At 68.1% G+C, this 48,323-nt stretch carries 42 protein-coding genes and 1 rRNA gene (1 of these 43 running past the window's edge); 37 read left to right on the forward strand and 6 right to left on the reverse strand.

All coding sequences use genetic code 11. The features are described 5' to 3' along the window. The 5 genes from recA to dapF form a co-directional block, all read left to right on the forward strand. On the forward strand, positions 1-543 hold the 3' portion of the coding sequence (gene recA / locus QMG61_RS09640; protein WP_283494131.1) for a recombinase RecA. The gene continues 585 nt to the left of window position 1, outside the view; 543 of the gene's 1,128 nt are visible here — the last part of the coding sequence; the start codon falls outside the window, past its left edge; its stop codon occupies positions 541-543. A gap of 5 nt (positions 544-548) precedes the next feature. After that, positions 549-1,322, forward strand: a complete 774-nt coding sequence (locus QMG61_RS09645) for a regulatory protein RecX (RefSeq protein ID WP_283494132.1) — start codon at positions 549-551, stop codon at positions 1,320-1,322. A 193-nt stretch (positions 1,323-1,515) separates the two neighbouring features. Next, positions 1,516-3,141, forward strand: a complete 1,626-nt coding sequence (gene miaB, locus QMG61_RS09650; protein ID WP_283494168.1) for a tRNA (N6-isopentenyl adenosine(37)-C2)-methylthiotransferase MiaB — start codon at positions 1,516-1,518, stop codon at positions 3,139-3,141. A gap of 4 nt (positions 3,142-3,145) precedes the next feature. Further along, positions 3,146-4,117: a tRNA (adenosine(37)-N6)-dimethylallyltransferase MiaA gene (gene miaA, locus QMG61_RS09655; protein ID WP_283494133.1), complete on the forward strand. Its 972-nt coding sequence runs from the start codon at positions 3,146-3,148 to the stop codon at positions 4,115-4,117. Positions 4,118-4,126: 9 nt separating this feature from the next. Further along, positions 4,127-5,008 carry a diaminopimelate epimerase gene (gene dapF / locus QMG61_RS09660; RefSeq protein ID WP_283494134.1) on the forward strand — a complete coding sequence of 294 codons (882 nt, stop codon included), beginning with the start codon at positions 4,127-4,129 and terminating at the stop codon, positions 5,006-5,008. Between the two features lie 5 nt (positions 5,009-5,013). On the opposite strand, the gene QMG61_RS09665 is transcribed toward dapF, so the two are convergent. Then, complete coding sequence (locus tag QMG61_RS09665) at positions 5,014-5,625, reverse strand: class I SAM-dependent methyltransferase (RefSeq protein ID WP_283494135.1); 612 nt, start codon at positions 5,623-5,625, stop codon at positions 5,014-5,016. A gap of 42 nt (positions 5,626-5,667) precedes the next feature. On the opposite strand from QMG61_RS09665, the gene hflX reads away from it, so the two are divergent. Together hflX and QMG61_RS09675 are read left to right on the forward strand one after the other, a co-directional pair. Beyond that, positions 5,668-7,206 carry a GTPase HflX gene (gene hflX / locus QMG61_RS09670; protein ID WP_283494136.1) on the forward strand — a complete coding sequence of 513 codons (1,539 nt, stop codon included), beginning with the start codon at positions 5,668-5,670 and terminating at the stop codon, positions 7,204-7,206. A gap of 79 nt (positions 7,207-7,285) precedes the next feature. Next, positions 7,286-7,714, forward strand: a complete 429-nt coding sequence (locus QMG61_RS09675) for a hypothetical protein (RefSeq protein ID WP_283494137.1) — start codon at positions 7,286-7,288, stop codon at positions 7,712-7,714. Here the strand turns inward: QMG61_RS09675 and QMG61_RS09680 are convergent. Next, entirely contained in the window at positions 7,674-9,245 is a 1,572-nt protein-coding gene (locus QMG61_RS09680; RefSeq protein ID WP_283494138.1) for an HNH endonuclease signature motif containing protein, read from the reverse strand. The two genes, QMG61_RS09675 and QMG61_RS09680, sit on opposite strands and share 41 nt — an antisense overlap. A gap of 301 nt (positions 9,246-9,546) precedes the next feature. Between QMG61_RS09680 and QMG61_RS09685 the strand changes: the two genes are divergently transcribed. Both QMG61_RS09685 and metE read left to right on the forward strand, forming a co-directional pair. Next, positions 9,547-10,518 carry a methylenetetrahydrofolate reductase gene (locus QMG61_RS09685; RefSeq protein ID WP_283494139.1) on the forward strand — a complete coding sequence of 324 codons (972 nt, stop codon included), beginning with the start codon at positions 9,547-9,549 and terminating at the stop codon, positions 10,516-10,518. A 206-nt stretch (positions 10,519-10,724) separates the two neighbouring features. Further along, positions 10,725-13,058: a 5-methyltetrahydropteroyltriglutamate--homocysteine S-methyltransferase gene (gene metE / locus QMG61_RS09690; RefSeq protein WP_283494140.1), complete on the forward strand. Its 2,334-nt coding sequence runs from the start codon at positions 10,725-10,727 to the stop codon at positions 13,056-13,058. 121 nt (positions 13,059-13,179) lie between these two features. On the opposite strand, the gene lexA is transcribed toward metE, so the two are convergent. Further along, on the reverse strand, positions 13,180-13,917 hold the full coding sequence (gene lexA, locus QMG61_RS09695) for a transcriptional repressor LexA (RefSeq protein WP_283494169.1): 738 nt from the start codon (positions 13,915-13,917) through the stop codon (positions 13,180-13,182). Positions 13,918-14,164: 247 nt separating this feature from the next. Between lexA and QMG61_RS09700 the strand changes: the two genes are divergently transcribed. The 8 genes from QMG61_RS09700 to QMG61_RS09735 all read left to right on the forward strand — a co-directional run bounded on the left by QMG61_RS09700 (position 14,165) and on the right by QMG61_RS09735 (position 24,247). After that, positions 14,165-14,602, forward strand: a complete 438-nt coding sequence (locus tag QMG61_RS09700; RefSeq protein ID WP_283494141.1) for a LysM peptidoglycan-binding domain-containing protein — start codon at positions 14,165-14,167, stop codon at positions 14,600-14,602. 98 nt (positions 14,603-14,700) lie between these two features. Beyond that, positions 14,701-15,789, forward strand: coding sequence for a histidinol-phosphate transaminase (locus QMG61_RS09705; RefSeq protein WP_283494142.1), 1,089 nt, complete (start codon positions 14,701-14,703; stop codon positions 15,787-15,789). A gap of 27 nt (positions 15,790-15,816) precedes the next feature. Beyond that, positions 15,817-16,440 (forward strand): imidazoleglycerol-phosphate dehydratase HisB, encoded by a 624-nt coding sequence (gene hisB / locus QMG61_RS09710; protein WP_283494143.1) that lies wholly within the window; start codon positions 15,817-15,819, stop codon positions 16,438-16,440. Continuing rightward, positions 16,437-17,069, forward strand: a complete 633-nt coding sequence (hisH, locus tag QMG61_RS09715) for an imidazole glycerol phosphate synthase subunit HisH (protein ID WP_283494144.1) — start codon at positions 16,437-16,439, stop codon at positions 17,067-17,069. The genes hisB and hisH overlap by 4 nt, the downstream gene beginning before the upstream one ends. A gap of 57 nt (positions 17,070-17,126) precedes the next feature. After that, on the forward strand, positions 17,127-17,873 hold the full coding sequence (gene priA, locus QMG61_RS09720; protein ID WP_283494145.1) for a bifunctional 1-(5-phosphoribosyl)-5-((5-phosphoribosylamino)methylideneamino)imidazole-4-carboxamide isomerase/phosphoribosylanthranilate isomerase PriA: 747 nt from the start codon (positions 17,127-17,129) through the stop codon (positions 17,871-17,873). Further along, positions 17,857-18,651 carry an SseB family protein gene (locus QMG61_RS09725; RefSeq protein WP_283494146.1) on the forward strand — a complete coding sequence of 265 codons (795 nt, stop codon included), beginning with the start codon at positions 17,857-17,859 and terminating at the stop codon, positions 18,649-18,651. The genes priA and QMG61_RS09725 overlap by 17 nt, the downstream gene beginning before the upstream one ends. A gap of 48 nt (positions 18,652-18,699) precedes the next feature. Continuing rightward, positions 18,700-23,475, forward strand: a complete 4,776-nt coding sequence (locus QMG61_RS09730) for an Lhr family ATP-dependent helicase (RefSeq protein WP_283494147.1) — start codon at positions 18,700-18,702, stop codon at positions 23,473-23,475. After that, positions 23,468-24,247 (forward strand): DNA-formamidopyrimidine glycosylase family protein, encoded by a 780-nt coding sequence (locus QMG61_RS09735; RefSeq protein WP_283494148.1) that lies wholly within the window; start codon positions 23,468-23,470, stop codon positions 24,245-24,247. The genes QMG61_RS09730 and QMG61_RS09735 overlap by 8 nt, the downstream gene beginning before the upstream one ends. A 128-nt stretch (positions 24,248-24,375) precedes the next feature. Here QMG61_RS09735 and QMG61_RS09740 read toward each other — a convergent pair whose 3' ends face one another. After that, positions 24,376-24,723 carry a DUF1844 domain-containing protein gene (locus QMG61_RS09740; protein WP_283494149.1) on the reverse strand — a complete coding sequence of 116 codons (348 nt, stop codon included), beginning with the start codon at positions 24,721-24,723 and terminating at the stop codon, positions 24,376-24,378. Positions 24,724-24,999: 276 nt separating this feature from the next. On the opposite strand from QMG61_RS09740, the gene infC reads away from it, so the two are divergent. The 18 genes from infC to QMG61_RS09830 all read left to right on the forward strand — a co-directional run bounded on the left by infC (position 25,000) and on the right by QMG61_RS09830 (position 43,177). After that, complete coding sequence (gene infC, locus QMG61_RS09745; protein WP_283494170.1) at positions 25,000-25,626, forward strand: translation initiation factor IF-3; 627 nt, start codon at positions 25,000-25,002, stop codon at positions 25,624-25,626. After that, positions 25,619-25,813: a 50S ribosomal protein L35 gene (rpmI, locus tag QMG61_RS09750; RefSeq protein ID WP_134364955.1), complete on the forward strand. Its 195-nt coding sequence runs from the start codon at positions 25,619-25,621 to the stop codon at positions 25,811-25,813. Before infC ends, rpmI begins: the two co-directional genes overlap by 8 nt. Positions 25,814-25,840: 27 nt before the next feature. Next, positions 25,841-26,233: a 50S ribosomal protein L20 gene (gene rplT / locus QMG61_RS09755; RefSeq protein ID WP_283494150.1), complete on the forward strand. Its 393-nt coding sequence runs from the start codon at positions 25,841-25,843 to the stop codon at positions 26,231-26,233. A gap of 138 nt (positions 26,234-26,371) precedes the next feature. Further along, positions 26,372-27,172 carry a TrmH family RNA methyltransferase gene (locus QMG61_RS09760; RefSeq protein ID WP_283494151.1) on the forward strand — a complete coding sequence of 267 codons (801 nt, stop codon included), beginning with the start codon at positions 26,372-26,374 and terminating at the stop codon, positions 27,170-27,172. Between the two features lie 94 nt (positions 27,173-27,266). Beyond that, entirely contained in the window at positions 27,267-28,055 is a 789-nt protein-coding gene (locus tag QMG61_RS09765) for an amino acid ABC transporter ATP-binding protein (RefSeq protein WP_283494152.1), read from the forward strand. A 36-nt stretch (positions 28,056-28,091) separates the two neighbouring features. After that, entirely contained in the window at positions 28,092-28,964 is an 873-nt protein-coding gene (locus QMG61_RS09770; protein WP_283494153.1) for a glutamate ABC transporter substrate-binding protein, read from the forward strand. Between the two features lie 136 nt (positions 28,965-29,100). Continuing rightward, complete coding sequence (locus tag QMG61_RS09775) at positions 29,101-29,748, forward strand: amino acid ABC transporter permease (RefSeq protein ID WP_283494154.1); 648 nt, start codon at positions 29,101-29,103, stop codon at positions 29,746-29,748. Beyond that, a complete protein-coding gene (locus QMG61_RS09780) occupies positions 29,745-30,668 on the forward strand; it encodes an amino acid ABC transporter permease (protein WP_283494155.1) in 924 nt (307 codons plus the stop codon). Before QMG61_RS09775 ends, QMG61_RS09780 begins: the two co-directional genes overlap by 4 nt. 35 nt (positions 30,669-30,703) lie before the next feature. Beyond that, a complete protein-coding gene (pheS, locus tag QMG61_RS09785; protein ID WP_283494156.1) occupies positions 30,704-31,744 on the forward strand; it encodes a phenylalanine--tRNA ligase subunit alpha in 1,041 nt (346 codons plus the stop codon). Next, complete coding sequence (gene pheT, locus QMG61_RS09790; RefSeq protein WP_283494157.1) at positions 31,744-34,278, forward strand: phenylalanine--tRNA ligase subunit beta; 2,535 nt, start codon at positions 31,744-31,746, stop codon at positions 34,276-34,278. The genes pheS and pheT overlap by 1 nt, the downstream gene beginning before the upstream one ends. Positions 34,279-34,426: 148 nt before the next feature. After that, the gene (gene argC, locus QMG61_RS09795) at positions 34,427-35,470 is read left to right on the forward strand and encodes an N-acetyl-gamma-glutamyl-phosphate reductase (RefSeq protein ID WP_283494158.1); all 1,044 of its coding nucleotides are present in this window, start codon (positions 34,427-34,429) and stop codon (positions 35,468-35,470) included. Beyond that, entirely contained in the window at positions 35,467-36,639 is a 1,173-nt protein-coding gene (gene argJ / locus QMG61_RS09800; RefSeq protein ID WP_283494159.1) for a bifunctional glutamate N-acetyltransferase/amino-acid acetyltransferase ArgJ, read from the forward strand. The genes argC and argJ overlap by 4 nt, the downstream gene beginning before the upstream one ends. Continuing rightward, positions 36,639-37,565 (forward strand): acetylglutamate kinase, encoded by a 927-nt coding sequence (gene argB, locus QMG61_RS09805; protein WP_502847025.1) that lies wholly within the window; start codon positions 36,639-36,641, stop codon positions 37,563-37,565. The genes argJ and argB overlap by 1 nt, the downstream gene beginning before the upstream one ends. Positions 37,566-37,624: 59 nt before the next feature. Continuing rightward, entirely contained in the window at positions 37,625-38,848 is a 1,224-nt protein-coding gene (locus QMG61_RS09810) for an acetylornithine transaminase (protein ID WP_283494160.1), read from the forward strand. Between the two features lie 37 nt (positions 38,849-38,885). Beyond that, on the forward strand, positions 38,886-39,818 hold the full coding sequence (gene argF / locus QMG61_RS09815; protein WP_283494161.1) for an ornithine carbamoyltransferase: 933 nt from the start codon (positions 38,886-38,888) through the stop codon (positions 39,816-39,818). A 111-nt stretch (positions 39,819-39,929) separates the two neighbouring features. Beyond that, a complete protein-coding gene (locus tag QMG61_RS09820; RefSeq protein ID WP_283494162.1) occupies positions 39,930-41,129 on the forward strand; it encodes an argininosuccinate synthase in 1,200 nt (399 codons plus the stop codon). Positions 41,130-41,138: 9 nt separating this feature from the next. Further along, positions 41,139-42,575 (forward strand): argininosuccinate lyase, encoded by a 1,437-nt coding sequence (gene argH / locus QMG61_RS09825; RefSeq protein WP_502847024.1) that lies wholly within the window; start codon positions 41,139-41,141, stop codon positions 42,573-42,575. Beyond that, a complete protein-coding gene (locus QMG61_RS09830; protein ID WP_283494163.1) occupies positions 42,572-43,177 on the forward strand; it encodes a DNA-3-methyladenine glycosylase in 606 nt (201 codons plus the stop codon). Before argH ends, QMG61_RS09830 begins: the two co-directional genes overlap by 4 nt. Positions 43,178-43,259: 82 nt before the next feature. On the opposite strand, the gene QMG61_RS09835 is transcribed toward QMG61_RS09830, so the two are convergent. Both QMG61_RS09835 and QMG61_RS09840 read right to left on the reverse strand, forming a co-directional pair. Continuing rightward, positions 43,260-43,868: a hypothetical protein gene (locus QMG61_RS09835; protein ID WP_283494164.1), complete on the reverse strand. Its 609-nt coding sequence runs from the start codon at positions 43,866-43,868 to the stop codon at positions 43,260-43,262. Then, positions 43,865-44,551, reverse strand: a complete 687-nt coding sequence (locus QMG61_RS09840; RefSeq protein WP_283494165.1) for a sigma factor-like helix-turn-helix DNA-binding protein — start codon at positions 44,549-44,551, stop codon at positions 43,865-43,867. Before QMG61_RS09840 ends, QMG61_RS09835 begins: the two co-directional genes overlap by 4 nt. A gap of 137 nt (positions 44,552-44,688) precedes the next feature. Between QMG61_RS09840 and tyrS the strand changes: the two genes are divergently transcribed. Next, positions 44,689-45,990 (forward strand): tyrosine--tRNA ligase, encoded by a 1,302-nt coding sequence (gene tyrS / locus QMG61_RS09845; protein WP_283494166.1) that lies wholly within the window; start codon positions 44,689-44,691, stop codon positions 45,988-45,990. A 777-nt stretch (positions 45,991-46,767) separates the two neighbouring features. Next, positions 46,768-48,287, forward strand: a 16S ribosomal RNA gene (locus QMG61_RS09850). Positions 48,288-48,323 lie beyond the last annotated feature (36 nt).

Consider the following 48,323-nt stretch of genomic DNA (forward strand, 5'->3'; position numbering starts at 1 on the left):
CTGCGCGAAAAGATCGGCGTGTTCTTCGGCAGCCCGGAAACCACCGCCGGTGGAAAGGCGCTCAAGTTCTACGCGTCGGTCCGCCTGGACATCCGGCGCATCGAGACTCTGAAGGACGGCACCGAAGCCGTGGGTAACCGCACCAGGGTCAAGGTCGTCAAGAACAAGATGGCGCCGCCGTTCAAGCAGGCCGAGTTCGACATCATCTACGGCATCGGAATCTCACGTGAGGGCAGCCTGATCGACTTTGGCGTCGACCAGGGCATCGTGAAGAAGTCCGGGGCCTGGTATACCTACGACGGCGACCAGCTCGGTCAGGGCAAGGAGAACTCCCGTAACTTCCTGCTCAAGAACCCCGATATGGCCAATGAAATCGAGAAGAAGATCCTCTTCAAGCTCGGGGTCGGCCCGGAGGGTGCTGCGGCGAAGAAGGCCCAGATCGCGGCCGACGCTGCTGCCGCGGCCACCGCGGCCGCCGCGGCCAAGGAGGCCGGCCTCGACGTTAAGGTTCCCGTGAAGCTCGCCGCCCGCAAGGGAGCGTAGCCGGAATGGTGCACTTCGAGCCGGCCGACGAGGTCACACCGATCAGCGCGGCCAGGGCCAGGAGCAAGGAACGCGCCGCGGCACGGTCGGGGTCCATCGACGAATCGGCCGGCTCGAACGCATCCGATGTTGCCGACGGGTCACTCGCCCCGGTGACCTACCTCCGGAGGGCTGTTCCTGCCGGGGACCCCGATTCCGTGGTCGAACTGTCGGAGGCCGCGTCCTGGTCAGCTGACGTTGAAGCCGAAGCCGAAGCCGACGTTGAAGCCGAAGCCGAAGCCGCGGTCGAACGGGAGCACGCGGAACAGGTTCTGCTGCAACGCCTTCGCGCACGCTCCCTGTCCGCGACGGAGTCCCGCACCGTGCTCATCGGCACCGAGATCGCCGAACACGAGATCGACGAGGTCATCGAACGCTTCTCCGAACTCGGCTACATCGACGAGGGCCGGCTGGCCGACCAGATCCTGCACAGTCACCACGAGCGCAAGGGGCTGGGTCGCTCCGGTGTGCAGGCCGAGATGCGTCGACGCGGCCTCGACCAGGACCTGATCCTCGAGAAGCTCGAAGAGCTTCCCGACGACGAGGCGGAACGGGCGATTGAGCTGGCCTGCAAGCGGGTGCAGCAACTGGGGCGCCTCGACGACCAGACCATCGACCGTCGCCTCACCGGGTTCCTGATGCGCAAGGGCTACGCCTCGTCCGCGGTTCGCCTGGCCGTGAAAGCGGCGCTGGCCTCCCGGTCGGGCTCCGGCGGGGCCTCCAAGGTACGGTTTCGGTAGCACCCCGTTTCGCCGGTCCCGCGTTGCCAACCGTCCTCTCCGTCCCGGTGCTGCCCAGGCAGTGCCGGGACGTCCAATCCAGCATTCAGGGTTGCACGCGTAAACTGAGGCCACTATGACCCGCAGCACCCCCGCATCCGATTCTTCCGGCTCCCTGACTCTGAGCCGAGCCGCAGCCACCGACGACGACCCGATGACCCGCACCCGCACGCTGATCGCGCCGTCGACGGCGGCCAGGGACGCGGCCGGCCGTGCCCGCACCTACGAGGTGCGCACCTTCGGCTGTCAGATGAACGTGCACGATTCGGAACGGCTGAGTGGTTCGCTCGAGGCGGCCGGCTACGTGCCCGCGGAGGGCGACGAGGCCGACATCGTCGTGCTGAACACCTGCGCCGTGCGTGAGAACGCCGATAACAAGCTTTACGGCAACCTCGGCCAGCTCGCCTCGGTGAAGCGTCGCCACGAGGGCATGCAGATTGCCGTGGGCGGCTGCCTCGCCCAGAAGGACAAGGATGTGATCCTGGCCAAGGCGCCCTGGGTCGACGTCGTGTTCGGCACGCACAACATGGGATCACTGCCCAGTCTGCTCGAACGGTCTCGCCACAATGGCGAGGCCCAGCTCGAGATCCTCGAGGCGTTGGAGACGTTCCCGTCGACCCTGCCGACCAAGCGCGACTCCAGCTACAGCGGCTGGGTGTCCATCTCGGTCGGCTGCAACAACACCTGCACCTTCTGCATCGTCCCGGCCCTGCGCGGCAAGGAGAAGGATCGTCGCCCCGGCGAGATCCTCGCTGAGATCCAGTCACTCGTTGACGACGGCGCCATCGAGGTCACCCTGCTCGGTCAGAACGTCAACTCCTACGGGGTCGAGTTCGGCGACCGTCTCGCGTTCGGCAAGCTGCTTCGCGCCGCCGGACGGATCAAGGGGCTGGAACGCATCCGGTTCACCAGCCCGCACCCCGCCGCATTCACCGATGATGTCATCGACGCCATGGCCGAGACTCCCGCCGTCATGCCGCAACTGCACATGCCCCTGCAGTCCGGCTCCGACCGCATCCTCAAATCCATGCGGCGCTCCTACCGTTCGGCGAAGTTCCTCGGAATCCTCGATCGGGTGCGCGCCCAGATGCCACACGCGGCGATCAGCACTGACATCATCGTCGGCTTCCCCGGCGAGACCGAGGAGGACTTCCAGGAGACCCTCCGCGTGGTCGAACAGGCCAGGTTCGCGACCGCCTTCACCTTCCAGTACTCGATCCGGCCGGGCACCCCCGCGGCGACCATGGCCGACCAGGTGCCCAAGGAGGTCGTTCAGGACCGCTACGAGCGTCTTGCCGCGCTCCAGGAACGCATCTCCTGGGAGGAGAACCAGTCCGTGATCGGCCGCGAGGTCGAGCTGCTCGTCGCCAACGGTGAGGGGCGCAAGGACGCGCACACCCACCGGCTGAGCGGGCGCGCCCCCGACAGCCGGCTGGTGCACTTCGACGTTCCGGCGGGTTCGGAACTGCCGCGGCCCGGCGACGTCGTCACCGTGACGGTGACGCAGGCCGCGCCCTTCCACCTGATCGCCGACTCGGCCGACGGCACCCCGCTGCGGATCCGACGTACCAGCGCCGGTGACGCGTGGGACCGTGCCGAGGCGGAGGCCTGTGGCGTGCCCAGCCACGGCGGCGCGTCCGCCTCGGGCGGCGCGGTCTCCCTCGGAATGCCGACACTGGGCCTGCCGTCGAGCCGCGCCCAGCCGACAGGATCGACCGGGTCGGCGCGCAGCGAGGTCTCGACGACCCCGATCTACGACGTCACCGACGGGGAGCGCTAACCGGGTGCACGACCACGGTAGGGCGACCGGTGCCGACCCGGGACTCGTCGTCGTCGTCGGTCCGACCGGGACCGGCAAGTCCGACCTGTCCCTCGACCTGGCCGAACGCCTCGCCGCAGGCGGGACGCCCGCGGAGATCGTCAACGCGGATGCGATGCAGCTGTACCGCGGGATGGACATCGGCACCGCCAAGCTGACCGTGGCCGAGCGCCGCGGCATCCCGCACCATCTGCTCGACGTGCTGGCCGTGACCGACGAGGCCACCGTGGCCCGCTACCAGATCGAGGCCAGGGCGGCGATCACCGAGATCAGCTCGCGCGGAGCCGTGCCCATCCTCGTCGGCGGCTCCGGGCTGTACGTGTCCTCCGTCGTCTTCGACTTCCAGTTCCCGGGCACCGACCCCGTGCTCCGGGCGCGGCTGGAGGCCGAACTGACCGAGCTGGGGCCCGGCGTGCTCTACACCCGGTTGAAGGTCGTCGACCCGGAGGCCGCCGTCCGGATCGGCGCGAGCAACGGCCGTCGGCTCGTGCGCGCGCTCGAGGTGGTCGAGTTGACCGGGGCACCGCACGCCGCCGCCCTGCCCGGGGCACCGGTCTACTGGCGGCCGAGCATCACGCTCGGCCTGCGCTCGCCCCGGGAGGAGCTCACGGCACGCCTCGACGCCCGCGTCACCGGAATGTGGGCCGCCGGGCTGACCGACGAGGTCGAGGCGCTGATTCCCGCGGGCATCGAGACCGGCGTGACCGCCAGCCGTGCCATCGGCTACGCGCAGGCCCTCGGCGAGCTGCGTGGAACCCTGACCCGCGCCGAGGCGATCGAGCAGACCCAGCAGTTCACCCGGCGGTATGCCAGGCGGCAGGTGAGCTGGTTCAAGCGCTCCCCGCACACGCACTGGATCGACTCGGCCGCCGCCGACCGAGTGCAGCAGGCGCTCGATCGGATCGACGGTGGAGTGCCGGCCGTTCCGCCCTCCTAAACTGGAGCGATGGGACTGGATCTGAATTTCACCAAAGGCCACGGCACGGGCAACGATTTCGTGCTTTTCGCCGACCCTGACGGCCTGATCAACCTCACGCCCGACCAGATCAGCGCCGTCTGCGACCGCCGGTTCGGCATCGGCGGCGACGGCATCATCCGGGCGGTGCGCTCGCGCAGCCTCGACGCCGGTGCGGCCGCGCTGGTCGAAGACGACCAGGCCGAGTGGTTCATGGACTACTGGAACGCCGACGGCACCGTCTCGGAAATGTGCGGCAACGGCATCCGGGTCTACACCCGGTTCCTGATCGAACAGGGCCTGGCCACGCTCGGCGGCGGGGAGACCCTGAACATCGGCACCCGTGGGGGAGTGCGCGACGTGCAGCGCAGCGGAACCGGCTACCAGGTCGATCTCGGCCGGTGGAAGCTCGACGGCGGCGAACCGCTCGTGCGGGCGAAGAACCTCGCCGTCGCCCGGCCGGGCCTCGGCATCAACGTGGGCAACCCGCACGTCGTCGTCGCCCTCGCCGACGACGCCGAGCTCGAGCACGCCGACCTCAGCTTCGTGCCTCAACTCGACCCGGAACCCGCCGCCGGTGCGAACATCGAATTCGTCGTGCCGAATGACCCGCTTGTCGTCGACGGCGTCGGCCGGATCCGGATGCGCGTGCACGAGCGCGGCAGTGGCGAGACCCTGTCCTGCGGCACCGGCGCCGCCGCGGCCGCCCTTGCGACCCGGCACTGGGCCGGAGCCGGAGCGCCCAACCAGTGGCGAGTCGAGGTCAGAGGTGGCGTGGTCGGCGTGCGCATGTTCCCGACCGAGGACGGCGAGCACGTGTCACTGTCCGGCCCGGCCGAACTGGTCTTCGACGGGGTCTTCCGCCTGGCCTGAGCCCGTCAGGCGTGGCGTTTGACCCGCAACACCCGAAAGCCCTTGCTGATCGCGTGCCGGCTCGTCGCGAAGTCGTCGGGCAGGTCTCCGTCGAGCCAGCGCTGCAGCGAATCGGAGCCGAGGTTGCGCTGCACGACCAACCAGGCATCCGAATCCGGCTCGAGGCGCGGCAGCCAGGTGTGCAGGAGGTTGTGCAGTTCGACCTTGCCCACCCGGATCGGCGGGTTCGACCAAATCGTGCGAAAACTGACGTGGGCAGGCACCTGATCCGGCAGTACCGCCGTGACGTTGGTCAGGCCGAGCTTGTCCGCGTTCAACCGCACGAGGTCAAGAGCACGCTCGTTCACGTCGACCGCCCAGATCGTGGCGCGGGGGGAATTGATGGCCAGGTGCAGGCTGATCGGCCCCCAGCCGCAACCGAGGTCGAGGAAGTCGCCGCCGGGTGGCGGTGTCGGGGCATGCCCGAGCAGCACCTGGGTGCCGGTGTCAATGTGGTCGGGGCTGAAGACCGAATTTGCGGTTGTCAGCTGCCGGTCCTCGCCGCCCAGCGAAACAGTGATCTGCCTGAGTTTCAGGGTGCTGTCAGGTGCCGGGGTGAAGTAGTGGTCTGAGGCCATAGTAGGGAACCTATCGTGCTTCGAGGAACTAAGGTTAAAGCGATGATTGAGCCAACCGAGCACGACGACGATGACGATGTGGTAGCACGCGTCCTGGCCAGCGCCGAGAGTAAAGCCGCTGGCTATTCGCTATTCCGGAGCGGCTCCGCGCAGGCGCTGCAGGCGGACTCCTCCGCATCGGATTCCGGCGAGGGCCACGACGGCGTGCAGCAGGACCGCGAGGACCGCAATGCGCTCCGCCGGGTACCGAGCCTCTCCACCGAACTCGAAGACGTCACCGAGGTCGAGTATCGGCAGCTGCGGCTCGAAAACGTCGTCCTGATTGGCCTCTACACCCAGGGGACCGTCGCCGACGCCGAGAACTCGATGCGCGAGCTCGCCGCCCTCGCCGAAACGGCGGGCGCGACGGTGCTCGACGGGCTGATGCAGCGCCGGGCCAAACCCGACGCCAGCACCTATCTCGGCAAGGGCAAGGCCGAGGAACTCGCCGGGATCGTCAAGGCGATGGGCGCCGACACCGTGATCGCCGACACCGAACTCGCCCCCAGCCAGCGACGCGCGCTCGAAGACGTCGTCAAGGTCAAGGTCATCGACCGCACGGCCGTCATCCTCGACATCTTCAGCCAGCACGCGAAGAGCCGGGAGGGCAAGGCGCAGGTCGAACTCGCCCAGCTTGAATACCTCCTGCCGCGCCTGCGCGGTTGGGGCGACTCGATGTCCCGCCAGGCCGGTGGGCAGGTCGGCGGCGCCGGCGCCGGCATGGGCTCCCGCGGGCCAGGTGAAACGAAGATCGAACTGGATCGTCGCCGCATCCACACCCGGATGTCCCGGCTCCGCAAGCAGATCCTCGAGATGAAGCCGGCACGCGAGGCCAAGCGCGCCAACCGTAAACGCAACTCCGTGCCGTCCGTCGCCATCGTCGGCTACACGAACGCCGGCAAGTCCAGCCTGCTCAACCGGATCACCCGTGCCGGCGTGCTCGTCGAGAACTCCCTCTTCGCCACCCTGGACGCCACCGTGCGCAAGTCCACAACGGCCGACGGGCGCCTGTACACCCTCACCGACACCGTCGGTTTCGTTCGCAACCTGCCGCACCAGTTGGTCGAGGCGTTCCGTTCGACCCTGGAGGAAGTGGCCGACGCCGACGTCATCGTGCACGTCGTCGACGCCTCCCACCCCGATCCAGCCAGCCAGCTGGCGACCGTACGCGAGGTCATCGGCGAGGTCGGCGCCAGGGACAACCCCGAAATCGTCGTCTTCAACAAGAGCGACCTTGTCGGCGAGGACGACCGGCTCGTGCTGCGCGGACTCTGGCCCCAGGGCATCTTCGTCTCCGCCCGCACCGGGGAAGGCGTCGACGAGCTGCTCGCGGCCATGTCAGACCTCTTGCCGCGCCCATCGATCGAACTCAGCCTGCTCATTCCCTACGAGCGCGGTGACCTCATCGCCGTGCTGCATGACCAGGGGCAGGTCCTCTCGACGGAATACGCCGAAACCGGAACCGTGGTGACGGCACTGGTCACCCCCGACATCCAGGCCCAGTTCGGCCCGTTCATCGTGCGCCCCGCCGTCAGCGCCTGACCGGACCCCGCTGTCCCGGTGGTCGAGCCTGTCGAGACCCTCGCGGACGCTCAGCCTGGCCCGGTGGTCGAGCCGCCTGGTGGTCGAGCCCGTCGAGACCCTCGCGGACGCTCAGCCCGGCCCGGTGGTCGAGCCCGTCGAGACCCTCGCGGACGCTCAGCCCGGCCCGGTGGTCGAGCCTGTCGAGACCCTCGCGGACGCTCAGCCTGGCCCGGTGGTCGAGCCTGTCGAGACCCTCGTGGACGCTCAGCCTGGCCCGGTGGTCGAGCCTGTCGAGACCCTCGTGGACGGTCAGCCTGGCCCGGTGGTCGAGCCTGTCGAGACCCTCGCGGACGGTCAGCCTGGCCCGGTGGTCGAGCCTGTCGAGACCCTCGCGGACGGTCAGCCTGGCCCGGTGGTCGAGCCTGTCGAGACCCTCGCGGACGGTCAGCCTGGCCCGGTGGTCGAGCCCGTCGAGACCCGGCGGGTCAGCCTGGCCCGGTGGCCGAGCCTGTCGAGACCGGGGTGAGGGTGGGGTGTTGGGCGCGGTGGGTGGCGCCGGGGATCCAGGTGGTGGTGGTGCCGGCCCAGGCGGGGGCGGCGACCTGGGGTTTGCCGCGGATCATCCGGATTCGCCAGCCTGAGGTGTCGATGCTGTGGTGGTGGTACCAACACAACAGGACACCGTTGTCGATGTCGGTTGTGCCGTGTTTTTGCCAGGGGATGACGTGGTGGACTTCGCACCAGTGGGCGGCGATGGGGCAGCCGGGGATGATGCAGCCGCCGTCGCGGGCGGTGATGGCGCGGCGTTGGGCGGTGCTGAAGAAGCGTTCTTTGGTGCCGAGGTAGAGCACGTCCCCGTTCTCGCCGAAGAGGATCTTCTGGTAGCCGCCGGTGCAGATGAGTTGTTTCACGGTGCGGAGGGACACGGGCGCCTCGACGCCGTCGATCCAGCCGACGCCGGTCTCGGCCAGGAGGTCGGTTGCGTTGATGTGGACCATCACAGTGGGGGCGGCACCGCCCATTTTCGGGGTGTCGGGGTGGCGGGCGGCGGCGGTGAACACGCCGCGGAGGATGTCCGCTCGTTTCTCGCCGCCGGTGCGGTCATCGGTGCGGGCGGCGTGGTCGGCGCCGGGGATGAGTTCCCCGGCCTGGATCAGGGCCTGTTCGTTCTCGGTCGGGAACGCGGGGGTGGCTCGGGCGGAGAGGTAGGTGTCGAAGACCCCGTTGAGGATCCCGCGGAGGTCTGCGGTGACCGCTCCCCGCAACGGGTACACCCCGCGGGTGAGGCGGCCGAACCCGACGGTGCTGCGCGGCTCGAGGAGGGATTCGCTCGGGGCGGCCCCGTCGGGGTCGAGGCGGGCCTGCCACTGGGCGGCCAAACCCCGGACGAGGTCTGCGGGGAACGCGAAGCCCGCCCCGGGCAAACCACGGGTTTCGTCGGTGATCGCCCCGGACGCGGAGGCGACCAGGGCGCGTTCGGCGGCGGAGAGATCATCGGGCGCGACCCGCGGGCTGACCTGGTCGAGGGCGGCCACGATCGTCTCGGCCGCGTCGACGCCGAGCGCCCCGGATGCCAGGCCTGCGGCCACGGCTGGGAAGTACGGGGGCAGTATCGTGCCCACGCTCACCCGCTCGGCCACATTCCCACCCAGGCGAAGCCGGCGGGTGGCTTCCCGGCCGGAGACCCGGGTCACCCGGGTGATCAGATCGACCTGACCCTGACAGCCCAGTTTCCACGCCAACGAGTCATGACCCAGCCCGTTCCGGGCCCGGGCGCCGACCTCCGCGGCGGCGCCGACGCGGGCCGCGTCGACCCGGCGGCCGAGGTCTTCGACCGCGCCGAGGACCGCGACCGCATCCGTGTCACTGAGGACACCGAACACGATCGGGTCCAGCGCGGCCGCGACCAGGTCGCGTGCCCGGGCGATCAACTGCGCCGGGCCGGACGTGTCCGGGCCGGACGCTTCAGGGTCGAATGACTGGGGGCCGCCGAACGCGGGCGGGATTGCCGCTCCGGCCGGGGCGGCTGGTGACTGCGGGGCTGAGGCTGCTGCCATGACCCCAGTGTACCGCAAATCGAACAGGAAAGCGAGAGTTGCTCAGGTAATATTGGACTGAATATCGTTGCTGTGTTCGAGGTCGAGGAGCCGGGGTTCGACACATAAAGTCACAGTCTGGCGACCCCCGGGAAGCGTTGCTAGAGTCACATTCAATCGTTGCCGCCGAGGTTCTCCTTAGCGGCATGGAGCGACAGCCGAGCCCGGCATCCGCCCGCGAACACCCGCCAGGACGTCCTGGCGGTCCGCGGCCGCCCGGCCATATCAGTGCACGCACTGGCATCTGTCGAATGAGGAACGAATGTCCACTACATCGGACCCCGCCGTCACCCGGCGCATCCCCTTCTCCTTCGAGTTGTATCCGCCCAAGTCGGATGCCGCCGCTGCGGCTCTCGACACGACAATCGAGCATCTCGCGGCCGCCGGACCCGACTTCCTCTCCGTCACCTACGGGGCCAACGGATCATCCCGTCGCTCGTCGCTCGACGTGCTCAGCCGCATCCTGCGCACCACGAACGTCGAGGCCATGGCCCACCTCACCTGCGTGGGCTCCACCCACGAGGAGGCTAATCGGCTGATCCGGGAGTTCCTCGACGCGGGGGTGCGTAGTTTCCTCGCCCTGCGCGGCGACCCCCCGGCGGGGACAAAGGAGGGCGACGCGTTCCTGGGGGACTTCGGCAGCGCCGCCGAACTCGTGCAGCTCATCCATCGGGTGCAGGCCGAGCGGTCGCCTTACCGGGAGTCGATCATTCCCGGTATCCCCGCCGCCCGCGCGGTCAAGGCCGGGCGCGACAAGGTGCGCATCACCGTGGCGGCGTTCCCGAACGGGCACCCGCGCTCACGCTCCTCGACGCAGGACATCGACACCCTGCTCGCCAAGCAGGCCGCGGGCGCGAACCTCGGTATCACGCAGCTCTTCTTCCACGCCGATCACTACCTGAGCTTCGCCCAGCGGGCGAGGGAGGCCGGCGTTCTCTTTCCGATCCTGCCCGGCATCATGCCGGTGACCAGCCCTGCTCGCCTCCGCCGGATCGTCGAGCTGTCCGGTGAACAGCTTCCCGCCGATCTGTCGATATCACTCGAAGTCGAGCCGACGAAGGAGGGTCAGCGTGAGATCGGCATCCGTCACGCCGTGGATCTCGCCGACCAGGTGATCAAGGGCGGCGCTCCCGGCCTCCACCTCTACGCCTTCAACCAACACGAGACCGTGCTCGAGGTACTCGACGGTTGCGGGCTGCTCAGTGCGCCCACGGAAGTCCCGACGCGCGGGTAACCCGGTCTCGGCGGCGGCGCAGTCCCGGCCGTCACCCGTGCACTCCTTCCTTCCTTCCTTCCCTTCCTTCCCTCCCTTCCCTCCCTTCCTTCCGAACGCCCCGCATACGCCTCGGAGATACCGGCGCGCCGAAACTGCGCCGGCGCCGGCAGGCATCGAACCGAACAGCCCTGCGTCATCCGCCCCATATCCGCAAAGGAATCACCATGACCTCTCCCACCCCATTCCCCACCGGCACCATCCTCGGCTACCCGAGGATCGGACCCCGCCGCCAGCTCAAGAAGGCCGTCGAATCGTTCTGGGCCGGCACAACCACCGCCGCAGAACTTGAGGACACCGCCGTGGCACTCCGCCAGGCCACCCGGGAACGCCTGGTCGAGCTCGGTCTCCACGCCGGCGACTCGTCGATCCCCGGATCGTTCTCGTTCTACGACCAGGTGCTCGACGCCCTGTGCACCGTCGGGGCGGTGCCCACCCGCTACGCCTCGCTGGTGGACTCCGAAGGCAGCATCGATCTCGCCGGGTACTTCACGCTCGCCCGCGGGGAGGGCGACAATCTGCCGTTGGAGATGACGAAGTGGTTCGACTCCAACTATCACTACCTCGTGCCCGAGATCGGCCCGGAAACCGTTTTCTCTCTCTCCAGCGACCGCATCGTGCGGGAATTCGCCGAGGCGAAGGCGGCCGGCTACATCACCCGACCGGTGATCGTCGGCCCCGTCACGTTCCTCCTGCTGAGCAAGGCCAGCGACGAGGCACCCACCGGGTTCTCCCCGCTGGAGCGCCTCGACGACCTGCTCCCGGTATACGCCGCACTGTTGGGACGCCTCGCCGACGCGGGAGCAGAATGGGTTCAGTTGGACGAGCCGGCCCTGGTCAGCGAGAGCCTCGACGCGCCGAGGGAGGACGCCCTCGCCGCGCTGGAACGGGCCTATGCCTCACTCGGTGCCCTCGACACCCGGCCGGCCATCTTCGTCGCGGCGCCCTACGGCAGTCTCGACGACGCGCTGCCGGTGCTCGCCCTAACCCGGGTCGATGCCATCGGGCTCGACCTCGTGCGGGGCGACGTGCCGCACGCGACCCCCGGACTCGCGGCGAAGACCCTCGTCGCCGGGGTGATCGACGGCCACAACATCTGGCGCGGCGACCTGGCCGGCGCGTTCGACGTGGCGCAGCGCCTCTCCGGCCTGGCCGGGCGGGTGACCGTTTCCACCTCCACCTCCCTGCTCCACGTCCCGCACAATGTGGACGACGAGACCAGGCTCGACGAGCACCTCGCGGGGTGGCTTGCCTTCGCCGACCAGAAGGTCGGCCAGGTGGCAACCCTGGCTCGCGGCCTCACCGAGGGCCGCGCCGCCATTGCGGCCGAACTGGCGGCGGCAGCGGATGCGCGGGACGCCCGCCGCGCCGCTCCGGGCGTGCGAGATGGGTCCGTGCGTGCCCGCGCCGCCACACTGACCGAAGCCGACTACAGCCGCGGCGACTACCAGGCGCGGCTCCACGCCCAGGCCTGCGCGCTGGACCTGCCTCTGCTGCCGACAACGACCATCGGATCCTTCCCGCAGACCGGGGACATCCGTCGCGCCAGGGCCCGGCATCTGACCGGTGCGCTCACCGATGAGGACTACCGCCGCCTGATGGAGGCGGAGATCGCCCGGGTCGTCGCGCTGCAGGAGGAAATCGGACTCGACGTGCTCGTTCACGGTGAACCGGAACGCAACGACATGGTGCAGTACTTCGCCGAGCAGCTCGACGGCTTCGCGGTCACCGAGAACGGCTGGGTGCAGTCCTACGGCAGCAGATGCACGCGCCCGTCGATTCTCTGGGGTGATGTGTCCCGGCCGCGCCCGATCACCGTGGCCTGGTCCACGTACACCCAGGGATTGACCCGCAAGCCGGTCAAGGGCATGCTCACGGGGCCGGTCACGATCCTGGCCTGGTCGTTCGTACGTGACGACCAGCCTCTGGCGGACACTGCGACGCAGGTCGCCCTCGCCCTCCGGGACGAGATCACCGATCTCGAGGCCGCAGGCATCCGAATCGTCCAGGTCGACGAGCCGGCTCTGCGCGAACTCCTGCCGCTCAAGACGAAGGACCACGCCGACTACCTCGACTGGTCGGTCGGCTCATTCCGGCTTGCGACGGCCGGGGCGAACGACGCCACCCAGATCCACACCCACCTCTGCTACTCCGAGTTCGGGGTCGTGATCGACGCCATCCGCAATCTCGACGCGGATGTCACGAGCATCGAGGCCGTGCGCTCCCGGATGGAGGTCGTCGCCGACATCGAGGCCGGCGGGTTCGACCACGGCATCGGCCCGGGCGTCTACGACATCCACTCGCCGCGCGTGCCGAGCATCGGCGAAATCACCGACCTGCTCGACCGCGCCCTGGAGTCGATTCCCGAGCGACAGGTCTGGGTCAACCCGGACTGCGGCTTAAAGACCAGGGGATACACCGAGACGGTCGAGTCCCTGCACAACATGGTGGCCGCCACCAGCGCCGTACGCGAGCGCATCGGCGCGGTCGTCCCCGCGTAGCCGACGGCATACGGAACGGCCCTGTCGGAATGCCGACAGGGCCGTTCCCTGCACCACAGCTATCGGCGCGGGGCGCTGAGGCGCGGGGCGCTGAGGCGCAGAGCACTGAGGCCTGGGGCGGTCAGACCGATCGGAGCACCGCCACGATCTTGCCCAGGATTTCGGCATGGTCGCCGACGATGGGTTCGAAATTAGTGTTGCGCGGGAGCAGCCAGGTGTGGCCGTCGCGCTGGCGGAAGACCTTGACCGTCGCCTCGCCATCGAGCATGGCCGCGACGATCTCGCCGTTCTCGGCCGTCTTCTGCTGCCGGACGACGACCCAGTCGCCGTCGCAGATTGCGGCGTCGATCATTGACTCGCCGACGACCTTGAGCATGAACAGCTCGCCCTTGCCCACCAGCTGGCGGGGGAGCGGGAAGATCTCGTCAATCTGCTGGTCGGCCATGATCGGCACGCCGGCCGCGATCCGGCCGACCAGCGGCACCATGGCCGCGTCGCCGACCTGAACCCCCGACTGATAGCTTTCCGCACCGCCGGCAGGGACATCTTCCGGGGACCGCGGAATTTCGATCAGCACCTCGAGCGCCCGGGGCCGGTTCGGGTCGCGACGAAGGTACCCGCTCAGCTCGAGCTGGTTGAGCTGATGGGTGACGCTCGAGAGCGACGAGAGACCGACCGCGTCGCCGATCTCACGCATGCTCGGCGGATAGCCGCGCTGGCTCACCGAGCGCTGGATCACATCGAGGATCGCGAGCTGCTTCTCGCTCAGGCTCTTGCGGCGCCTGGTGCCGCCCTTGTCGCGGGGACCGCTGGTGTCCTGCGTCACGATGTCGCTCCTCGTCTCGGTGAACCGGGTCATCTGGCGGTCAAAACCGCCGTCAAACCCGAATGTCGGTGGTGTCTGGTTGATTGACACCAGACAATCGAAACTGTATCCATCTCGGGTCCGATAAACAAACATTCATTCGAGTGTGTCGTGATCTTTTTTGGGATTCTACGGATTTATCTCTTGATTGTTCGAAGAATCGAATATACATTCGGAACATAGGTTCGCATCCGGCTCTCCCGGCCGAGGGTCGGATGCGTTTTTACACAGGAGGTTCGACATGAGCACTGCACTCGGAATGACTGCATTCGGCGGAACGACCGTCATCGGCACGAACACGATCGGCGACCGCGCCGGCATCGACACGCACTCCGGCCGCACCAGACTCCATCTCACCCGGCGCGGGCGCGTCGTCTTCACGACGCTGGCGGCAATCCCGATCGCCGCCGTCGCCCTGGCCCTCGCCCTCAACGGCGGGATCGCCGCGGCCGAGGGGGCCAACATCGGGGCACACCTGGGGGCGAACACCGTCGCCGGCGTCGCCACCGCCTTCGACTACGTCACCATCCGGTCGGGCCAGTCCCTCTGGCAGTTGGCCGAGACCATCGCCCCCACCTCCGACCCTCGTGACGTGATCGCCGAGATCGTGAGCCTGAACCAGCTGCCCTCGGAGAACGTCCAGCCCGGTCAGCGTCTGGCTCTCCCGAACACGTTCTGAAGCCAGCGACTTGACGCCGCCGGGCCACAGGGTCTGATTGGGTCCCCGGGCCTGAGCCACCGCGGCTGAGGGGGAACGCCCCAGTCTCCGCCGGTAACATGGGGGAAGTGACCAGTCTCAACGACCTGCCCCTCCGCGATAATCTGCGCGGACTCACCCCCTATGGAGCGCCGCAGCTGCACGTTCCGGTTGCTCTCAACGTGAATGAGAACACGCACGGCATCCCCGAAGCCGTGGCCGGGGACATCGCGGCCGCGCTGGCCGAAGCCATTCGCACGATCAACCGGTATCCCGACCGTGAGTTCACCGAACTGCGGGAGTCCCTCGCCCGCTACCTCGGTCACGGGCTGACCAGGGAGAACATTTGGGCCGCGAACGGTTCCAACGAGGTGTTGCAGCAGGTGCTGCAGGCCTTCGGTGGCCCGGGACGGTCGGTCCTCGGCTTCGCGCCGACCTACTCGATGTATTCCCTCCTCGCCTCCGGCACCGGAACCCGCTGGGTCGCCGGTACCAGAGACGCCGACTTCGAGCTGACTCCCGCGACCGCCAAGGCGTGGGTCGACGAGGTGACACCCGACCTCGTCTTCCTCTGCTCCCCGAACAACCCCACCGGAACGCCGCTCTCACTCGACACGATCGCGGCCGTCTACGACGCGACCGACGGGATCGTCGTCGTCGACGAGGCCTATGCCGAATTCGGCCCGGCCGACACGCCGAGCGCGCTCACGCTGCTGCCCGGACGTGAACGGCTCCTGGTCTCCCGCACCATGAGCAAGGCGTTCGCTTTCGCCGGCGCGCGCGTGGGCTACCTTGCCGGGGATCCGGCGGTGACGGATGCCCTCCGCCTGGTGCGCCTGCCGTACCACCTGTCCGCGCTCACCCAGGCGGCGGCCGTCGCTGCACTGGCGCACACCCCCGAGATGCTCGCCATGGTCGACGATATTCGTGGCCAGCGCGACCGTCTGGTCACGCAGTTGACTGCCCTCGGCTACCGCCCGTTGCGCAGCGCGAGCAACTTCGTGCTCTTCGGCGGAGTGGAGGACCCCCGGGGCACCTTCGAAGCGCTGCTGGCCGAGGGCATCCTCGTGCGCGACGTCGGGATCCCCGGGCACCTGCGCGTCACGGCGGGCACGGAGGCGGAGACGAGTGCCTTCCTCACGGCGCTGGCGGGGCTCGCGCAGCACTGAGCCGCCCGGCCCAATAAACTGTTGGATATGAGCCTGCCTCCCACTACCTCCTCGCCCCGCGTCGCCCACCTGGAGCGCGAGACCAGCGAGTCGAGCATCGAGCTGACGCTCAACCTCGACGGCACGGGAGTCTCCGACATCCAGACCTCCGTCCCGTTCTATGACCACCTGCTCACGGCGTTCGCCAAGCACTCGTTGACCGACCTCACCGTGCGCGCCCGCGGCGACATTGAAATCGATGTTCACCACACGGTGGAGGACATCGGTATCGTGCTCGGTCAGGCGATCCGCCAGGCCCTCGGCGACAAATCAGGCATCTCCCGTTACGGCGACGCTCTCGTGCCGCTTGACGAGGCCCTCGTTCAGGCCGTCGTCGATATCTCCGGCCGCCCATACCTGGTGCACCTCGGCGAGCCGGCCGGTTTCGAATTCCACCTGATCGGTGGACACTTCACCGGCTCGATGGTGCGCCACGTCTTCGAGGCGATCACCTTCAACGCCGGCCTGACCGTGCACATCACCGTTCAGGGCGGCCGGGACCCGCACCACATCGCCGAGGCCGAGTTCAAGGCATTCGCGCGCGCCTTCCGTCAGGCGAAGGCGTTCGACCCCCTCGTCTCCGGCATCCCGTCGACGAAGGGCGCGTTGTGAGCCGAATCGTCGTCTTCGACTACGGCACCGGCAACGTTCACTCGGCCGTCAAGGCCCTCGAGCTCGCCGGTGCGGACGTCACCCTCACCAGCGACCGCACGGTGGCCCTCGAAGCCGACGGACTGGTCGTTCCGGGCGTCGGCGCGTTCAGCGCGGTCATGGCCGCGTTGAAGGCGGTGCATGGGGACGAGATCGTCGATCGCCGAATCGCCGGTGGGCGTCCTGTCCTCGGCATCTGCGTGGGCATGCAGGTTCTTTTCGAACACGGCGTGGAACGCGGTGTCGACACGGAGGGCCTGGGCGAATGGCCGGGCACCGTCACCCGCCTCGACGCGCCGATCCTGCCGCACATGGGGTGGAACACGGTCACGCCCGACGAGAGCTCGGTCTTGTTCCGGGGGATCGAAGAGGAACGGTTCTACTTCGTGCACTCCTACGCGGCGCAAGAGTGGACCCTCGACGTCATGCCGCCGTTCCCGAAGCCTCGGCTGACCTGGGCCGAGCACGGTGTCCCGTTCCTGGCCGCGATTGAGAACGGCCCGCTGTCGGCCACACAATTCCACCCGGAGAAGTCCGGTGAGGCGGGCATCCGTCTGCTCTCCAACTGGCTTGGGTCGCTCCGCGACTAGCCTCGCCATTGTCTGCACCGGACGCCGCCACACGCCCACCCCGAACTGAGGACCCCCATGACTGAGCTTTCCCCCACCCCGCGTCTCGTTCTCCTGCCCGCCGTCGACGTGGCCGGGGGCAAGGCCGTGCGTCTGACCCAGGGCGAGGCCGGCACCGAGACCAACTACGGCGACCCGGTCGACGCGGCCCTCGACTGGGCCCGCCAGGGCGCCGAGTGGATCCACCTCGTCGACCTGGACGCGGCGTTCGGCCGCGGCAACAACACCGAGGTGATCCGCAACGTGATCCGCGAGGTGACCGGGGTGCGGATCGAACTCTCCGGCGGCATCCGTGACGACGCGTCTCTCGCGGCAGCCCTCGGAGCAGGCGTCAGCAGGATCAACCTCGGCACCGCGGCGCTCGAAGACCCGGAGTGGGCCGCTCGGGTGATCGCGGAGCACGGCGACGCCGTGGCGGTCGGACTGGACGTGCGGGGGACGACCCTCGCGGCCCGAGGCTGGACGAAGGACGGCGGCGACCTGTGGCAGGTCCTCGCCCGACTCGAAGACGCCGGTTGCGCGCGCTACGTCGTCACCGACGTCACCAAGGACGGCACCCTGCAGGGCCCGAACATCGAGCTTCTCCGCCAGGTGATGGAGCGCACGGACCGACCGGTCGTGGCATCCGGCGGCATCTCCAGCCTCGCCGACATCGCCGCGCTCCGCGAGCTCGTCCCGCTCGGCCTCGAGGGCACGATCGTGGGCAAGGCGCTCTACGCGGGCGCATTCACCCTGGGCGAGGCGCTGGATGTCGCCGGCGCGTAACCTCGGCTCCACCGGCGAACCGGCCGGACCCACAGACTCGGCCGGACAGCCGTGGGCCGGCCGGGAATTCCTGGCGAACGTCCACGACGACGATGACGGTTCCGCCCCCGCCTCACTCCTCGCCGCACTGGTGCGCTTCCGGGACCGCGAGGCGGGGGAGGAGAGCGTCGTCGACGCCATCCGCAGCTCACGACTGCTCATCCCGCTGCTGACCGCCCTCGGCGACGCCGGCGTCGGACCGACCGGGCTGGTCATCGACAAGACCCAGGAACTTTCGATCATCACCGTGGCGGGCCCGGACGGCCGGAGCGTGTTGCCCGTGTTCTCCTCCGCCGCTGCGATGCGGTCGTGGAACCCGGAGGCCCGGCCGGTGCCCTCGGACGGCGTGCGGGTCGCGCTGGCCGCCGCACAGGAGAACACCGACCTCGTCGTGCTCGACCCCACCGCCGAGACCGAATTCGTCATCCGGCGCCCCGCCCTCTGGGCCATCGCCCAGTCCAAGCCGTGGACGCCGAGCTACGCGAGCCGGCAGGTTGCGGATGCCTTCGCCTCGTCAATCGCCACCGAGCTGTCGGTGCTCGGCATCGACCTGACCGCGGGAGACACGGAGGCCAGGCTGGCCGGCCCCGAACTGATCGTGCGCCTGATCCTGGTCGACGGACTCACCCAGGTCGAGCTGGACGCCACACTCGCCAGGCTCGCCGCCCGCTGGTCCGCCAGCGACGTCATCGCCACCCAGGTGGATTCGCTCCGGGTGCAGCTCAGCGGGTCCGCTTAGGCTTCCGAGAAAAGGGCACGTGTCGCAGGTTTCGGGGAGGATAGTGCCATGACCGAGGTGCTTGAACGCTTCTCACCGGCCACTCGCGCGTGGTTCGGTGAGGCGTTCACGGCGCCCACCCCGGCCCAGCTCGGCGCCTGGGACGCCATCAGCCGCGGCTCGCACGCGCTCGTGGTGGCTCCAACCGGCTCGGGGAAGACCCTCGCCGCGTTCCTCTGGGCGATCGACCGGCTCGCCTCTGGCGCCGAGGGTCCCGACCGGGCCGGGCCGGGGTCGCCCGCGCCCAGAGTTCCCACGACCACCGTGCTCTACATCTCGCCGCTGAAGGCGCTCGGCGTCGACGTGGAGCGCAACCTGCGTGCCCCGCTCGTCGGGATCACCCAGGCGGCGCTTCGCCTCGGGCTCGAGCCACCCCAGGTCACCGTCGGCGTGCGCTCCGGCGACACCCCGGCCGCCGAGCGGCGGCGCCTCGTCAAGGCGCCGCCCGACATTCTGATCACCACGCCCGAGTCACTGTTTCTCATGCTCACTTCCGCCGCGCGCGAATCCCTGCGCGGCATCGACACGGTGATCATCGACGAGGTGCACGCTGTGGCCGCCAGTAAGCGTGGCGCACACCTCGCCCTCTCGCTCGAGCGGCTCGACGACCTGCTCGCCACCCCGGCGCAGCGGATCGGGCTGTCGGCCACCGTGCGTCCGGCCTCGGAGGTGGCGCGTTTCCTCGGCGGTGCCGCGGCCGTCGAGATCGTCTCGCCCGAAGCCGGCAAACGGTTCGACCTGCGCGTGGTGGTTCCCGTCGACGACATGAGCCAGGTCGGCCCGGTCGAACCGAGGGAGGGCCAGGCTGCCGCCTCCGCACCGCAGACCGGGTCGATCTGGCCGCACGTGGAGGAGGCGATCGTCGACGAGGTGCTCGCGCACTCGTCCTCGATCGTGTTCGCCAACTCCCGGCGGCTGGCCGAGCGCCTCACCGCGCGCTTCAACGAGATCTACACCGCGCGCCTGCAGGACGCCGAGGCGACTCCCGAGCCCGGCGGCGACGCGCCGGCACCGGATGCCCGACCGACCGAGCGGGCGGCGTCGCGCCCGCCGGCCGAACTCATGGGCGGCAGCGGCCAGAGCGAGGGGGCGGAACCCGTGCTGGCCCGTGCCCACCACGGTTCGGTCAGTCACGACCAACGGGCCATGATCGAGGACGATCTCAAGAGCGGGCGGCTCCGGTGCGTCGTGGCCACCTCCAGTCTGGAGCTCGGCATCGACATGGGTGCCGTCGACCTGGTCGTGCAGGTCGAGTCCCCGCCGTCGGTCGCCAGCGGGCTGCAACGCATCGGCCGGGCCGGCCACCAGGTCGGCGAGATCTCCCGCGGCGTGATCTACCCCAAGCATCGCGCCGACCTCATCCACGCGGCGGTCGCCGCCGAACGGATGGTCGCCGGCCTGATCGAGTCCCTGGCCGTGCCGGCCAACCCGCTCGACATCCTCGCCCAGCAGACCGTGGCGGTCACGGCGCTCGAGCCGGTGCAGGTGGAGGACTGGTTCGACTCTGTTCGCCGGAGCGCGCCGTTCCACACCCTGCCGCGCTCCGCGTTCGAGGCGACTCTCGACCTGCTGGCGGGGCGTTACCCGTCCGACCAGTTCGCCGAGCTCCGGCCGCGGATCGTCTGGGACCGGGAAGCCGGTACCCTCACCGGGCGCCCCGGCGCCCAACGGCTCGCCGTGACGAGCGGCGGCACCATCCCCGACCGCGGCCTCTTCGGTGTGTTCATGGTCGGCGGTGACCAGATCGGCGGGAGGCGGGTCGGCGAACTCGACGAGGAGATGGTCTACGAGTCCCGCGTCGGCGATGTGTTCGCCCTCGGTGCGACCAGCTGGCGGATCCAGGAGATCACCCACGACCGCGTCCTCGTTGTTCCCGCGTTCGGCGAACCAGGTCGGCTGCCGTTCTGGAAGGGCGACGGACTGGGCCGCCCCGCCGAGCTCGGCGAGGCGATCGGGGCGTTCATCCGGGAGGTCTCCGCGCTTCCGGCCGCAGAGGCCGCGGCCCGCTGTTCCGCGGGTGGCCTCGACGACCGGGCGGTGGCAAATTTGCTGTCCTTCCTGGCCGACCAGCGTGCCGCGACCAGTCACCTGCCGACCGACCGCACCCTCGTCGTCGAGAGGTTCCGCGACGAGCTCGGCGACTGGCGGGTCGTGATGCATTCCCCTTTCGGCATGAAGGTGCACGCTCCTTGGGCCCTGGCGGTCGCGGCACGGGTGCGGGAACGCTACGGCCTCGACGGTGGCTGCGTCGCCAGCGACGACGGTATCGTCGCGCGCATCCCCGACACCGACTCCGAACCCCCCGACGCCGCCCTCTTCGTCTTCGACCCCGACGAGCTTGAGCAGCTCGTCACCGACGAGGTCGGCGGTTCCGCCCTGTTCGCCTCGCGTTTCCGGGAGTGCGCCGCGCGGGCGCTCCTCCTCCCGCGCTACAACCCGGGCACCCGGTCGCCGCTCTGGCAGCAGCGGCAGAAGGCGTCGCAACTGCTCGAGGTGGCGCGAACATACCCGACCTTCCCGATCATCCTCGAGACCGTGCGCGAGTGCCTGCAGGACGTCTACGACCTGCCCGCCCTGATCGGACTGGCCAGGCGGATCGCCGACCGCACCCTGCGCCTGGTCGAGGTGCACACGGATACCGCCAGCCCGTTCGCGAGCACGCTCCTCTTCGGCTACGTGGCGGCCTTCATGTACGAGGGTGATTCCCCGCTCGCCGAGCGGCGGGCCACCGCCCTGTCGATCGACTCCGGACTGCTCGCCGAGCTTCTCGGCCGGGTCGAGCTGCGGGAATTGCTCGATCCGGCGGTGATCGAGGCGACCGATGCCGAGCTGCAACGGCTCACCGACGACCGCAAGGCCAGGGGGGTCGAGGGAATCGCCGATCTGCTCCGCGGCCTCGGCCCGCTGACCCGGACCGAGATCGCCGCCCGCCTCACCGCCGGACACGGGCCGGGCACCGGCACCGGTACCGACACCGACACCGGTACCGACACCGACACCGGTACCGACACCGACACCGGTACCGACACCGACACCGAGCCCGACACCGGTCAGGTGCCGGGTGGAACCCCGACGCTCAACGCCGATGCCGGGCTGCTCGAGCTGGTCGCCGCCAGACGGGTGCTCCGGGTGAGCTACGCCGGGCGGGACTGGTGGGCCGGGATCGAGGACGCAAGCCGGCTGCGGGACGCCCTCGGCGTGCCCATCCCCATCGGGGTGCCCGCCGCGTTCACCGAGCCGGTGCCCGACCCGCTCGGCGACCTCGTCAGCCGGTATGCCCGCACCCACGGCCCGTTCACGACCATGGACGTGGCCGAGCGTTTCGGGCTGGGGTCGGCCGTCGTACTCGGGGCCCTCCGCCGCCTCGCCGGGGCGCGTCGGGTGGTCGAGGGCGAGTTCCGTCCGAACGAAAGCGGCAGCGAGTGGTGCGACGCCGAGGTGCTTCGGCGGCTGCGCCGACGATCGCTCGCCGCGCTCCGGCACGAGGTCGAACCCGTCGACCAGATCACGGTCGGGCGGTTCCTGCCGGTCTGGCAACACGTCGGCGGCCGGCTCCGCGGGATCGACGGCGTCGCATCCGTGATCGAGCAGCTCGAGGGGGCTCGGATCCCCGCCTCCGCCTGGGAATCCCTCGTACTGCCTGCCCGGGTCGCCGACTACCGCCCGGCGATGCTCGACGAACTCACCAACTCAGGAGAGGTGCTCTGGTCAGGGGCAGGCACCCTCGCCGGCAACGACGGCTGGATCAGCCTGCACCTGACCGAGACGGCGCCGCTCACCCTGCCGGCGCCATCCCCGTTCGAGACGAGCCCGCTACAGCAGGAGATCCTCGCGACGCTCGGCGGCGGGGGAGGGTTCTTTTTCCGCCAGCTCGCCGATGCCGTCGGTAGCCAGGATGACACCGCGCTCACCCTGGCGTTGTGGGAGCTGGTCTGGGCCGGGCTCGTCGGAAACGACACCTTCGCGCCGGTGCGCTCGCTCATCGCCGGCGGGCACACCGCGCACAGCACCCGCCGGCCGGCCCCACGCGCCCGATTGCACGGTGGCCGCATCCTGGCCAGGCCGACTCTGCCGCAGCGTGGCGGACCGCCGACCGTGTCCGGCCGCTGGTCGATCGTGCCCGTCGCCGACGACTCGCCCACCCGGCGTGCGCACGCGCTCGGCGAGACTCTGCTCGAACGCTACGGAGTGGTGACCCGCGGTGCCGTGGCCGGTGAAGGGGTGACCGGTGGGTTTTCGCTTGTCTACCGCACCCTGCGCGGTTTCGAGGAGGTCGGCCGGTGCCGGCGCGGCTACTTCATCGAGGGCCTCGGCGCTGCGCAGTTCGCCACGGTCGGTACGATCGACCGGCTGCGCTCGTTCGTCGAGCTCGGTCGCGGGTCCGGGGCGCCCGCCGAGCCGGTGGCCGTCACCCTGGCGGCCACCGACCCCGCCAACCCCTACGGCGCCGTGCTGCCCTGGCCTGCCCTGCCGGAGGGCACCAGTCACCGCCCGGGGCGCAAGGCCGGCGCCCTTGTGGTGATCGTCGACGGTGTCCTCGTGCTCTACATCGAGCGCGGCGGCAAGTCCGTTCTCGCCTTCGCCGCCGGCGATACGGGCGCGATCGGCGACGCTGTCCTCGCGGCCGCGGCACAGTCCGTGGCCCGCACGGTCGCCGCCGGTCGTGTCGTCAAGCTCGGCGTCGAATCCGTCAACGGGGTCTTCGTGATCGGCACCCCGGCCGGTCACGCGCTGCAGGCCGCGGGGTTCGACGTCACCCCGAGGGGACTCAAGCTCCGTGCCTGAGGGTGACACCGTCTACCGAGCCGCCCGCACCCTCGACGCGGCTCTTGCCGGTGCCCGGCTCACCGGGTGCGACCTCCGCGTGCCCCGGTACGCCACCGTTGACCTTTCCGGCGAGACGGTGCACGAGGTGGCCAGCCGGGGCAAGCACCTGCTGATCCGGGTGGGGGAGGCCAGCATCCATTCGCACCTGAAGATGGAGGGGGCCTGGCAGCTTTCCCGGCCGGGGACCGCCTGGCGCCGCCCGGCGTTCCGGGCCCGCGCCGTGCTGGCGACGGCGGAATGGGTGGCCGTGGGCTTCGACCTCGGGCTGCTCGAGGTGCTTCCACTGGCAGAAGAGTCCGCGAGGCTCGACTATCTGGGCCCCGACCTGCTCGGGCCAGACTGGGACGCCGCCGAGGCGGTGCGCCGAATCAGATCCAGGCCGGAGCGCGCGGTCGCCGTGGCGCTCGCCGACCAGTCCAACCTGGCGGGGCTCGGCAACGAATACGTCAACGAGCTGTGCTTCCTGCGCGGACTGCTGCCGACCCGACCGGTAGGCGAGGTGCCGGATGTCCCGGCGCTGGTGGCCCTGGCGCGCCGCCTGATCTTCTTCAACCGTGACCGCACGGATCGGGTCACCACCGGCGACACCCGCCGTGGCGCGCGGAGCTGGGTCTTCGGCCGCGACGGCCTGCCCTGCCGGCGCTGCGGCACCCGCATCGAGCGCGGCCGGCTCGGCCGATCCGAGCTCGAGCTCCGCGACACCTTCTGGTGCCCGCACTGCCAGACCTAACCTCCAGCCACCTCGCCGAACTGTGAGTTGTGCACCCATTTCCGGCTGAAAAGCGTGCCGAACTCACAGTTCGGCGGACCGCGCCGGGAAGGCTGGGGCAGGAAGGGGGAGGGGGCAGGAGGGGAGGGTTAGTTGACCGGGCCGGTGAATTTCTCGCCCGGGCCCTGGCCGATGGGGTCGGGGATGGACGAGGCCTCACGGAAGGCGAGTTGCAGCGAACGCAGGCCGTCGCGCAGGCTGCGGGCGTGCATATCGGAGATGTCCGGGGCCGCCGCCGTGATCAGGCCGGCCAGAGCTGTGATGAGCTTGCGCGCCTCGTCGAGGTCGGTCTGCGTCGCCGGGTCGTCGGCAAGGCCCACCTTGACCGCGGCCGCGCTCATCAGGTGCACTGACGCGGTCGTGATGATCTCTACCGCGGCCACATCGGCGATATCCCGGGTGGCTTGAAGTGCTTCCTGCTCGTTGCTATCCGTCACTGAATTCCTCTGTTAGACTCGTCCGGGCTCCGAGATGCAAATCTCGGTACGAAAGTGGATAATCTCCCACCCGCGCATACCGCTTCATAAAGGTTACCGGGTTGTTTACACTCCGCCGTCGCGGCGCTGGATTCCAGTTCGCGAAGGTAGACAGGGTGTCGTATGTGATGTTCGAACGAATGTTGTTCGAATCCGGATACGCGATTTTCCTCTCTTCGTCTGCGGGCGACATCCGTCGTCAGTTGCAGCCACGATGCATGAGAAGAGGAGAGACGCATCAGCGATCCCCGTACAAATGACCGTATTCGCGTCCCCGAAGTCCGTCTCGTTGGTCCCAACGGCGAACAGGTCGGGGTTGTGGCCATCGACGTTGCGCTGCGCCTTGCACAGGAAGCAGATCTCGACCTCGTCGAGGTCGCGCCCACCTCCAAGCCGCCGGTTGCCAAGATCATGGACTACGGCAAGTTCAAGTACGAGGCTGCGCAGAAGGCCAAGGAGGCCAGGCGCAACCAGGCGAACACCATCCTCAAAGAGGTTCGGTTCCGTCTCAAGATTGATAAGCACGACTACGAAACCAAGCGCAAGCGCGCCGAAGGCTTCCTGAAGGCCGGCGACAAGGTCAAGGCCATGATTCTGTTCCGTGGCCGTGAGCAGTCCCGTCCAGACCAGGGTGTACGTCTGCTTCAAAAATTTGCCGAGGATGTCCAAGAGTTCGGTTCCGTGGAATCGACTCCGATGATCGACGGTCGAAACATGGTCATGGTCATTGGACCTCTGAAAAACAAGTCAGAGGCCAAGGCGGAGGCTAACGCACACAAGGCTGCCGACAAGGCAGAAAAAGTTGCCGATAAGGCTGACAAGGTTGCCGATAAGGCAGCGAAACTGGAGGAAAAAGATGCCTAAGATGAAGACCCACTCCGGGACGAAGAAGCGCTTCAAGGTGACTGGTTCCGGCAAGATCATGAAGCAGCAGGCCGGCCTGCGACACAACCTCGAGGTCAAGAGCACTCAGCGTAAGTCTCGCCTCAACCAGGACCAGGTATTGGCCAAGGCCGACATCAAGGTCATCAAGAAGCTTCTCGGTCGCTAGACCCGTACCCCTAAAGGAACCAGAACAATGGCAAGAGTAAAAAGAGCGGTAAACGCTCACAAGAGCCGTCGCGTCATCCTCGAGCGCGCCAAGGGCTACCGCGGCCAGCGCTCGCGCTTGGTCACCAAGGCCAAGGAGCAGCTGACTCACTCCTTCACCTACAGCTACCGTGACCGTCGTGCACGCAAGGGTGACTTCCGTCGCCTGTGGATCCAGCGGATCAACGCCGCATCCCGCGCCAACGGACTGACTTACAACCGCCTCATCCAGGGCCTCGCCCTGGCCGGCATCCAGGTCGACCGTCGCATCCTGGCCGAGCTGGCCGTGAACGAGCCCGCCACCTTCGCGGCCATCGTTGCGAGCGCCAAGGCAGCACTGCCCGCCGACACGTCGGCACCGAAGGTCGCGGTCAACGCGTAACTTTCACCACCAGCAACACGCACTCTTCACGGGAGCGGGCCCAGCGCCCGCTCCCGTTTTGCGTGCCCGCGCCGTCGAAGCGGGCAGGCCCTCCGCGCGGCTGCAGGCGGGTGGCAGTAGGGCCGGTAAGCTGGTCCTATGTTAGATAATCCCCGTTCTCCGCGCGTGCGGGCTGTCGCGAAACTGGCCAATCGAGCCGCGCGCTCCGAGACCGGACTGTTCCTGCTCGAGGGTCCGCAGGCCGTCGTCGAGGCCCTCACCTACCGTCCCGAACTCGTCGTCGAGCTGTACGCCACCCCGACGGCCCTCGAGCGCTACACCGACATCGCCGACACCGCCGCCCAGGCCGGCGTCGAGGTGGAATTCGTCACCGAACAGGTGCTCGAAACCATGGCCGACACCGTCACGCCGCAGGGTTTCGTGGCCGTCTGCCACCAGTTCCCGACCTCGGTCAAGGATATTTTCGGCAATGAGCCGCGCCTGATCGCCATTCTCGAAGAGGTGCGCGACCCCGGAAACGCCGGCACCATCATTCGTGCCGCGGATGCCGCCGGAGCCGACGCGGTCATCCTCACCGGTCGCAGTGTAGACCTCTACAACCCCAAGGTCGTGCGCTCGTCGACCGGGTCGATCTTCCACCTCCCCGTCGCCGTCGGAGTCACTCTCGAAGACGTGCGCGAGCGCGCGAGAGAGGCCGGCATGCAGCTGTTCGCCGCCGACATCAAGGGGACCGACCTGCTCGTGGCCCGCAACGACGGATTGCTCGTCGCTCCGACCGCGTGGCTGTTCGGCAATGAGGCTCGCGGGCTCAGCGACGAAGACCTGGCGAAGGTCGACCGGTCCATTTCGGTGCCGATCTACGGCCACGCCGAGTCGATGAACCTCGCCACGGCGGCCTCAGTCTGCCTCTACGAGAGCGCGTTCGCCCAGCGCAGCTGACCTGCGGGAAATCGGGTCGGTGGAATCATCACAGCTCGATAACCTCCGGTGTCGGATGGTTCAGGAAGGCGCGAATCTACCCTAAGTTGGGGTGATGGAGCCTACAGAATCAGCGCCGGCTACGTCCAACATCACCGTTCGTCGAGGTGAGCCGCTGGTCGTCGTGAAGGACGTCAACAAGAATTTCGGTGAACTGCACGTCCTCAAGAACATCAACACGGTCGTCACCCGTGGTGAGGTCGTCGTTGTCATCGGTCCGAGTGGCTCGGGCAAGTCCACCCTGTGCCGGGCGATCAACCGGCTCGAGACGATCGACTCGGGCAGCATCACGATCGACGGCGTCGAGCTCCCGGCTGAGGGCCGTGCCCTCGCCCAGTTGCGGGCCGACGTGGGCATGGTCTTCCAGGCGTTCAACCTGTTCGCGCACAAGACCGTTCTCGACAATGTGACCCTCGGCCCGATCAAGGTGCGCGGCATGACCAAGGCGGCCGCCGAGGAAAAGGCCATGGCGCTCCTCGAACGCGTCGGGGTGGCCAACCAGGCGCAGAAGATGCCGGCCCAGCTCTCCGGTGGCCAGCAGCAACGCGTCGCCATTGCGCGCGCCCTGGCGATGACCCCCAAGCTGATCCTGCTCGACGAGCCGACGAGCGCGCTCGACCCGGAGATGATCAACGAGGTCCTCGAGGTCATGATCGACCTCGCCAACGACGGAATGACCATGATCGTCGTCACTCACGAGATGGGCTTCGCGCGCCGCGCCGCCGATCGGGTGATCTTCATGGCCGAGGGCGAAATCGTCGAGGAGACGACCCCGGAGAAATTCTTCACCGACCCCCAGAGCACGAGAGCGAAGGATTTCCTCTCGAAAATACTTGCCCACTGACCGGTGGGCCGGAACACACAGCAACCCGGAGGAAACATGACTTTCACCAAACGTCTTGCGATCTCAGCCCTTGCCCTCGCGAGCGTCTTCGCGCTCAGCGCCTGCACCGACTCTGGCGCGGGTTCACCGACCTCCGCTCCCGTCGCATCGGCACCTGAATTCGCGGCAGGCACGACCATGGCCAAGCTCGCCGACGCCGGCTCGATCACCATCGGCACCAAGTTCGACCAGCCGCTCTTCGGCCTCAAGGGCCCGGACGGCACCCCGGTCGGGTTCGACGTCGAAATCGGCAAGCTGATCGCCGGCAAGCTCGGCATCTCGGCGGACAACATCAAGTGGGTCGAAACCGTCTCTGCCAACCGCGAGCCGTTCATCCAGAACGGCCAGGTCGACATGGTCGTGGCCACCTACACGATCAACGACAAGCGCAAGGAAGTCGTCGACTTCGCCGGACCGTACTACCAGGCCGGTCAGGACCTGCTCGTGCTCGCAGGCAACCCGGACAAGATCACCGGTCCGAAGGACCTCGCCGGCAAGAAGGTCTGCACGGTGAGCGGTTCAACGTCGGAGAAGAACATTGCCGCGTACACGACCGACATCATCGCCACGGACACTTACTCCAACTGCCTCGGCCCGCTGCGTAGCGGCGAGGTCGCCGCGGTAACCACGGACAACGTCATCCTGGCCGGCCTCGCCGACCAGAACGCGGGTCAGTTCGAGGTCGTGGACAAGCCGTTCACCGAAGAGCCGTACGGCATCGGGCTCATGAAGGACGACACCGAGTTCCGCACGTTCATCAACGACACCCTCGAAGAGGCCTACGCCGACGGTTCCTGGGCTGCCGCCTGGGAGTCCACCGCGGGCAAGGTTCTCGAGACGCCGACGCCGCCGGCCGTCAACCGCTACTGAACCACCGCACCATCTGAATAAGCACCACCCGCCGATCGGGGTGGCCCGGGCCAACAGCGCCGGGCCACCCCGATCAGCAACGGCCCCACGCGCACAACGCACGTGACCATGCCGCTAGACATGAAGGAGGTGAGCTGTGGACGCCATCACTGAGAACCTGCCCGTGTTCATCGACGGTTTCAGGAACACGCTGGGGCTGCTCGGCCTGGCCGGAGTCGGGGCGCTCGTACTCGGGGTCATCATCGCCGCGCTGCGCATTTCCCCCGTTTCATCGTTCCGGGGATTCGCCACGGTGTACACGGAGATCGTCCGCAACACCCCGCTCACCCTCGTACTCTTCTTCTGCGCCTTCCTGCTGCCGTACCTCCAGTTCTCACCCGGTTACTTCCCGCTCGCCGTGCTCGGGCTCACCGTCTACACCTCACCCTTCGTCGCCGAGGCCCTCCGGGCCGGCGTCAACGGCGTTCACGTCGGCCAGGCCGAGGCCGCCAGGAGCGTCGGGCTCACCTTCGGCCAGAGCCTGACCTTCGTGATCATGCCGCAGGCCATCCGGATGGTCATCCCTCCGCTGATCAACGTCTTCATCGCCCTGACCAAGAACACCTCCGTTGCCGGTGCCTTCTTCGTTTTCGAGCTCTTCGGCGCGGCACGCAAGGTCACCAACGATCGAGGCGACCAGGTGATCGCCATCCTGCTCGGCGTCGCGGCGTTCTACCTGTTGATCACCATCACCCTCGGCCTGATAGCCGGCCGGGTCGAGAAGAAGGTCGCGGTGCTCCGATGAGTCTCTCTGTTCTCTACGACGCGCCCGGCCCCAAGGCCCGGATGCGCTCCCGCACCATCTCCGTCGTCGGTGTCATCCTCATCATCGGCGCGCTGATCCTGCTCGTCCTGGCGATGGGAGCCCCGAAGGCCAGCGCCAACGGTGCGATCCAGCCTGGGCTGTGGGATGCGTCGCGCTGGGATGTCTTCAGCGACGTGCAGGTCTGGCGCTCGCTCGGCCAGGGCGTGCTCGCCACGCTCTCCATGGCCGGGGTTGCCGCGGCGATCGCGCTGCCTCTCGGCGTGGTGTTCTCGTTCGGTCGCGCCTCCGACTCAGCCGTGGTCAGGGTGCCGAGCACGGTCGTGCTCGAATTCGTACGTGGCATGCCCGTGCTGCTGATGATGCTGTTCATCCTGCTGGTCTTCTCGACCGGCTCGTTCTGGGCCGGCGTCGCCGCCCTCGCCGTCTACAACGGGGCGATCATCGGCGAGGCCCTGCGCGCCGGAATCAAGTCCCTTCCTCGTGGTCAGCGGGAAGCCGGGCTCGCGATCGGCCTGACGCCCATCTCCACCCGGATGCGGATCGAGTTCCCTCAGGCGTTCCGTCAGATGCTGCCGATCATCATCGCCCAGCTCGTCGTGCTCCTCAAGGACACCTCGCTCGCCTTCGTGGTCGGCTACAGCGAACTGCTCCGAGTCGGGGTGAAGAACCTGCCCGACTTCTTCGGCAACCGCTACGCGTTCTCCTTCTTCATGGTGGTCCTGGCGATCTACCTGGCCATGAACCTTTCCCTCTCCTGGTTGGCCCGCGTGATCGCCCACCGCACCAACCCCAAGGCGAAGGCGGCCAACCCCACCCCGCCGAACACCCCCGCCGACCCGGTGCTGGCCATGCCGACCGCCCTGGGCGAGCAGTCCAGGGGCGGAGGATCCGCCCCGTAGGGTAGTCCGCGACGAGGCCACTAAACTTGTGCCTTGTGTCTGATCCCACCGAAATCTCCGAAGAGGCCGTGAGCGCGGCCGTCACCGCCGCGCTCACCGCCATTTCCGCCGCCGCCGACTCCAGCGCCCTCCGGGCAGTGCGCACCGAGCACGCCGGGGACGCGTCCCCGCTGGCCCGCCTCAACGCGCTCATGCGCACGGTGCCGGGCGACCAGAAGGCCGCCGCCGGCAAACTCGTCGGCCAGGCCAGGGGCCGCGTCGGCCAGGCACTCACCATTCGAGAGACCGAGATCGGTGAGGCGGAGGCGCGCGCCCAGCTCGCCGCCGAAGCCGTCGACGTGACCGCGGCGGCATCCGCCTGGCGGCCGGGAGCGCGGCATCCGCTCGCCCTGCTGCAGGAACGCGTCGCCGACGTCTTCGTCGGCATGGGCTGGGAGGTAGCCGAGGGGCCGGAGCTCGAGAGCGAGTGGTTCAACTTCGACGCCCTCAACTTCGACGAGGACCACCCCGCCCGCGCCATGCAGGACACCTTCTTCGTCGACCCGCCCGAGGCTCACCTCGTGCTCCGCACCCACACCTCCCCGGTGCAGTTGCGCGCCCTGCTCTCCCGCGAACTGCCCGTCTACGTCGTCGCGCCCGGCCGCGTCTTCCGCACCGACGAACTCGACGCCACCCACACGCCCGTGTTCCACCAGATCGAGGGCATCGCCGTCGACAAGGGCCTCACCATGGCGCACCTGCGCGGCACCCTCGACCACTTCGTCAAGGCCATGTTCGGCCCGGAGGCGAAGGTGCGCCTGCGCCCCAACTATTTCCCGTTCACCGAGCCGAGCGCCGAACTCGACCTCTGGCACCCGACCTTCAAGGACGGCGCCCGCTGGATCGAGTGGGGCGGCTGCGGCATGGTCAACGCGAATGTGCTCCGCTCCGCCGGGATCGACCCGGAGGTCTACTCCGGGTTCGCGTTCGGCGTCGGCGTCGAACGGGCACTGATGTTCCGAAATGATGTGAAGGATATGCACGACATGGTCGAAGGCGACGTCCGGTTCAGCCAGCAGTACGGGATGACCGTCTGATGCGCGTCCCACTGAGCTGGCTCGGCGAATTCGTCGACCTCGCACCCGGCACCACCCCCGAAGACGTCCACGCCGCCCTCGTCAGCGTCGGCCTGGAGGAAGAAGAGATTCACCGCTTCGACCTGACCGGCCCCATCGTCGTCGGCGAGGTGCTCTCGATCGAACCCGAGGCGCAGACCAACGGCAAGACCATCAACTGGTGCCAGGTGCGTGTCTCGACAGGCTCGACAACCGATGAATCGAACGTCGAAGATATTCGGGGGATCGTCTGCGGTGCCCACAACTTCGGCGTCGGCGACAAGGTCGTCGTGACCCTGCCCGGCGCCGTGCTGCCCGGCCCGTTCCCGATCGCGGCCCGCAAGACCTACGGACACGTCTCCGACGGAATGATCGCCTCGGCCCGCGAGCTCGGCCTCGGCGACGAGCACGACGGCATCCTCCGCCTGGCCGCCCTCGGCCTCGACGCCCCCGTCGGCACGGATGCCCTCGGCCTCCTCGGCCTCGACGACAGCGCCGTGGAGATCAACGTCACCCCCGACCGCGGCTACGCGTTCTCCATCCGCGGCGTCGCCCGCGAATACGCCCACGCCACCGGCGCGACCTTCCGCGACCCGGCCCTCGCCGTGGTCCCGGCCCCCTCCTCGATCGCGTTCGTCGTGACCATCGACGACCGGGCCCCGATCCGCGACAAGATCGGCGCAAGCGTTTTCGTCACCCGGGCCGTGCGCGGCGTTGACCCGACCCGGCCTTCTCCGGCCTGGCTGATCGCCCGGCTGAAGCTCGCCGGCATCCGTTCAATCTCGCTGATCGTCGACGTGACCAACTACGTGATGATCGAACTCGGCCAGCCCATCCACGCCTACGACCTCGATGCACTGGCCGGTGGCATCACCGTGCGCCGCGCTGGCAAGGGCGAGAAACTCACTACCCTCGACGACGTCACCCGCACTCTCAGCGGAGAAGACCTCCTGATCACGGACGAATCCGGGCCGATAGGCCTGGCCGGGGTGATGGGCGGTCAGACCACCGAAATCGGGGCCGGCACCACCAACGTGCTCGTCGAGGCCGCGAACTTCGACCCGGTGTCCATCGCGCGCACGGCCCGCAGGCACAAGCTGCCCAGTGAGGCTTCCCGTCGGTTCGAGCGCGGGGTCGACCCCGCCGTCGCCGCCGTCGCCGCGGCCAGGGTCGTGCAGTTGCTGGTCGAACTCGCCGGGGGAGTGGCCGACGACCTCGGCTCCCTGCACGACGCCACCCCCGCCGCGCAGCCGATCTTCCTGCCGGCCGGCTTCATCTCCGGGCTGATCGGACTCGAGTACACCCGCGACGAGGTGCGCACCTCCCTGGCCGAGATCGGCGCCTCGCTCAAAGAGATCGAGGGTGGACTGTCCGTCACCGCGCCGAGCTGGCGTCCCGACCTGACCGATAAGTGGACCCTGGCCGAGGAGGTCGCCCGCATCGTCGGCTACGACCGGATCCCCTCCGTGCTGCCCGTGGCTCCGCCCGGGCGCGGCCTCACCCGCACCCAGCTGCTGCGCCGCCAGGTCGCCCAGACCCTCGCGGCCGCCGGCCACACCGAGGTGCTCGCGTACCCGTTCGTCGCCGAGAAGGCCAACAACCTGTTCGGCGCCCCCGTAGGCCCGACCGTGCCGCAGATGCGGGTCGCGAACCCGCTCGACGGCGAGGCGCCGTTCCTGCGCACCTCCATGCTGCCCGGGCTGCTCCAGATCGCCCACCGCAACCGGTCCCGCGGCCTCACCGACCTCGCCGTCTTCGAGCAGGGCCAGGTCTTCCGGCCCGTCGCCGGAGTCGAGTACGGCAGCAGTGTCGTGCCCCCCGGTGCCGTGCGCCCCAGCGCGAGGCTCGAGATCGAGCTGAACGCGGGCATCCCGCCGCAGCCGTTCTCCGTCGGCGTCGTGTTCACCGGCAACGCGACCCGGCAGCAGCCGGGCCGGCCCGCCGTGCCCGCCGGCTGGCAGGACGCCCTCACCGCCGTGGCGCAGATCGCCCTGGCCACCGGGGTCGCCATCCAGGTTCGCCAGGGCTCGCACCAGGCTATGCACCCGGGGCGCACGGCCGAACTGTTCGTGACGACGGATGCCGGAGCCACCTCGGTCGGCTACGCCGGCGAGCTGCTCCCGGCCGTCGCGCGCAGCTTCGACCTGCCCGCGGTCGTCGCGGTCGCCGAAATCAACCTCAGCGTGGTCTTCGACCGCGCCGGCGCCGAGCTCCAGGCCATCCCGATCCGCACCATGCCGGCCGCCACCCAGGACCTGTCCCTCGTGGTCGACACCGTTGTGCCCGCCGGGGAGGTGCTCGAGGCCGTGATCGAGGGCTCCGGGCCGTTGCTCGACCACGCGGAGCTCGTCGACGACTACCGCGGCGCCGGAATCCCTTCCGGCCGCAAGTCGCTGACCTTCGCCCTCCGGTTCCGGGCAGCCGACCGCACCCTGACCGCCGCGGAGGCCAGTGACGCCAAGCTGGCCGGGGTGGCCGTCGCGGCCGCACGCTTCGGCGCCACCCTCCGGGAGTAGCCAAACACCCGGCTCCCGGTTCCCACGCCGGCGCGGAGCCGGGAGCCGCCGAGCCTCGACCCCTGGCAGCCCCGCTCCGCCCGCCGCGCAAGAAAACTGCGTCGACGCGGATTCTCGGCGGCGCACGGCGGCGCGCTAAGTTTGACCCATGGCTTTTTCGGTGGCGGTTGCGGGCGCGAGCGGCTACGCGGGCGGGGAATTGCTCCGGCTCCTCGCCGGGCATCCCGAATTCGAGGTGCGCACGGTCACCGCGCACAGCAACGCCGGGCAGAGACTGATCGACGTGCAGCCGCACCTGCGCTCCCTCGCCGGACTCACCCTCGTGGACACGACCTCCGAGACCCTGGCCGGGCATGACCTGGTCTTCCTCGCCCTGCCGCACGGGGCATCCGGTGCCCTGACGGCCGCGCTCTCGCCCGACACGCTCGTCGTCGACTGCGGTGCCGACCACCGGCTGGAGAGCGAGACGGCCTGGGCCGCGTTCTACGGCGGCGACTACTACGGTGCCTGGGCCTACGGGGTGCCCGAACTTCCGGTCGACGGCGGAAAACAGCGCTCCCGGCTGGTCGGCGCGCGCCGGATCGCCGCGCCCGGCTGCAACGCCAGCACGGTCGCCCTGGCGCTCGCACCCGGCATCCGTTCCGGCGTGATCGAGGCGCAGGACCTCGTCGCCGTGCTCGCGGTCGGCCCGTCCGGCGCCGGCAAGAGCCTCAAACTGCCCAACCTCGCGGCGGAGATCCTCGGATCGGCCAACCCCTACGCGGTCGGTGGGGTGCACCGGCACATCCCCGAGATCCAACAGAGCCTGGCCTGGGCCGGGGCCGAGAACCCCACCATCTCCTTCACCCCGGTGATCGTGCCGATGTCGCGGGGCATCCTCTGCACCGCGACGGCCAGGCTCGTGCCCGGAACCTCGGACGCCGCCGTGCGCGCCGCCTGGGAGAGCGCCTACGCCGACGAACCCTTCGTACACCTGCTGCCGGAGGGCCGATTCCCCCGCACCAGCGACGTTCTCGGCGCCAATACGGCGCTGATCGGCCTCGCCATCGACCACTCCGTGGGCCGCGTGGTCACCGTCACCGCCGTCGACAACCTCGCCAAGGGCACCGCCGGCGCCGCCATCCAGTCCGCCAACATCGCCCTGGGTCTCCCGGAGACCCTCGGCCTGAGCACAAATGGAGTCGCACCGTGAGCGTCACAGCCCCCGCCGGATTCACCGCAGCCGGAGTCACCGCAGGCCTGAAGAATTCCGGCGGCCTCGACCTCGCCGTGGTGCAGAACCTCGGCCCGCTCACGAGCGCCGCGACCGTCTTCACCACCAACCGTTGCAAGGCGAACCCGGTCATCTGGAGCGAACAGGTGATGCGCGGCGGCGTGGTCCGCGCGGTCGTGCTCAACTCGGGCGGCGCCAACTGTTACACGGGCAGCATCGGCTTCCAGACCACGCACGCCACCGCGGAGGCCGTCGCCAGCCGTCTCGAGATCGCGGCCGGAGAGGTGCTCGTCTGCTCAACCGGCCTGATCGGCGAACAACTCGACCTGGGCAAGCTCACCGCCGGAATCTGGGATGCCTCGGTCGCCCTGCACGCCGGCACCGCGGCATCCGCCGCCGCCGGCCTCGCCGCCGCCCGTGCCATCATGACCACCGACACGACCCCCAAGCAGTCCGTGCACGCCTCGTCCGCCGGCTGGACCATCGGTGGCATGGCCAAGGGCGCCGGGATGCTCGCGCCCGGCCTGGCCACGATGCTCGTCGTGCTCACCACCGACGCTGTTCTCGACTCCGGCCAGCTCGACACGGCTCTCCGCCAGGCCACCCGGGTCACTTTCGACCGACTCGACTCCGACGGCTGCATGTCGACCAACGACACCGTCACCCTCCTCGGCTCAGGGGCGAGCGGCGTCGCCGCCGACCCGGCCGAATTCGCGGAAGCGCTCACCGCCGTGTGCCAGGACCTTACCCTGCAGTTACAGGCCGACGCCGAGGGCTCCGCGCACGACGTGGCTATCGTGGTGCAGGGCGCCGACTCGGAGCTCGACGCCGTCATCGTCGCCAGGGCGGTGTCCCGCAGCAACCTGTTCAAGACGGCCATCTTCGGCAACGACCCGAACTGGGGCCGCGTGCTCGCCGCGGTCGGCACCACCCAGGCCGTGTTCGACCCCTACGGAATCGACGTCGCGATCAACGGCGTGCAGGTCTGCTCGGCGGGCGAGCCCGACCAGCCGCGCGAGCTGGTCGACCTCACATCCCGGGCGGTCACCGTGCTCATCGACCTGCACGCGGGCTCCGCGACGGCCACGATCTGGACCAACGACCTCACCCACGCCTACGTCGAAGAGAACAGCGCGTACTCGAGTTGATCGCATCGACCCCGGCCTCCGACGAAGCGCGTGACCCCGACTTCAACAGCCGAGACGAGGCGACCGTCAAGGCCGCGACCCTGATCGAATCCCTGCCGTGGCTCAAACGATTCCACGATCAGGTCATCGTGGTCAAGTTCGGCGGCAACGCCATGGTCAACGAGGAACTGCAACGAGCCTTCGCCGAGGACATGGTCTACCTGCGCTATGCCGGCCTCCGCCCCGTCGTCGTGCACGGCGGCGGCCCGCAGATCTCCGCCATGCTCGACCGCCTCGGTATCGAAAGCGAGTTCCGCGGCGGCTACCGGGTCACCACGCCGGAGGCCATGGACGTCGTGCGGATGGTGCTCACCGGGCAGATCAACCGCGAACTGGTCAGCCGGATCAACGAACACGGGCCGCTGTCGGCCGGGCTGTCCGGCGAAGACGCCGGACTGTTCCAGGGTCGCCGTCGCGGCGCCGTCATCAACGGCGAAGAGGTGGACCTCGGTCTCGTCGGCGACGTCATCGGCGTCGACCCTGAGGCGGTGCTCGCCCAGCTCGCCGCCGGCCGCATCCCGGTCGTGTCCTCGATCGCACCGGACACGGATGTCCCGGGCCAGTCCCTGAACATCAACGCCGACGCGGCGGCCGCGGCACTGGCCATCGCACTGCACGCCGCCAAGCTCGTGATCCTCACCGACGTCGCCGGGCTCTACAGCGACTGGCCCAACCGGGACTCGCTCGTCTCCATGATCGACGTCGACGCCCTGCGCCGGCTCCTGCCCGACCTTGAATCGGGCATGATCCCCAAGATGACGGCCTGCCTCGACGCGGTCGACGGCGGGGTCGCGAAGGCGGCGATCATCGACGGACGGGTGCCGCACTCGATCCTGCTCGAGGTCTTCACCGGCAGCGGGATCGGAACCGAGGTGGTCCCCGTATGACCGGCCATCCAGCCACACCAGACCCAGGCACCACCAACCCAGGGACAACGAATCAAGGCATGACAGACGCAACCGAGTACGACCCGACCGAGCAGACACCGGGTACCGAGCATTGGCAGGAGCGCTTCGGCGCCGCCATGATGCGGACCCTGGCCACCCCGCTGGCCATGCTCGTCCGCGGCGAAGGCTGCTACGTCTGGGACGAAAAGGGGAAGAAGTACCTCGACTTCCTCGCCGGCATCGCCGTGAACTCCCTCGGCCACGCCCACCCCGACCTTGTCGCCGCGGTCACCGACCAGGTCGGCCGGGTCGCCCACGTCTCCAACTACTTCTCTTCGCCGCCGCAGATCGAACTTGCCGAGCGGCTCAAACGCATCACCGGGGCCGGCGAGTCCGGGCGGGTCTACTTCTGCAATTCCGGTGCCGAGGCCAACGAGGCCGCATTCAAACTGGCCAGGCTGAACACGAGCGGCGGCACGCGCACCCGCATCCTGTCCCTGCACGAATCGTTCCACGGCCGCACGATGGCAGCGCTCGCGCTGTCGGGCAAACCCGCCATGCGCGAGGCCTTCCTGCCCGTGCCCGGCGGAGTCGAGCACATCCACACCACCATCGAGGCGCTCGAGGCATCCATCGACAACACGGTCGCCGCCCTGTTCATCGAACCGGTCAAGGGTGAGGCCGGGGTCATCGACCTCCCCGATGGGTTCCTCCGCCGCGCCCGCGAACTCTGCACCAGGCACGGGGTCCTCCTCATCATCGACGAGGTGCAGACCGGGGCCGGCCGCACCGGTGAGTGGTGGGCTTTCCAACACGACGGCATCACCCCCGACGCCATCACCATCGCCAAGGGCATCGGAGGCGGCCTGCCGATCGGCGCCCTCGTCACCTACGGTGCAACCTCCGACCTCTTCAGTCGCGGCCAGCACGGCTCCACCTACGGCGGAAACCCGCTCGTCACCGCCACCTCAAACGCCGTGCTCGGCGTGATCGAACGCGACGGACTCGTCGCCAACGCCGCACGGCGTGGCGTGCAGCTGCGCGAGATCGTGCACGGCTTCGCGTCACCGCAGATCAGCGAGGTGCGCGGCCGCGGTCTCCTGATCGGCATCGGCCTGACCGAACCGGTCGCGCTCCGACTCGCGGCCGCGGCCATGAAAGAGGGCCTGATCGTGAACGCCGCCAACGAATCGACCATTCGGCTGGCGCCCCCGCTCATCATCGGCGACGGCGAACTGGCCGATTTCCAACACCGTTTCGGCCTCGCACTGGCCAGCCTCTAGAGTTGTTCAATCCCGCAATCCACCGAAAGTGACCTAAGTGACCCGCCATTTCCTGCGCGACGACGACCTCTCACCGGCCGAACAGGCCGAGATCCTCGACCTGGCACTGGTGCTCAAGCGAGACCGATTCGCGGCCAAACCGCTCGCCGGCCCCCAGACGGTCGCCGTGATCTTCGACAAATCTTCGACTCGCACCCGGGTGTCCTTCGCGGTGGGCATCGCCGACCTCGGTGGCAGCCCGCTGATCATCGCCACCGCCAGCAGCCAGCTCGGCGGCAAGGAGACCGCCTCCGACACGGCCAGGGTGCTCGAGCGTCAGGTGGCCGCAATCGTCTGGCGCACCTACGGCCAGGCCGGCCTCGAGGAGATGGCCCTGGGCACCACGGTCCCCGTCGTCAACGCGCTCTCCGACGACTTCCACCCGTGCCAGCTGCTCGCCGACCTGCTCACCATCCGCGAGCACCGCGGCGACCTCGCCGGCCAGACCCTCGCCTTCCTCGGTGACGGTGCCTGCAACATGGCGCAGTCCTACCTCCTCGCCGGGGCCACCGCCGGCATGCACGTGCGCATCGCCTCGCCGGTCGGTTACACGCCGAATCCGCAGGTGGTGCGGGATGCCGAGGCCATCGCCGCGCGCACCGGCGGCTCCGTCGCACTCTTCACCGACCCGGCCGAGGCCGTGACCGGGGTGGACGTGGTCATCACCGACACCTGGGTCTCGATGGGCAAGGAGGAGGAGAAGGCCGACCGCCTCGCCACACTCGGCGCCTACCGGGTCGATGCCGCGCTGCTCGCGCTCGCCCGGCCGGACGCGCATTTCCTGCACTGCCTGCCCGCCGACCGCGGCTTCGAGGTGACCGCCGAGGTCATCGACGGCCCGCAGAGCATCATCTGGGATGAGGCGGAAAACCGCCTGCACGCCCAGAAGGCCCTCCTCGCCTGGCTCCTTCGCCAGAACGACGACCACTGACACCCCTCCGGTCGAGAGCGCCGTCGTGACGGACGCCCACGACCGGAACACACCCCGGCGGTCACCTGGCCGGGAACGTAAACTTGATCTGAACAATCTTTAGGGAGAACCATGGCTGAACGTGTTGTGCTCGCATACTCCGGTGGACTTGACACCTCGGTTGGTATCGGCTGGCTGAAGGATGCGACCGGCAAGGAGGTCGTAGCCCTCGCCATCGACGTCGGACAGAGCGGCGAGGACATGGACGTGATCCGCCAGCGTGCGCTGGACTGCGGTGCCGTGGAGTCGATCGTCGTCGACGCCAAGGACGAGTTCGCCAGCGACTACGTCGTGCCGGCCCTCAAGGCCAACGCCCTCTACCAGAAGCGCTATCCGCTGGTCTCGGCGCTCAGCCGCCCCCTCATCGCGAAGTACCTTGCCTCGACCGCGAAGGAACTCGGCGCAAACAGCGTCGCGCACGGCTGCACCGGCAAGGGCAACGACCAGGTCCGCTTCGAAGCGGCCGTCGCCGCCCTCGCACCGGAACTCACCTCCCTCGCTCCCGTTCGTGACTTCGCGCTGACCCGCGACAAAGCCATCGAATACGCCGCCCTGCACAACCTGCCGATCGCGCAGTCGAAGAAGAGCCCGTACTCGATCGACCAGAACGTCTACGGCCGTGCGGTCGAGACCGGCTTCCTCGAAGACCCGTGGAATGCCCCGATCGAAGACCTCTACACGTACACCCAGGACCCGGCCATCACCCGCGAGCCCACCGAGGTCGTGATCAGCTTCGACCAGGGTGTTCCCGTCGCCATCGACGGCGTTCCCGTCACTCCGCTGCAGGCCATCGAACTGATGAACATGCACGCCGGCAACCAGGGCGTCGGCCGAATCGACATCGTCGAGGACCGTCTCGTCGGCATCAAGAGCCGCGAGGTCTATGAGGCCCCGGCCGGCATCGCCCTGATCGCCGCGCACGAAGAGCTCGAGAACATGACCGTCGAACGCGACCTGGCCCGGTACAAGCGCGGCGTCGAGTCCAAGTGGGCCGAGCTCGTCTACGACGGCCTGTGGTTCTCCGGCCTCAAGCGTGCGCTGGACGTGTTCATCGACGAGACGCAGAAGCACGTCACCGGTGACATCCGCCTGAAGCTGCACGCCGGCACCGCCGTCGTCACCGGGCGCAAGTCCACCCAGAGCCTCTACGATTTCAACCTCGCCACCTACGACACCGGTGACACCTTCGACCAGTCCATGGCCAAGGGTTTCATCGAGCTGTGGTCGCTGCCGAGCAAGATCTCGGCCCGCCGCGACCTCGCCGGCAAGTAGGAGCTGCGCGTGGCTGCCGACGAGAACACGAACCGAGCGGGTAAGGCGGGCGCCCTCTGGGGCGGCCGTTTCGCCGGCGGCCCCTCGCCCGAACTGGCGAAGCTGAGCAAGTCGACCCAGTTCGACTGGCCCCTTGCCCCCTACGACATCCGCGGTTCGAAGGCGCACGCCCGCGCCCTCGCCGAGGCCGGTTACCTCACCGGCGACGAGCTGACGGCCATGGTCGCCGGTCTCGACACCCTGGCGGATGACGTCGCCTCCGGCCGGTTCCTGCCGGCCGAAACCGATGAAGACGTGCACTCGGCACTCGAGCGCGGCCTGATCGACATCGTCGGTGTCGAACTCGGCGGCAAGCTGCGCGCCGGTCGCAGCCGCAACGACCAGGTGGCCACGCTCGTGCGGATGCTGCTGCGCGACAAGGCGGTCTCCATCTCCGCTCATCTGATCGACCTCATCGACGCGCTCGCGTCGCAGGCCGAGGCGAACGAGCACGCGATCATGCCCGGTCGCACCCACCTCCAGCACGCCCAGCCGGTGTTGCTGGCACACCACCTGTTCGCGCACTGCTGGCCGCTCGTGCGCGACCTCGAACGCTTCACCGACTGGAACAGGCGTGCGGACTTCTCGCCCTACGGTTCCGGGGCCCTGGCCGGGAACACCCTCGGCCTCGACGCCCGACTCGTGGCGACCGACCTCGGCTTCGGAGCCGTGGTGGAGAACTCGATCGACGGCACGGCCAGCCGCGACCTCGTCGCCGAGTTCGCCTTCATCACCGCGCAGATCGGTATCGACGTGTCCCGCCTGGCCGAGGAGATCATCCTCTGGAACACGCGCGAGTTCGGTTTCGTCACGCTCGATGACGGCTATTCGACCGGATCGTCGATCATGCCGCAGAAGAAGAACCCCGACATCGCCGAGCTCGCCCGCGGAAAGTCGGGTCGCCTCATCGGCAACCTGACCGGCCTGCTCACCACCCTCAAGGGTCTCCCGCTGGCCTACAACCGGGACCTGCAGGAAGACAAGGAGCCCGTCTTCGACTCGATCGAGACGCTCGAGGTGCTCCTGCCGGCGTTCAGCGGCATGATCGCCACCCTGACCTTCCACACCGAGAGGATGGCCGAGCTCGCCCCCGCCGGGTTCTCTCTGGCCACGGATGTCGCCGAGTGGCTGGTCAAGCAGCACGTCAGCTTCAGGGATGCCCACGAGATCACCGGGTTGCTGGTCAAGTTCGCCGAGCAGCACGACCTCGACCTGCACGAGGTCGACGATGCAGCTCTACTCAGCATCTCCGAGCACCTCACCCCGGACGTGCGTGAGGTGCTCAGCATCCAGGGGTCGGTCAACCGTCGCGACGGGCAGGCGGGCACCGCTCCCGTGCGCGTCGCCGAGCAGCGTGCCGTGCTGGTGGCGCGGGTGCGCGCCCTCGCCCTCGCCCTCCGGATGTGACCTTCGACCGTCGCCTGCTGGAGCGGCCCTCCCTCGAGGTGGCGCCGCTCCTGCTCGGCGCGGTGATCAGTCGGGCCGGGGTGTCGCTGCGCATCACGGAGGTGGAGGCCTATCTCGGTCACGGTGCCGACCCGGGTTCGCACGCGTTTCGCGGGCGTACCCCGCGCAACGCGGCGATGTTCGGTGCGGCCGGGCACCTCTACGCCTACTTCAGCTACGGCATGCACGTCTGCGCGAACGTGGTCTGCTCGCCGGAGGGGGAGGCCACCGCCGTGCTCCTGCGCGGCGGGGAGATCGTCGCGGGTGTGGCGGAGGCCCGACACCGCCGCCCGACGGCGAAGGCCGACCGGGACCTCGCCAGGGGGCCGGCGAGGCTCACGCTCGCGCTCGGCATCAGCCTCGGCGACGACGGGGCCGACCTCGCCGATGCGCCCTTCGACCTCACCCTGCCCGACGGGCCCGCGGAGTACCTGGCCGGGCCGCGCACCGGGGTAGGCGGCGCCGGCGGGGGAGTCGAGTACCCGTGGCGGTTCTGGCTACCGGGCGAGCCGTCCGTGTCGCCGTACCGCCGGCATCCGAAGCTGGGCGCCGCGGCGGGCTGACCCTCTCGTGGCGGGTGCCACGTCTCCCGGCACGCGGTCTAACGTGCGCCCGCTTCCACAACGCGGGCCGCGAGGGATCTCGTTACGCGATGGCGAGCCTGACCAGCGCGGCGCAGGAGCAGGCCCAGATCAGGCTGGCGAAGGTTCCGATGATGAAGCGTTCCCTGGACTCGGCCGCGGCCAGCTCGGTGAAGCGCCCGACGCCCTTGATCGCCACGACAACGGCGATCGCCTCGGGGAAGCCGGCCAGGATCGCGCCGGCCACGGCGAACCGCTCGAGAATCCCGATCATCAGCCCACCCCGCAGCACCTCGTGCACGGTCCCGCCGGCAACGGCCGGGTCCGTCGCCGTCGCGGCTTCATCGTCGCGAACGAGGATGCCGCCGTGCGCGCCGGGTTGCACCGAATTGTTCGTGGCCAACCGGAGAGCGAGCACGGCCATCGGGCCGCCGCCCACGACGGAGAGCGCCAGGGCCACCATCCCCAGGACGATGCCGAACGAGCCGGACCCGTCCGGGGCGGGCACCGCGGCTATCACCAGCGCCGCGGCGAGGGCCCCGGCCGCCGCGATGGCGTAGCGCTGATTCTTCTGCTTGAAAGCGAGCACGGCCAGGCCGAGCGACCCGGTCGTGACGAGCAGGAGCAGGAGCCAGTACAGATAGGCCAGAATCTGGAAAGCCTGGAAATTCATGTCGAGGGTCCTGTTCCTGTTGTGGCGTTGTCGAGGTCCTCCAGCAGCCTAACGAGTGCCGGGCGTGCCGCCTGGTCGACCTTCCAGAGCGCGCTGCGAAGTCGCTGGCTGACCGCGGCCGCCGAAATGTCCAACCGGGCGGCAATCTCCACCTGGCTCAGCCCGGTCTCCAGCAGGTCGACCGCGGCCCAGCCCTCCGACGTGCGGCGCTGGCGCAGCAGCAGGAACGGCACGAGGAGCGCTTCGACCTCGTCGGCGTCGAGCGCCGGACGGTGTTCGGGTGCCACCTTCCCGTCCTGTGCTTCGGCTGGTTCAGCCGGTTCAGCCGGCTCGGCCGGTTCTACCGTGAGCGCAAACCGGGCATCCGCCTTCTTCGCCCGGGTCACCGCGTCGCGCGCACCGACGAACGCCTGACCGGATGCCTGGCGGGCGGAGTCAGGCAGGGGCATGCGCACCGTGCCGACTCCGAGGCCGATGCTCCAATGTTCGGACCGGTGGAGGGCCAGGACCAGATCCAGGGCGGCGCGGGCATCCGTCAGCAGCATCTGGATCTCGTCGCCGGCCGTCTGGTCGGGCGGCAGGGTGAAGTTATCGCCGAATTGCGCCATCAGCGCGGCGATCATCTCGCCGGCGCGGTCACGGTCATTGCGGCTGTCGATCTGGTCAGCGGTGATCACGAACACGGGCGCACCTCCACAGCGGGGACAAAAGTAAGCTTGAAAGATGAATATAGCATAATTCACTATGTAGGCTTAATATGCGTCAATCAAGGCTGGGGAGTGTTTCCCGGCCCGCACCGGCACGCTGGTAATCTGGACCCGTGTCAGACCCCGCCATCCTCGCCCAACAGGCCAACGATCCCACCTTCGACGACGTCTGGGAGGAGATCTCCTGGCGAGGTCTCGTTCACGTCAGCACCGATCCGACCGAACTCCATGAGTTGCTGGCCGGGGATCCGATCACCTTCTATTGCGGTTTCGATCCCACGGCGCCCAGCCTGCACCTCGGTAACCTCGTGCAGATCCTGCTCATGCGGCGCCTCCAGCTCGCCGGGCACCGCCCGCTCGGTCTGGTCGGCGGTTCGACCGGCCTGATCGGCGACCCGAGGCCCACGGCGGAACGCACCCTGAACACGAAGGATGTCGTCGGCCAGTGGGTCGGTTACCTCCAGGCCCAGGTCTCCCGTTTCCTCAGCGGGGAGGGCGAGAACGCCGTCACCATGGTGAACAATCTCGACTGGACCGCGCCCATGAGCGCAATCGACTTCCTGCGCGACATCGGAAAGTACTACCGAGTGGGCAGCATGCTCAAGAAGGATGCGGTGAGCGCCAGGCTCAACTCCGACGCCGGCATCAGCTACACCGAGTTCAGCTACCAGGTGCTCCAGGGCCTGGACTTCCTCGAGCTGTACCGCAGCTACGGATGCGTGCTGCAGACCGGCGGAAGCGACCAGTGGGGCAACCTCACCAGCGGCACCGATCTCATCCGCAAGGCCGAGGGGGAGAGCGTGCACGCCATCGGCACACCGCTCATCACCAACACCGACGGCACGAAGTTCGGTAAGAGCGAGGGGAACGCGGTCTGGCTCGACCCCACCCTCACCAGTCCGTATGCCTTCTACCAGTTCTGGCTCAACACCGAAGACTCCGATGTGATCTCGAGGCTCAAGGTGTTCACCTTCCTCACCAGGGCCGAGATTGAAGATCTCGAGGCGGCGGTGGCGACCGAGCCGTTCAAGCGCCTCGCCCAGCGCACCCTCGCCGTCGCCGTGACCGGGCTCGTGCACGGCCGGCCGGCCACGGAAGCGGCGATCCAGGCCGCACACGCACTGTTCGGACAGGGCGAGCTGGCCGACCTCGACGAAGCCACCCTCGAGGCGGCGCTGCGCGAACTCCCGAACACGACAACGGCCCCGCACGCCACGGTTCTGCAGCTCCTCGTCGATACCGGGCTCACGGCGAGCCTGAGCGAAGCCCGGCGTGCCGTCAGCCAGGGTGGTGTCTACCTCAACAACGTCAAGGTCACCGATGAGGCAGAGACGATCGAGAACGCCGTCTTGCCCGGTGGTGTAGCCGTGCTCCGCCGAGGCAAAAAGACCCTGGCCGGCATCTTCGTCCAGTAACCCCCCGCGTAGTTCCGCGCCCGCGACGCCCGCATCCGCTCTCCTCGAGTGGTTGCGGGCGTTTTTGTGTTCCGCGAGAGTGCAGTTTTGGCCGTTTCGTGGTGTGGGTGGGGGCCAAAAGTGCACTTTCGCGGGGTGTGGGTGTGGGGTGTGGGGGTGGGGTGGGGGTGTGACACGCCCGGGGTTGCAGGGGTTTTGACGGGGTGGGCTGGGGGCCGTAATGTCTTCACGTACCCCAAAGGTGCGGAAAGCCGCAGAGCTTCCCGGCCTCATGTGGGACCAGGTTTTATGGCTTTTTCAGCGTGCCGCTCCGGTTGGAGTTTGGTGTGTTGGGGGCCTAAGCTAGTACTTCTCTCCGGCTGGTTTGTGTGGGTTGAGGTTGTGGGTTGTTTCGGTGTGCTTCGGCGTGCGTGGAATGGTCTGCTGGCCTTGATTTGACAGGGATTGCCGGGGCAGGTAAGTTAGACAAGTTGCCCCAAAACGAAAGCCGCAGTGCTGGTCAAACAGCGTGGCCTGAAGTTGGGTGCGTCCGATCCTTGAGAACTCAACAGCGTGCACAATGTCAAATGCCAAAAACCTCGGCCGTAGGGCTCCTTTCTAGGGGGTACCGCGGAAGAGATTCCTTTGGAAAACATTTAAACAACAAAGCAAGTCAGTAATGATTTGTTCTGTCAGTTTCAAACTTGTGTCTGGTCCGCCTATTCCGGTGGTCAGTCACACTAGATGTGCCGTTTCGGTCCCTGAGCTTGTCGAAGGGTCGGTTCGTGCAATCAAACATTTACGGAGAGTTTGATCCTGGCTCAGGACGAACGCTGGCGGCGTGCTTAACACATGCAAGTCGAACGGTGATGAGGAGCTTGCTTCTCTGATCAGTGGCGAACGGGTGAGTAACACGTGAGCAATCTGCCCTTGACTCTGGGATAAGCGTTGGAAACGACGTCTAATACCGGATACGACCCTTGGAGGCATCTCTGGGGGTGGAAAGAATTTTGGTCAAGGATGAGCTCGCGGCCTATCAGCTAGTTGGTGAGGTAATGGCTCACCAAGGCGACGACGGGTAGCCGGCCTGAGAGGGTGACCGGCCACACTGGGACTGAGACACGGCCCAGACTCCTACGGGAGGCAGCAGTGGGGAATATTGCACAATGGGCGAAAGCCTGATGCAGCAACGCCGCGTGAGGGACGACGGCCTTCGGGTTGTAAACCTCTTTTAGTAGGGAAGAAGCGAAAGTGACGGTACCTGCAGAAAAAGCACCGGCTAACTACGTGCCAGCAGCCGCGGTAATACGTAGGGTGCAAGCGTTGTCCGGAATTATTGGGCGTAAAGAGCTCGTAGGCGGTTTGTCGCGTCTGCTGTGAAAACCCGAGGCTCAACCTCGGGCCTGCAGTGGGTACGGGCAGACTAGAGTGCGGTAGGGGAGATTGGAATTCCTGGTGTAGCGGTGGAATGCGCAGATATCAGGAGGAACACCAATGGCGAAGGCAGATCTCTGGGCCGTAACTGACGCTGAGGAGCGAAAGCATGGGGAGCGAACAGGATTAGATACCCTGGTAGTCCATGCCGTAAACGTTGGGAACTAGATGTGGGGACCATTCCACGGTCTCCGTGTCGCAGCTAACGCATTAAGTTCCCCGCCTGGGGAGTACGGCCGCAAGGCTAAAACTCAAAGGAATTGACGGGGGCCCGCACAAGCGGCGGAGCATGCGGATTAATTCGATGCAACGCGAAGAACCTTACCAAGGCTTGACATATAGAGGAAACGTCTGGAAACAGTCGCCCCGCAAGGTCTCTATACAGGTGGTGCATGGTTGTCGTCAGCTCGTGTCGTGAGATGTTGGGTTAAGTCCCGCAACGAGCGCAACCCTCGTCCTATGTTGCCAGCACGTAATGGTGGGAACTCATGGGATACTGCCGGGGTCAACTCGGAGGAAGGTGGGGATGACGTCAAATCATCATGCCCCTTATGTCTTGGGCTTCACGCATGCTACAATGGCCGGTACAAAGGGCTGCAATACCGCAAGGTGGAGCGAATCCCAAAAAGCCGGTCTCAGTTCGGATTGAGGTCTGCAACTCGACCTCATGAAGTCGGAGTCGCTAGTAATCGCAGATCAGCAACGCTGCGGTGAATACGTTCCCGGGCCTTGTACACACCGCCCGTCAAGTCATGAAAGTCGGTAACACCCGAAGCCAGTGGCCTAACCCGCAAGGGGAGGAGCTGTCGAAGGTGGGATCGGTGATTAGGACTAAGTCGTAACAAGGTAGCCGTACCGGAAGGTGCGGCTGGATCACCTCCTTTCTAAGGAGCACAGCAGTGCCGTCTGTCTACAGCGGA

Source organism: Cryobacterium sp. PH31-AA6, assembly GCF_030063195.1.
Lineage (GTDB): Bacteria > Actinomycetota > Actinomycetes > Actinomycetales > Microbacteriaceae > Cryobacterium.

What these genes read in the sequence shown, in the direction of transcription:
- hflX (WP_283494136.1), top strand. Translation starts at nt 5,668, where the DNA reads ATGATTGAGCCAACCGAGCACGACGACGATGACGATGTGGTAGCACGC.
- QMG61_RS09645 (WP_283494132.1), top strand. Translation starts at nt 549, where the DNA reads ATGGTGCACTTCGAGCCGGCCGACGAGGTCACACCGATCAGCGCGGCC.
- QMG61_RS09835 (WP_283494164.1), bottom strand. Translation starts at nt 43,868, where the DNA reads ATGAATTTCCAGGCTTTCCAGATTCTGGCCTATCTGTACTGGCTCCTG.
- rplT (WP_283494150.1), top strand. Translation starts at nt 25,841, where the DNA reads ATGGCAAGAGTAAAAAGAGCGGTAAACGCTCACAAGAGCCGTCGCGTC.
- pheT (WP_283494157.1), top strand. Translation starts at nt 31,744, where the DNA reads ATGCGCGTCCCACTGAGCTGGCTCGGCGAATTCGTCGACCTCGCACCC.
- QMG61_RS09725 (WP_283494146.1), top strand. Translation starts at nt 17,857, where the DNA reads ATGTCGCCGGCGCGTAACCTCGGCTCCACCGGCGAACCGGCCGGACCC.
- QMG61_RS09685 (WP_283494139.1), top strand. Translation starts at nt 9,547, where the DNA reads ATGTCCACTACATCGGACCCCGCCGTCACCCGGCGCATCCCCTTCTCC.
- argC (WP_283494158.1), top strand. Translation starts at nt 34,427, where the DNA reads ATGGCTTTTTCGGTGGCGGTTGCGGGCGCGAGCGGCTACGCGGGCGGG.
- rpmI (WP_134364955.1), top strand. Translation starts at nt 25,619, where the DNA reads ATGCCTAAGATGAAGACCCACTCCGGGACGAAGAAGCGCTTCAAGGTG.
- dapF (WP_283494134.1), top strand. Translation starts at nt 4,127, where the DNA reads ATGGGACTGGATCTGAATTTCACCAAAGGCCACGGCACGGGCAACGAT.
- QMG61_RS09770 (WP_283494153.1), top strand. Translation starts at nt 28,092, where the DNA reads ATGACTTTCACCAAACGTCTTGCGATCTCAGCCCTTGCCCTCGCGAGC.
- QMG61_RS09665 (WP_283494135.1), bottom strand. Translation starts at nt 5,625, where the DNA reads ATGGCCTCAGACCACTACTTCACCCCGGCACCTGACAGCACCCTGAAA.
- QMG61_RS09765 (WP_283494152.1), top strand. Translation starts at nt 27,267, where the DNA reads ATGGAGCCTACAGAATCAGCGCCGGCTACGTCCAACATCACCGTTCGT.
- QMG61_RS09680 (WP_283494138.1), bottom strand. Translation starts at nt 9,245, where the DNA reads ATGGCAGCAGCCTCAGCCCCGCAGTCACCAGCCGCCCCGGCCGGAGCG.
- QMG61_RS09700 (WP_283494141.1), top strand. Translation starts at nt 14,165, where the DNA reads ATGAGCACTGCACTCGGAATGACTGCATTCGGCGGAACGACCGTCATC.
- QMG61_RS09820 (WP_283494162.1), top strand. Translation starts at nt 39,930, where the DNA reads ATGGCTGAACGTGTTGTGCTCGCATACTCCGGTGGACTTGACACCTCG.
- miaB (WP_283494168.1), top strand. Translation starts at nt 1,516, where the DNA reads ATGACCCGCACCCGCACGCTGATCGCGCCGTCGACGGCGGCCAGGGAC.
- QMG61_RS09780 (WP_283494155.1), top strand. Translation starts at nt 29,745, where the DNA reads ATGAGTCTCTCTGTTCTCTACGACGCGCCCGGCCCCAAGGCCCGGATG.
- priA (WP_283494145.1), top strand. Translation starts at nt 17,127, where the DNA reads ATGACTGAGCTTTCCCCCACCCCGCGTCTCGTTCTCCTGCCCGCCGTC.
- hisB (WP_283494143.1), top strand. Translation starts at nt 15,817, where the DNA reads ATGAGCCTGCCTCCCACTACCTCCTCGCCCCGCGTCGCCCACCTGGAG.
- QMG61_RS09705 (WP_283494142.1), top strand. Translation starts at nt 14,701, where the DNA reads ATGGGGGAAGTGACCAGTCTCAACGACCTGCCCCTCCGCGATAATCTG.
- metE (WP_283494140.1), top strand. Translation starts at nt 10,725, where the DNA reads ATGACCTCTCCCACCCCATTCCCCACCGGCACCATCCTCGGCTACCCG.
- lexA (WP_283494169.1), bottom strand. Translation starts at nt 13,917, where the DNA reads ATGACCCGGTTCACCGAGACGAGGAGCGACATCGTGACGCAGGACACC.
- QMG61_RS09730 (WP_283494147.1), top strand. Translation starts at nt 18,700, where the DNA reads ATGACCGAGGTGCTTGAACGCTTCTCACCGGCCACTCGCGCGTGGTTC.
- QMG61_RS09760 (WP_283494151.1), top strand. Translation starts at nt 26,372, where the DNA reads ATGTTAGATAATCCCCGTTCTCCGCGCGTGCGGGCTGTCGCGAAACTG.
- QMG61_RS09810 (WP_283494160.1), top strand. Translation starts at nt 37,625, where the DNA reads ATGACAGACGCAACCGAGTACGACCCGACCGAGCAGACACCGGGTACC.